Raw genomic sequence first — 56,294 nt, 5'->3', positions numbered from 1 at the left:
GTCGACCAGCAGGTAGGCCTCGACGTCGTCGGCCTCGCCCCAGCCGGCCACGACCTCCGGCGGCACCGGCGCCTCGCTGCGGGCGCACCAGGACCGGACCTCCTCGGCCGAGGGGGCCCAGCTGCTCACCGTGGCGGCGAGGGACGGGTCGAAGGACTGCAGCTGCACCGGCTCATCGTAGGGACTGCGCGCAGTCGTGGCCGCGTCAGGCGTGCTCGCGGAGGTAGCGGCCGAAGTGGGGGACGGTGAAGGCGATGCGGCCGCGCTCGGAGGCGTAGATCAGCCCCTTCTTGAGCAGGGCGTCGCGGGCGGGTGAGAGTGACTGCGGCTTCTTGCCGAGCACGGCGGCGACGTCGGCGGTGGGCACGCTCTCGACGTCGTCGAGGACGTCCTCGCCGCTCTCGGCGAGCTTGTGGGCCACGTCCGCCATGGCGCGCAGGTAGTCACGCTCCCCCGGCGTGGCCCGCTCGAAGCGGGAGCCGAAGAAGCCGACGGCGAGCTCGCCCTCGGCCTCGGGGGCGGCGACCGCGACGTCGGCGGCAGTGATGGGCGAGCGGGGTGCCTGGTCCCACACCGCCTTGCCGTAGGCCTGGATGAAGTAGGGGTAGCCACCGGTGGCGACGTACATGGCGCTCAGCGCCGCCTCGTCGTAGGCCGCCTCCTCGTCGGCCGCCGGCGCCGCCAGCGCCCGGTCGGCGGCGTCGCGCGGCAGTCGGTCGATCCGCTGGTAGCGGAAGAGCCGCTCGGAGTAGGACTTGCTGGCGCTGAGCACGGCTGGCAGGTGCGGCAGGCCCGCACCCACGACGATGACCGGGAGCCCCGACTGGCTGATCTCGTGGCAGGCGGCGCAGAGGGCGGAGACGTCGTCGGGCCCGAGGTCCTGCATCTCGTCGATGAAGACGGCGATGCCCTTGCCGACGTCGGCTGCCAACCCGCCGAGGTCGGTGAAGAGCTCGACCAGGTCGATCTCGACGTCGCCGGAGTCGGCCCGCCCCTTGACCGCGGGCGCGTCGATGCCGGGGTTCCACTGCTCGCGCAGCCTGGCACCGGCGCCGGCCTCGCGCTGGGCGAAGGACCGGACCACGCCGAGGACGTGGGAGACCGATTCCACGTCGGGGTGGCCGAGCTCGCGCACCGCCTGGTGGAGGGCGGAGGCCAGCGGGCGTCGCAGCGACTGGTCGGGGCGCGCCTCGAGCTTGCCGGTGCCCCACTGCCGGCGTACGGCGGCGGAGCGGAGCGCGTTGAGGAGCACCGTCTTGCCGACGCCCCGCAGCCCGGTCAGCACCAGCGACCGCTCCGGACGGCCCGCGGCGACCCGCTCGAGCACCACGTCGAAGGCGCGCAGCTGTTCGTCGCGCCCGGCGAGCTCGGGCGGGCGCTGCCCCGCGCCGGGGGCGTAGGGGTTCCGGATCGGGTCCACGATCCGACGGTATCGGCGTGTCTAGCGGTCTCCCTAGATTGCCGGCGGCGCGTTGCGCCTCGTACCACCCGTGCCACCAGCGCGACCAGGGCCGACCCAGACCCTGTCCCGGGGCGCGACGCGCTCAGCGGGAACGCGGGGGACGGCGCGCCTGCCGCCACGTGGCGACCGCCTCGTGGGTCGCCTCCAGCAGCTGCTGGGAGGTCTCGTAGGTCTGCTGGGCAACCCCGACGAAGACGCAGTCGACGACGGTCAGCTGGGCGAGCCGGCTCGCCGTGGCCCCCGACCGGAAGGTGGTCTCGCGCGCGGCCGTGGTCAGCACGTGGTCGGCGAGGTCGGCCAGCGGCGACCGGGGGAAGTTGGTGATGGCGATCGAGGTGGCGCCGTTCGCACCCGCCCGCGCCAGCGCGTCGACCGTGTCCTGGGTGACGCCGCTGTGGGAGAGCCCGATCGCAACGTCGCCGGGGCCGAGCAGCGCCGCACTGGTCACCGCCACGTGGGGGTCGGCCCACGCGAACACCACCCGCCCGATGCGGTGCAGCTTCTGCTGCAGGTCGAGCGCGACGAAGGCGCTGGCACCGACGCCGTAGATGTCCACCCGCGGCGCAGCGGCGATCGCCGCCACCACCGCCCGCAGCGTCGAGACGTCGAGCTGCTCCGCGGTCTCCTCCACGGCCCGCGCGTCGGCCCAGGCGACCTTCTCGACCACCTCGTCGAGGCTGTCGCCGGGCCCGATGTCGCCACCCACGGTCCGGGCGCCGAAGCCCTCGGCGCGCCCGAGCTCGGTGGCGAGGGCGAGCCGCAGCGCGGGGTAGCCGGTGAACCCGACGGCCCGGCAGAACCGGGTGACGGTGGTCTCCGACGTCCCGCACTCCGCCGCGAGGGCGCTGATCGTCGAGGCCGCCACCACCGAGGGGTCCTCGCACACGCGCTGCGCCACACGTCGCTCGGCCGGCGCGAGCGCCGGCATCAGGGACCGGATCCGGACGGTGGTCGACTCAGTCACGCGAGGGGCTCCAGCCGTCGGCCGAGAACCCCGTGCTGTCGAGCCGTTCGCCGTCGGGCCCCATCACCCGGACCCCGTCGACGTAGACACCGCGGCCCTGGTAGCGACTGTCCGTGGTGTAGGTCCACCGCAGCCGCTGCTCGCCGTCGGTGACGTCGACCAGCGCGACCGCGTGGTGCCACACCCGGCCACCGTAGCCGGACACCTCGCCGTCGGTCGGGGTGACCGACCCGCCGCTCCACAGGTGGAAGGGTACGGCGCGCCAGGTCTCGCCCCCGTCGTCGGAGAGCTCCAGGCGGGCGACGTCGCGGCCCGCCTCCGTGTCGTACCAGAGGTCGAACCCGACGGCCATCCGCCGGGCACCCTCGGGATCCACCGTGGTCGTCAGCGTGGCGGTGCGTGCGTCGCCGAGGCCGGAGAACCAGGCCGTGCGACCGTGGCGCGGGGACACGGCGACCGCGCGGGCCACGCCCTGGGCGACGGCGCGACGTGCCGGGTTGTTGCTGCCCCGGTCGCGTGTCGGGTGCACCCGGTTGGTGAGCAGGACGACGAAGGTGTCAGCGACCGGGTCGATGACGAGCGAGGTCCCGGTGAAGCCGGTGTGCCCGAACGTCGAGGGCGAGCTCATCGCGTCCATGTACCAGCGTTGGTCGAGCTCGAACCCCAGGCCGTGGCTGTCCCCCGGGAACTCGGTGTTCTCGTCGGTCAGCATCGCCTCGACGGTCTCCTCCTCGAGGATCCGGGCCCGGCCGTGGCGGCCCCCGTTGAGCAGCGTCTGGGCCAGCAGCGCCAGGTCGTGGGCGGTGGAGAACAGCCCCGCGTGCCCGGCGACCCCGCCGAGGGACCACGCGTTCTCGTCGTGCACCTCGCCGCGGATCATCGGTCGGCCCGCCCAGGGCTGCTCCTCCGTCGCCGCGATCCGGTGCCGCAGCGACTCCGGCGGGTCGAACATGGTGTCCGTCATCCCCAGCGGCCGCGTGATGCCGTCGGCGACCACCGCGTCCAGGCCCCGGCCGGTGACCTCCTCGACGAGCATGCCGAGGGTGATCATGCCGAGGTCGGAGTAGACGTAGGCCGTGCCCGGGGGCGCGGTCGGCTTCGCCGCGAGCACCGCGGCCCGGCGCTCCGCGACCGTGTCGTGGCGGCGGTAGAGCGGCACCCAGGCCGGCAGGCCGCCGGTGTGGGTGAGCAGGTGGCGCACGGTCACCGAGGCCTTGCCCTCGGCCGCGAAGTCCGGCAGGTACGTCGCCACCGGCTCGTCGAGGTCGACAGCCCCCGACTCGACCTGCTGCATCACCGCGATCGTCGTGAACGTCTTGGTGACCGAGGCGAGGTCGTAGATCGTGTCGCGTCGCGCTGCGACCCGGTCCTGCGGCGGCAGCTCGGTGTCGCGGTCGGTGTAGCGGACCGCGTCCCCCGCCGCCTCGTGCACCGCGACCACCCCGTGCCGCGCGGCGAGGACCACGCCGCCGGCATAGAGCGGGTGGTCGGGCGAGGGCTCCAGGAAGCGGCGCAGGCTGGTGCCCACCTGGTCGAGGTGGCGGGGAACCAGGTCGGCCTCGCGCGGGCTCCCGTGGCGCAGCCGGTGGTGAGGTGGGCGGTCCTCGTCGTCGGCGGCCGCCGTGGCCGCCGACGTCGTGAGCGTGCCGGCCAGTGCCGGGCGCTCCGACCGCTCCGGCCCCGGCTCCTGCGGACGCGCTCCCGTGGCCGCCGCCCCCGTCGCGGCCACGAGGCCGAGGGTCGAGACGACGGCGAGCAGCGTCCTCCTCACCGGTCGCCCGACCGGTAGATCAGGTGCTGTGCGCGCAGCCGGCGGAAGGACCGCAGGTCCTGCTGCCAGCCGGCGACCACGTCGTCGACACCGGCTCCGGCGTCGATGTCGCGGCGCACCTGGTCGGTGCCGGTGAGCCGGTCGATCCAGTACGGCGCCTTGCTCTCCCGCCACGCGAACTCGGGCGCCACCCGCTTGGCGCTGATGATCATCGCGATCGCCGTCCGGATGGCGTCGAAGTCCCGGCGGTCGGTGACGTGGAGCTGCACGCCCGCGCAGGGCTTCCACTGGTGCTTGGAGTAGACGGGCGTGAAGTAGGCCTCGCGGAACTCCACCCCCGGCAGCTCCTGCGACCGCAGGGCGTCCGCCCACGCGTGGTCGAGGTAGGGGGCGCCGATCAGCTCGAACGGTCGGGTCGTCCCGCGGCCCTCGGACAGGTTCGTCGCCTCGAACAGGCAGGTCCCGGGGTAGACCACCGCGGTCTCGACCCGGGGCATGTTGGGCGAGGGCATGACGAAGGTCTGGCCCGTCTGCTCGTGGTAGAGGTCGCGCCGCCAGCCCTTCATCCGGACGACGTCGAGCTCGGCCGGACCACCGGCGTCGGCGGGCACGAACTCGGCGTTGAACAGCCCGGCGAGCTCGGCCACCGTCATCCCGTGCTGCTGCGAGATCGCCTTGCGGCCCACGAAGCTGGCGTGCTCGGGGTGCATGACCGGGCCGTACGCCGCCACGCCGCTGATGGGGTTGGGCCGGTCGAGCACCACGAACCTCACCCCCGTGCGGGCTGCAGCCACCATGCAGTCGTACATGGTCCAGATGTAGGTGTAGAACCGGGCGCCGACGTCCTGGATGTCGAAGAGCACCGTCTCGACCCCCGAGTCACGGAAGTAGTCGGCGATCTTGTCGGGGCCCTTGCCGTAGGTGTCGTAGACGGGCACCCCGGTCCGCGGGTCGGTGTAGTCACCCTCCGAGCCGCCGGCCTGGGAGGAGCCGCGGAAGCCGTGCTCGGGCCCAAAGGCGGCCACCAGGTCGACCAGGCCGGTCTCGGCGATCAGGTCGATCTCGTGTCGCAGGTCGGGAACGGTCCCCGTGGGGTTGGAGATCAGCCCCACCCGCTCGCCGCGGACCTGCCGGTAGTCGTCGCGGTGCAGCACCTCGATGCCGGTGAGGACGCGACGACCGCGGTCGTCGTCGTCCCCCCGGGCGGCCACGGCCGCGGCGCCGGTCAGCGTGGCGGCCCCCGCGGAGACGCCGACGGTACGGAACAGGTTGCGCCTGTTGATGCCGGTCATGTCTCAGCCTCCGTATCCGAGCCCGTGCCCGAAGGGGTAGAGCGTGGTGTCGGGGTCTTCGGCGGTGGGGATCGTCACCGGCAGCCGGCCGGTGGGGTCGACCTCGCCGTAGAGCACCCGGACCAGCGACTCCAGGGACACCCCCATCCACCCGTACGTCGCCACGTAGGACGGCACCTCCGGGAAGTGGGCGATGTCGTAGGCGTCGCGGGCGGCGACCGCGACCACCGGCTTGCCGGTCTCGGTGAGGCGGCGCACCAGCTTGCGCTGCTGGGCGTAGCCGTCCTGCCAGGCCCGGTAGGAGACCACGACGGTGACGTCGTGGGCCCGGGCCTCGGTGACGGCAGCCTCGATCGCGGCGTCCGACGGCGCGGTGCCGGTCTGGCGCACGGTCGTGTCGGCACCCCGCGCGGCCATCTTGTCGGCGATGGTCTGGGTCGTGCCCACTCCCCAGCCGGTCACGAGGACGCGCCGGTCGGCTGCGGGGTCCAGGGGCAGCACGCCGTCGTTCTTGACCAGGGTGGTCGAGCGGTCCGTGAGCGCCTGCGCGTCGGCGAGGTGGTCCGGTGTGCCCACCCTGGTCGGCACCGCCGCCTCGTCGGTGTAGGGGTCGGCCACCAGACCGAGGTCCCACTTCAGCCCGAGGATCCGCTCGACGGACTGGCGGATCCGTTTCCGGCTCAGCTCCCGAGTCCGGACCGCCTCGAGCACCTCCGTGCGGGCGAGCTCCAGGTCGGGCGGCATCAGCAGCATGTCCGCGCCGGCCTTGAGGGCCAGCACGGGCACCCGGTCGTCGCCGTACTTCTCGCGGACACCGGCCATCTCGAGGGCGTCGGTGATGACGACGCCGTCGAAGCCCATCTCCTCGCGGAGGATGCCGGTGAGGATCGGGCGCGAGAGCGTGGCCGGGTCGCCGGAGGGATCCAGGGAGGGGACCGTGATGTGGGCGGTCATGATCGCCTTCACCCCGGCGTCGATGGCGGCCTCGAACGGCGGCCGGTCGAGCTGCTCCCACTCCTGCCGCGTGTGGTCGATGGTGGGGATCCCGGTGTGGCTGTCGACATCGGTGTCGCCGTGGCCCGGGAAGTGCTTGGCGGCCCCGGCGACGCCGGCGCCGGTGTAGCCCCGCACCTGGGCGACGGTCAGCTCGGCGGCGAGCCGCGGGTCCTCGCTGAAGGAGCGCACGCCGATGACGGGGTTGGCGGGGTTGACGTTGACGTCGGCGACCGGAGCGAAGTTCCAGTTGACGCCGAGCGCGTCGAGCTCGTGGCCGGTGATCTCCGCCGCCCGGTGGGCGTCGGCCGCGGAGCGGGTCGCACCCAGCGCCATGTTGCCGGGCAGGACGGTGGCCGGCGGCCCGACCCGGGCGACGATCCCGCCCTCCTGGTCGATCCCGACCAGGGCAGGCACCTCGGGCGGCTGCGCGAGCGCGGCGTCCTGCACGCCGTTGGACAGGCCCGCGATCTGCTGGGGGTTGTTGACGTTGTTGGACCACGCGAAGTAGATGACGCCACCGAGCTGGTACTTCTCCATCAGCCCGGCCGCGTTGTCGACGCCGTACTTCTTCTGGTTCGCGGCGACGTCTGCGGGGTTGGTGGTGTCGGCGGTCTCGCCGTAGGCGTGGGTCATGAAGAGCTGCCCGACGCGTTGCTGCAGATCCATCGAGCGGACGGTGCGCTTGACCCAGCGCCTGCGATCCTTGCTGTCGCCGGCCTGCTCGTCGTCGTGGTCGTCGTCGTGGTCGTCGTCGTGGTCGTCGTCGCGCTGGTGGCCGTGCCGGGGGCCGTCCTCCGCCGCGGCGGTGTGGGCGGGCACCGTCGCCACCAGGCTGGTGCCGAGCAGGGCGGCCAGCCCGACGGCCAGCCGACGGGTCTTCGAGGTGTGACGCATGGCTTCCTCCCGAGATGCCCGGCGTTGGTGAATGAGCAACTAGACGTTGCCTGACCCGGAAAACCTTTCACCGGACCGGTGGTGCGGTCAAGGGGGTCCCCGACCCATGACAGTAACGAGGCGGGTCGCGGCCTGCGCCTAGACTCAGCACCGTGCCGGAGCTGCCCGAGGTGGAGGCGCTGGCCCTCGACCTGGGGGGCCGCCTGACCGACCGTGCCGTCGCGAAGGTCCACGTCGTCGCGTTCTCGGCGCTCAAGACCTTCGACCCCCCGGTGCACGCGCTGGAGGGGAGCTTCGTCGACGACGTGACCCGTCACGGCAAGTTCCTCGACATCGGCGTGGGCGGGCTCCACCTCGTCCTCCACCTGGCGCGCGCCGGGTGGGTCCGGTGGCGTGACGAGGTGCCTGCGCTGCCCCCGAAGCCCAGCAACAAGTCGCCGCTGGCGATCCGGGTCGTGCTCGACGACGACACCGGTCTCGACGTCACCGAGGCCGGCACCCGCAAGAGCCTGGCCATGTACGTCGTGCGCGACCCCGCCGACGTGCCCGGGATCGCCTCCCTCGGTCCCGACCCGCTGGCGGACGGGTTCACGGTCGAGACCCTCGCCGGGATCCTCGAGGACGCCGGCCGCGCACAGGTCAAGGGCGTGCTGCGCCACCAGGGCACCATCGCCGGGATCGGCAACGCCTACTCCGACGAGGTCCTCCACGCCGCTCGCATGTCGCCGTTCAAGCCCGCGTCGAGCCTCGCGGCCGAGGAGGTGCAGACGCTCCACACCGCCATCCGTGACGTGATCGGCGACGCCGTCGCCCGGTCCCGCGGTCTGGCCGCCAGCGAGCTCAAGGGCGAGAAGAAGTCGCACCTCGCGGTCCACGGCCGGACCGGCGAGGCGTGCCCGGTCTGCGGCGACACCGTGCGTGAGGTCAGCTTCGCGGACTCGAGCCTGCAGTACTGCCCCACCTGCCAGACCGGCGGCAAGCCGCTGGCAGACCGCCGAATGTCACGACTGCTGAAGTGAGAGACGCGTGCATCCCGAGATCCCGTCCACCACGGTCCAGGACCTGCCGAACCCGCTCCCGGACGGCCTGGCCGTCCTCGACGTGCGGGAACCCGGTGAGTGGGACCACGGCCACATCGACGGCGCGCTGCACCTGCCGCTGATGGAGCTCGTCGCCCGCCGCGACGAGGTGCCCCGCGACCAACGGCTGCTGGTGGTGTGCAAGATAGGCGGCCGGTCGATGCAGGCCGTCGACTGGCTGCACCAGCAGGGCTACGACGCCGTGAACCTCGAGGGTGGCATGGTCGACTGGGCGGACGCCGGTCGTCCGATGGTGAGTGAGAACGGCGAGGCCCCGCGGGTGGTCTGAGCCTCAGCCGGGCGATTCGGTGAGCTGGCCCTCGAGCTCGCTCAGCTGGTCCTCCAGTTCGCCCTCGTCCAGCTCGCCCAGCTGGCCCTCGAGGTCTCCGAACATGCCCTTCATGGCGTCAGGGCACTCCTGGGTCGCCCAGGTCACGAAGGCGTTGCCGGACTCCTGGTCACCCGGGCTGAGGTCCTCACCGAGCCGGTTGAGCTCCTCCTCGCTCGCCTCGGGGTCGATCTCCGCGATCGAGTCGAGCATCACCTCGAAGCCGCGCCGGGCGTCCTCAGGGATGTCCTCGGGCGTCCCGACCTGCTCCATCTCCTCGGCCCAGTCCTGGAAGGCGCGGATCCCGGCGCTGGTGTCGTTCGGGTCCATCTCCCCGAAGTTGGAGAACAGCCCGGCATAGGCGTCGCAGAACTCCTCCTGCGTCGCGTCGTCAGGGGCCGCCTGGCCGCCCTGGCCGTCCTGGCCGCCCTCACCGCCGCAGCCGGTCAGCAGACCGGCGAGCAGCACGAGTCCGGCTGCGCGGGACCTGGTGGTGCGCATCGGCATCCTCACTTCCTCGTGGTGTCCGCCCACTCTCCCGCATCCGAGGTGCTCGCCCCCGTCGGGGTCAGGACAGTCCGGCCGGCGGCGGCAACGACACCGCCCGGTCCAGCCGCGCCAGGTAGTCCGCGCGGGGGATCTCCACGACGCCGAGGCTGGCCAGGTGGTCGGTGCGCCACTGGGTGTCGAGCACCCGCTGCCCGCTGTGGTCGTCGGAGAGCAGCTCGACCAGCGCCCACAGCGCGACCTTCGAGGCGTCCCGTTCCCGGTGGAACATCGACTCGCCCGCGAACAGGCCGCCGATCGCGACCCCGTAGAGCCCCCCGGCGAGTCGTCCCTCGTGCCAGGCCTCGACGGAGTGGACCCAGCCGAGCTCGTGCAGGCGCAGGTACGCCGACCGGATGCTGTCGTCGATCCAGCCGTCGGGCCGACGACGGTCGGCACAGGCGTCGATCACCTCGGCGACGGCGGTGTCGACGCGGATCTCGAAGCGGCGCCGCGACGCCCGCAGCGACCGGGAGACCCGCAGTCCGTGGAGCGGCAGCACCCCCCGCACGACCGGGCTCCACCAGCCCGGCTGGTCGGTGCCGGGAAACGGCATCGGGAACAGCCCTGTCCGGTACGCCGTCAGCAGGGTGCCGGGGGCGAGGTCGGCCCCCACCGCCACGAGGTCGTCGTCGGGCCACCGGTCCGCCGGCGGGAAGGACCACCGGGACGGGGGTGGTTCGACGGCGGGCACGGCTCCGAACCTAGCGTCAAGGACCTGCCCTACAGGCTCCGCCGTAGGATCTCCGCATGGGTGCGATGGGATCGATCTCCCGCCGGCTCGCCCCGCGGGTGACCGAGCTGGCTCCCGGGCTGACCACGACGTTCGTCCGCGAGGCGCTGAACCGCGCGATCGAGGGCGTCGGTCCGCTGCCGCCGGCCGCGCAGGCAGCCGACAAGCAGCTGGCCGAGCAGGACGGCAACGTGGAGCGCGCGGTCCACGAGGTGATCGAGAACCACGTCCGGCTGGCCGGTGCGCAGGGCTTCGTCACCAACCTCGGTGGCCTCGTGACCGCGGCGGTGACCATCCCCGCCAACATCAGCGGGCTCGCCCTCATCAGCTGCCGGATGATCGCGGGCATCGCGCACCTGCGCGGCTACGACCTCGCCGACCCCCGCACCCGCAACGCGATCCTGGTCTGCCTGCTCGGTGAGGACACGGTGACCGAGCTGGTGCGCAAGAAGCAGCTGCCGGCGCCTCCGATGGCCCTGGCCACCGCGCCGGCGCACGACGCGCAGCTCGACCGCATCGTCTCCACGGTGGTGACCTCCGACCTCGTCGCCAAGGTCGCCGGCAAGCGGCTGGCCACGACCCTGGGTCGGCGGGTGCCGGTGGTCGGCGGCCTCGTCGGCATGGGCGCCGACGGCTTCTCGACGTGGAAGGTCGGCCGCTACGCCGACCGCGAGCTCCTCCCCCGCACCGCGCGGTAGACGCGCAGCAACGTCCGCCCGACGCGTCCGCCCTGCAGTCGGCGTACTGTCTTCTCCCGCCACCGGTAGGTGGGTCTGAGGTAGGCACGCTCCAGCTCGGCGTGCGCGGCGTCGAGCGCGCCCCTCAGGTCGTGCTCGGCCCGCAGCAGCCGGGCGTTCTCCACCAGCAAGGCGGCGACGGCGTCGACACCCGCGTCGGCCACCAGCGCCTCGTCGGGCTGGTCGGGATCGGCCCACTCGACGACCGGCGGTGGACCGACCAGGTCGTCGAGGTCACCGACCACGTCGTACCCGCGCTCGCGGACCAGCCGGGTCCACTCCGCCTGCCGCTCGGCCACCCACGCGTGGTCGGCCGGGGGCAGCGTCAGCCGGGGCGAACCGGTGCGGTGGGAGAGGGTCTGGTGGGCCAGCAGCTCACGCACCAGGGGCCGGTACGCCGAGGGCGGGACGATCTTGTTGGCCTTGACGTTGATCCGGCGCACCAGCGTCGTCTCCGCGGCACCGAGCGAGGGGTTGGCCCGCTCCGCCTCCACGTCGAGCTCGAGGCCGCTGAGGCCGAAGGTGCTGCTGAAACGCTCCCAGAGCAGCTCGCGGCGTCCGCCGACCGGCGGCACGGTGACCAGGTGCACCCGCTCGGGCGGCAGGTCGCCGGCCCACCGGTCGAGGATGTTGGGGACCTCCTGCACGCCCCAGAACCAGGCGCCGATGGCGCTCTCCCGGGCCGGGTCGCGGATCTGCGCGAGGAACTGCGCGTAGGGCAGCTCGCGGCGGTGCTTGACGTTCTCCTGCCACTCGGCCGGGATCTGCCGGACCAGGTCGCGCACCGAGAGCACGACGTGGACCTCGGCCTCGGGGTGGCCGAGCGAGGCCAGCGCCCGCTTCGCCTGGTTGTGGGAGGCCGTGGCGAGGATCTCGTGGCTGATGATGGCGGTGCCGTCGAAGTCGCGGACGCGCTCCGCGAGCCGGTCCCACGCTCCGACCGCCTCGTCCTCCAGGCCACCCCACGGGAGCTGCATCAGGTCGAGGGCGGCGAGGAAGTGGGCGTCGAAGCGGTCGGCGGCATAGAGGATCCCCTGGTCCTTCAGCCTCTCCCGGTTGCGGAACAGCACGTCCTGGAGGTGGCTGGTGCCGGTCTTGGGGGTGCCGACGTGGAGCAGGACCCGGCGGCTCACGACTCCTCCTTCACGGGCTCGCGCAGCTCCTCGGACCTGAGCATCCGCAGCGCCAGCGCCAGCGACTCGGCGATGTCGGGCTCCTCGACGCCGGCGCGCTGGACGGGCAGCACCAGCGACGGGTCGCCGAGGACAGGGTAGCGACCGGCGCGGAGCTGGTCGTGGAGTCGCGCCGCCTCGTCGGCGACCCACGCCCGGTGCCGGTCGGGCACCAGCAGCGGGAGCCCCGGGGCGTCGGCGAGGGCCGGACGGAGCACGCCGGTGACCAGCCGGGCCCGGTCCTGCGGGCGGGCGAGCGGACGCAGCGCGCCGCTGATCCGGCGGCCGAGGTCGACGGCGGCGGCGGCCGGCTGGGTCACGGCCGGCCCGCGGCGTACGCCGAGCAGCCGGGCGGCCCGCGAGGGGTCCGTGACGACGGTGACCCGGCGCGACGTGATGCGGTCAGCGGCGACCCGGGCCAGCCGCGCCAGCTGCACCGATGAGGGCAGGGCACCGCGGCTCGCCCGCCGGTCGAGCCAGTCCGACCACGGCACGCTGCCGTGCCGGAAGCAGTGGGCTGTCCACACGTCGACGAGCATCCGGTCGGTGGCCGTGCCGAGGACGAGGACCGGTCCGACCCCACCCTCGGGCCGACCCCGCGCGGCGAGGTGGCGCCGCAGCGCGCCGACGTGCTCGGGGTCGCCGAGCAGCTCGTAGCGGATCCGCCAGGGCCGTCGCCACGACCGCGGCGGCGGCGGGGGCGTCCGGGTGACCAGGTCCCCGGCGAGCAGCACCCCGGCGAGCCGGGCCAGCTCGACGTCGCCGAGCGTGGCCGGGTCGACGGGCCGCGGGCCGTGACCGAGGTCAGGGTGACCGTCGAGGAGCGGGAGCGCGGGACGGCTGCGGCGGGGCGGGTCGGCGGCCAGCACCCGGTCGACCAGCGCCGAGGACGGGCGTCCGCCGTCGTTGAGGCGGCGCAACAGCTCGAGCTGCTGGGCACCGGGGACGACCTCGCCGCCCGGGTCGGCGGTGCCGGACCAGGCGGCCCACGGGGTGGTGCCGCCGTCGCGCAGGTGGGCGACCCAGCCCCACGCCCGGGCGGTGCCGTCGATCACCGTGGCCGCAGCCGATCGGCGTTCCTGCGCAGCTTGCCCGTGAGGTGCCGCTCCGGGTCGGGTCGGGAGGCGGCCTCGGCGGTCATCGCCGCGAGCGCGTCCATGGCGACCGCCAGCCGCTTGCGGGGCTTGACCCCGTCGGGGTCGTGCCACTTCTCGTCCTCGGCGGGCCACGTGGGTCGCAGATCTTCGACGTCGCCGACGACGTGGATCCCGGACTGCTCGACCCACTCCAGCCAGCGGCCGGTCCGCTCCTCGACCCAGTCGCGGTCGCCCGGGGGCAACGTGATCCGACGCGAGTCGCGGCCGACCAGCTCCTGCTCGGCGAGCATCTCGCGGATCAGGGCGTCGTACGGGGCCTCGCGGCGGGTCTGGCGGTCCAGCCGCTTGTTGAGGCCGCGCAGCACCGAGACCTCGGCCACCCCGAGGGACTCGTTGGCGCGGTGGCTCTGCTCGGGGGCCCAGGCGGGGTCGATGCCGGTGGCCTCGCAGAAGCGGTCCCACAGCGGGTCCTCCCCGGCCGCGGCACGCCGCTGGGGAACGGTCACGAGGTGGATGTTCTCCGGCGGCACGTGGGTCCCCCAGGTGCCGAGCACGGAGGGGATCTCGAAGGCCCGGGAGAACCAGGTGCGGCCCTGGCGCGCCTTCTGGAGGAAGCGCGCGAAGCGCCACTTCCGGCCCTGCTTGATGCTCTCCTGCCAGGCGGCCGGCAGCTGCCGGGCCAGGTCGCGGGCGGTGTAGACGACGTGCACGTCCGATCCTTGGAGGTCGGTCATCGCCCGGGCGACGGCGTCGGGACGGGCGGGCGCCAGGATCTCGTGGCTGACGATCACGCTGCCGCTGCGCCGCCGGATCCGGCGTACGAGCGCCTCCCAGTTGCCCTCCGCGTGGCCACGGGGCCCGCCCCAGTCCTGGCCGAGCAGGTCGAGCGCTGCCCGGAACTGGAAGAGCCCGGGGCTCACCATCGGCGAGCGCGTCGGGAAGTGGACGTCGTGGTCGGCCAGGCTCGTCGCGTTGAGCGTGAGGCGGTCCTGCAGGTAGGTGGTGCCGGTCTTGGGAGCTCCGATGTGGAGGTAGACCGTGCGTGTCATGCCGGAGATTGTGCCAGCGCGCGCACGACCGCGGACGGGCTGGGCCGTCCGAGGACCCCCGCCATCCAGGTCGAGGTCTCGACGGCGGCCGCCAGGTCGACGCCGTGCTCGATGCCGAGCCCGTCGAGCATCCACACCAGGTCCTCCGTGGCGAGGTTGCCGGTGGCGCTGTGGGCGTAGGGGCAGCCACCGAGGCCGCCGGCGCTGGCGTCGAAGGTCGTCACTCCGCTCTGCAACGCCGCGTGGGCGTTGGCCAGCGCCTGCCCGTAGGTGTCGTGGAAGTGCATGGCCAGCTGGTCGACCGACATGCCCGCCTCGACGTACGCCGCCAGCAGGGCGGTCACGTGGCCGGCCGTGCCGGTGCCGATGGTGTCGCCGAGGCTGAGCTGGCTGGCACCCAGGTCGAAGAGACGCTTGCCGACCTGCACCACCTGCTCGACCGGCACCGGACCCTCCCAGGGGTCGCCGAAGCACATCGAGACATAGGCACGGACGTCCATCCCCGCGTCGCGGGCCCGCCGCACCGTCGGCTCGAACATCGTGAACTGCTCGTCGAGGCTGCGGTTGAGGTTGCGCTGCGCGAAGGACTCGGTGGCCGAGCCGAAGATCGCCACGTGCCGCAGGCCGAGCTCGAGGGCGCGGTCGAGGCCGCGTTCGTTGGGGACCAGCACGGGCAGGTCGCGACCCTCCTCGCCGAGGAGGCCCATCAGCTCGGCGGCGTCCGCGAGCTGCGGGACCCACTTCGGGTGGACGAAGCTCGTGGCCTCGACCACCGGCAGTCCGGCCGCCAGCAGCCGCCGGATGAACTCCGCCTTGGCCTCGACCGGCACCAGGCCGCTCTCGTTCTGCAGGCCGTCACGGGGGCCGACCTCGTAGATCCTCACCCGGTCCGGCAGCCCCGGCGCCGGCTGCACCATCGGCAGGCTCATGTCTCCTCCACCACGAAGAGGGTCGCGCCCAGCGCCACGCCGGCCCCTGCGGTGGCCCCCACCTCGGTGACGGTGCCCGCGAAGGGCGCCTTGAGGGCGAGCTCCATCTTCATCGCCTCCATGGTGCCCAGCACCTGCCCCTCGGCGACGGTGTCGCCGACGGAGACGCGCACGTCGATCACCGTGCCGGGCATCGGCGCCGTGAGGGTGCCGTCGCCGTCGACGACGGCGTGGGTCGGGTCGGGCTCCTCGAGCACGAACCGCTGGCCGTGGACGACGACCTCGGTCCCGTGGCGCTGCCGCAGCACGTAGCCGTCACTGCCGCCGAAGGCGACGTGCTGGAGCCCCTCGCCCGACCGCGGGCTGGCGAACCACCCGCCACGCGGGGTCAGGTCCCGGCCGTGCTCGAACAGTGGTCCGCGAGGACCGCCCATGCGGAACCCGTCGGGCTGGAAGGGCTCGCGCGGGGTGCTGTCGAGGGCGAGTCGCAGCACGACGCCGGCCAGGGCCCGGGCGTGGTCGTCCGCGGGCGCCGGGACCTCGTGCCGGTCGAGCCAGGCGGTGTCGATGCTGGCGTCGCGGAACTCGTCGCCCGCGACGAGGGCGCGCAGGAAGCCGGTGTTGGTGGTGAGCCCGAGGATCGCGGTGTGGTCGAGCGCGTCGACGAGGCCGCGCCGCGCGGTCTCGCGGTCGGCCGCGTGCACGATCACTTTGCCGAGCATCGGGTCGAAGCCGGTGGAGACGACCTGCCCGTCCTCCAGAGCGTGGTCGACGCGGACGGTCGTCTCCGCCGAGGCGTAGCGACGCCTGGCCGGGGCGCCGTCGTCGGCGAGCTCGACGTGGGCCGACTCCGGCCAGCGGACGTGGGTGGCCGTCCCCGCCTGCGGCAGGAAACCCGCGAAGGAGTCCTCGGCGTAGACCCGGGCCTCGATGGCGTGGCCCTCGCAGCGGACGTCGTCCTGGGTGATCCCGAGGGGCTCGCCGTCGGCGACGCGAAGCTGGAGCTCGACCAGGTCGAGGCCGGTCACCATCTCGGTGACGGGGTGCTCGACCTGGAGCCGGGTGTTCATCTCCAGGAAGTAGAACTCCCCGGTCTCGTCGTCGAGCAGGAACTCGACGGTGCCGGCGTTGACGTAGCCGACGTGGCGGGCGAGGTCGACCGCCGCGGTGGTGATCGCGGAGCGCTGCTCGTCGGTCAGCGTGGGGGCCGGGGCCTCCTCGAGCACCTTCTGGTGGCGGCGCTGGGTCGAGCAGTCGCGCTCGTGGAGGTGGAGCACGGTGCCGTGGCCGTCGCCGATGACCTGCACCTCGATGTGCCGGCCGCGCTCGACGTACTTCTCCACGAGCATCGTGTCGTCGCCGAACGCCGCGAGCGCCTCGCGCTTGGCGGCCGCGACCGCCTCGGCCATCTCGGCCTCGGAGCGGACGATCCGCATGCCCTTGCCGCCGCCGCCGGCCGCGGCCTTGACCAGCACGGGGTACGGCGCGTCGTCGCCGGTCGGCACCACCGGGACGCCGGCGGCGACGGCGAGCTCGCGGGCGGCGTCCTTGCGGCCCATCTGCTCCATCACCCGCGCGCTCGGTCCCACGAGCGCGATGCCGGCAGCCTCGAGCGCCTCGGCGAAGACCGCCCGCTCGGAGAGGAAGCCGTAGCCGGGGTGGACGGCGTCGGCACCGCTGTCGACAGCCGCGGCCACCACGGCCTCGACGTCGAGGTAGCTCGGGACGCGTACCGCCTCGCTGGCCTCGTGCACGTGCGGCGCCCGCTCGTCGAGGTCGGTGTGGACCGCGACGGTGCGGATGCCCAGGCGGTGGGCGGTGCGCATCACGCGCAGCGCGATCTCGCCACGGTTGGCGATCAGGAGTGTCTTCATGGGTGAGCCCTTCGAGGCATCGGGGCCCCCGTGGCGTTGTTCGCGGAGGAGCGAAGCGGGGGAGCGAAGAACGTCATGGGGTGAGTTCACATCCGGAAGATGCCGTAGGAGGGATCGGGCACCGGCGCGTGCGCGGCGGCGGCGAGGCCCATCCCGAGGACCCGTCGGGTGTCGGCCGGGTCGATGATGCCGTCGTCCCACAGGCGCGCGGAGGCGTAGTAGGGCGAGCCCTGCGTCTCGTACTGCTCCCGGATCGGCGCCTTGAACTCGTCGTCGTCGTCGCGGCCGGCGACGGTGGCGAGCACGTTGGCGGCCTGCTCGCCACCCATCACCGAGATCCGGGCGTTGGGCCACATCCAGAGGAACCGCGGGTCGTAGGCGCGCCCGCACATGCCGTAGTTGCCGGCACCGAACGAGCCGCCGATGACGACGGTGAACTTGGGCACCACGCTGCAGGCCACCGCGGTGACCAGCTTGGCGCCGTCACGGGCGATGCCGCGGTTCTCGTACTCCTTGCCGACCATGAAGCCGGTGATGTTCTGGAGGAACACGAGCGGGGTGCCCCGCTGGTTGCAGAGCTGGATGAAGTGGGCCCCCTTGAGGGCCGACTCGCTGAAGAGGATGCCGTTGTTGGCGACGATCCCGACCTCGTGGCCCCAGATCCGCGCGAAGCCGCAGACCAGGGTGTCGCCGTAGAGCTGCTTGAACTCGTGGAAGCGGCTGGCGTCCACGATCCGGCGGATCACCTCGCGGACGTCGTACGGCGTCCGGGTGTCGGTCGGGACCACGTCGTAGAGCCCTGCCGGGTCCTCGACCGGCTCCTCGGGAGCAGCCGGGGTGCGGCCGCCGTGGGCCGCCTCGGGCAGGGTGCCGACGATCGACCGGACGATGGCCAGCGCGTGGTCGTCGTCCTGAGCCAGGTGGTCGACCACACCGGAGGTGCGCGCGTGCACGTCGCCACCGCCGAGCTCCTCGGCCGTGACCTCCTCGCCGGTGGCGGCCTTCACCAGGGGCGGGCCGCCCAGGAAGATCGTGCCCTGCTCCTTGACGATGACCGTCTCGTCGGACATCGCCGGCACGTAGGCGCCGCCCGCGGTGCAGGACCCCATGACGCTGGCGATCTGGGGGATGCCGCGGCCGGAGAGGTTGGCCTGGTTGAAGAAGATCCGGCCGAAGTGCTCCCGGTCGGGGAAGACCTCGTCCTGCATCGGCAGGAACGCGCCGCCCGAGTCGACGAGGTAGAGGCAGGGCAGGTGGTTGTCGGAGGCGACGGTCTGCGCCCGCAGGTGCTTCTTGACCGTCATCGGATAGTAGGTGCCGCCCTTGACGGTGGCGTCGTTGGCGACGACCACGCACTCCCGGCCGGCCACACGGCCGATGCCGGTGACGACGCCGGCGCTCGGGACGGCGTACGCGTCGTCGTCACTCTTGCCGTACATGCCGTACGCCGCCAGCGGGCTGAGCTCCAGGAACGGGCTGCCGGGGTCGAGCAGCCGGTCCACCCGGTCGCGCACCAGCAGCTTGCCGCGGTCGGTGTGCTTGCGGCGGGCGCTCTCCGAGCCGCCCTGCCGCGCCCTCGCCAGCCGCTCCCTCAGCTCCTCGACGAGCTCCTTCATCTCGGCCACCCGCACAGGTTAGCGATCGTTAACCGGGACCGTCCAGCGGTGGGCGCTTGCTCCTTGTAACGCGCAGTTACCGGCGCTGGTGCGCCGTTCCAGCAGCGCGGGAGTGCGGGTAACTGCGCGTTACATGGTTCGAGCCCCCGGAAGCAGCGACGGGAGTGCCCCTACGCTGCCCCGGGTGAGCCCGCGACCCACCGGTGACGACGCCCTGGCCGCCGACCCCTTCGCGTGGCAGGTCACCAAGGCGGGCGCGGTCCTGGTGTCGCGGGGTGGGCGGCCGGTCGCGACCGTCGGCGGGAGGGCGGCGGCGAGGCTCGCCGCCCAGCTGGCCGAGGCCGACCCGGATCGCGCGCAGCAGCTCCTCGCCCGCGCGACGGGCAACTACCGCCGCGGCAACGAACGGCGCTGAGCCGACCCGGCGCGTCAGCGCCCCGGTCCCTTCGCGCGTCCCCGCGCGGTCGGCGCCGCGGTGCCGGTCGTGCCGGCCCCTCCCCCGGACGGCGTACCGGACGTACCAGACCAGCATCAGCGCCGAGGAGACGACGTAGAAGCCGTGCAGGACCCAGATCGGACCTGGTGGCAGGTGGAGGACGTAGACCGAGTGCACGGCGTTGCCGACGTTGGCCAGCCCGATGTTGCCCGGGCTGTAGGAGTCCAGGTCGCGGGTCGCGCGGGCCTTGCGGAGCATCGGCAGTGCGGCCGCCGCGAAGATCACCGTCGAGGTGATCCCCGCGAGGACGGCGACGCTGGCCATGCCTCGACGCTAGGTCGCGCTCCGGCGCCGCCGCTTCCCCCGGATCACCCACCTCGTCGCGGCCCCGCATGGGTGGTCCTGCGGACCCGCCACGGGTGATGCTGGGGCGAGGACACCCACGATGGAGGGAGTGGTTCACCGTGACCGGACGTGTCGAGGCCGTGGCCTTCGACGTCCTGGAGACCCTGCTCGACCTCGAGCCCCTCGAGGCCCGGCTCGAGGAGGTCGGACAACCGGCTCAGGTGCTCGGGCCGTTCTTCATGCGCTTCCAGCGCGACGCCATGGCCCTGACGCTCGCCGGCGACGTCGCCGACTTCACCGCGACCGCGCGTCAGGCGCTGCGTACGGAGACACGCCAGTCGATGACGGACGAGGCCGTCGCCCATGTCGTGGAGGGGTTCGGCAACGTCCCCGCGTTCACCGACGCGGCACCGGCGCTGGAACGTCTCTCGGAGGCCGGCGTGACCATCGGCTGCCTGACCGTCGGCGATCCCGCCTACACCCGTTCCTTCCTGGACGGGGCCGGCCTGGGCGCCTACGTCGACCACGTCGTGACCTGCGACGTCGTGGGGGTGTGGAAGCCCGCCCCGGCGGTCTACCACCACACCGCCGCGGCCCTCGCGAGCCCGATCGAGCGGATGGCGCTCGTCGCGGTGCACGCGTGGGACTGCCACGGCGCCAAGCGGGCCGGCGCCCTGGCCGGGTGGTGCTCACGCCTGGAGGGCGAGCCGGGCGACGTGTTCCTCCCTGCGGACGTCCACGGTGACGACCTCGTCGAGGTCGTGGAGGGCCTGCTGGCGCTCTGACCCGGGCCGCCCGGACCCCCCGGGGTCATCCCGCGGACAGCACCTCGCGCCACGAGTGCTCGGGAGTCCATCCGAGCAACTCGCGTGCCTTGTCGACGGCGTAGAAGGTCTCGTCGCGCCCCATCTCCCGGCGCTGCTCCACGCCCTCGTAGAAGCGCTCGCGGACCTCCTGCGCCGTCACCGCGACCGACAGGTCGGCGTTGGCGACGTTGAACACCTCGTACCCCAGCCCGTCGACCGCGAGGCAGCGCTCCACCATCCGGCCGAGGTCCCGCACGTCGATGTAGGCGAAGAGGTTGCGCCGGCGCAGGGCCGGGTCGGCCAGGTAGGCCGGGAAGAGCTCGGCGTACTCGTGGGGCTCGATGACGTTGTTGATGCGCAGCCCGTAGACGTCGAGGCCGGAGCGGGCCTGGAAGGACCTGGCCGTGACCTCCCCCGCCACCTTCGACATCGCGTAGGAGTCCTCGGGGACCGTCGGGTGCTCCTCGTCGACGGGCACGTAGTCGGGCCGCCGCTCGCCCTGGGCGAAGCAGATCCCGTAGGTGGTCTCGGAGGAGGCGAAGACGACCTTGCGCACCCCGAGCCGGGTCGCGGCCTCGAGCACGTGGTAGGTGCTCAGCACGTTGGTGGCGTAGGTCGTCGTGTCGGGTGCGAGCAGGATGCGCGGCACGGCGGCGAAGTGGACGACCGCGTCGTAGGACGGCTTCTCGGGCAGGTCGAGCTCGTCCATCGTCGCCAGCCCCGCCAGCGCCGACCAGGTCTCGCCGGCGTCGGTGAGGTCGACCCGGAGGTCGGTCACGGCCGGGTGGCCCAGGGGGACGAGGTCGGCGTTGGTGACCTGGTGGCCGAGCCCGGCGAGGTAGGGCGCCACGTGCCGCCCGGCCTTGCCGCTGCCGCCGGTGAAGAGGATGCGCATGGCCCCAGCCAACCACCCGGTGCGCAACGCCGGCCGGGACCGGCCCCGGCCTCAGGGGCCGGCAGGCGTCGAGACGAGCCGGGCGAGCTCGAAGTGCATCGGGTCGGGCACCCGCCAGCGGCCGCCCCAAGCGAAGCCCCAGCGGTCGAACACCTCCACCACGCGCGGGTCGATGGTGCCGACGGTGCCGACCTGGTTGCCCGAGACGTTGAGGTCGACCGCGATCCCCCAGGTGTGCAGCGACAGCCCCCGGGACGGGTCGCGCTCGATGAAGCGCGGCGCGTAGCAGCCGCCGAAGTCCGCCGGGTCGATGGTCCTCGCCAAACCGCGCACCTGGAGCTCTGCAAGGGCTCCGCGCAGCTGGGGCAGCATGACGCGGTGGCAGGTGACGGTCCCGAGGATGGGCACCTCACCGGTGACGAGGTGCGCGCGGACCCAGGCAGGGTCCGGCGCCACGGTGCCGTCGGCGAACCACCGGTAGGAGAACGATCCCACCGCGTCCGCGACCCCGCCGCCGACCAGCGTGGCCGCGAGGAGCCCGTCGCTCGGGTCGCCGGTCACGTCGGTCACGCTCGTCCCACGACCGAGCCGGCGCCGTACGTCGCGGAGCGCTGCTGCGGCATCCGCGTCCGGCCGCAACGTCGCGACGACGGCGTTGGCGCGCGGCAGGCCCAGCTGCCGGCCACGGGGACGGTTCACCACCAGGTCGATCCCCGGGACCGTCGAGGCGAAGGCACCGAGGCGCAGTGACCCGCCGGTCCCGGTCTGCACCGTGCCGCCCAGGTCCAGCCCGAGGCCCTCGGCCATGCCATGGGCCACGGCGGCGTCCCCCCTGGCCACAGCGTCCCAGATCTCCTGTGCCGTGGCGGTGCCGGCCGGCGCCAGCCGACGGTACGACGCCGGGCGGACCGCCGCCGCCGTGACGGTACGTCCCATCAGCTGCAGGGAGGCCAGGCCGACGGGTTCGACAGTCGCGACCCCGCTCGTGCGACGCACCGACCGCGCGAGGCGGGGCACCGCGTCGCGGCGCGCCACCACGAGCAGGGCGGGCTCGTGCACCGGCGCCCGCAACCGGCCCGGACCGGCGACGGCGTAGGAGTCGCGGGCACTGGCCACGGCGCCCGGCGTCGGGTCGGTACCACCCCGGGCCCCGAGCGCCGTCACCGTCAGCATCACACCGACCACGAGGGCGAGCGCCGCCCAGCCGAGCGCGGGGGCCGGGTCGACCGACGCCAGCCGGCGGCGCAACGTCACGCGTAGGCCGGCGGCGCCATCGCCGGCGGCCGGCAGACGCGGCAGGGCTCGATGCCCCGCGCGAGCGCGTCGTCGAGGCCGAGCAGGTGGGCCTCGTCGCGTGCGGCGGGCAGGGAGCACTCGAGGCGGTGGTAGGACGTGGGCCCGGCGAGGACCATGGACCCGTCGGCGACCGAGGCCGGCCGCCGCGCGGCCTGACCACCGCCGCCGCTGTGCTCGACCGCCGTGATCAGCCGGTCCAGCTTCGCCTCGAGCCGGGCCCGGTCCTCACGCGCGTTCTGCACGACCAGCATGGCGCCGCCGATGACCACGATCGCGAGCCCCGCCATGCCGCCCGAGATCAGGAACGGGAACTGGGCCATGATCACGTTCTTGCTGGCGGCGCCGTTCCAGCCGAGGAAGAGCGCGACGAAACCGATCACGCACAGCAGGACGCCGAGCTGGCCTCCCAGCTTGCCGAAGTTGCTGAACCGGCCGGTCGGGCCCGTGGTGTTGTTGGTGCTCATCGTCCTTCTCCTGTCCGTCCCACCTCACACACCGAGGTAGGCCTCCCTGAGGTTCACCTGCTGCACCTCGTCGCCCACCGCGACGCGGGAGATGGTGCCCTTCTCCATGATCAGCGCGCGGTCCGCGAACGGCAGCGCGCCGGCATTCTGCTCCACCATCAGCACGGTGGTGCCCTCCCGGGCGATCCGGGAGGTGGCCTCCCAGACCGTGCGGGCCAGCGTGGGGCTGAGCCCGAGGGAGGCCTCGTCGATCATCAGCAACCGGGGGCGGGACATCAGCGCCCGCCCGACCGCCAGCATCTGCTGCTCGCCACCCGAGAGGGTGCCGGCGAGCTGGTCCTCGCGCTCCTCCAGGCGCGGGAAGTGGTCGAGCACGAGCCGCAGCTGCGCGCGCACGGCACGGTGGCTGCGTCGTCGGCTCCAGGCACCGAGCCTGAGGTTCTGCGCCACCGTGAGCCGGGGGAACACCCGGCGGCCCTCGGGGCACAGCGAGATGCCGGCCTTGACGCGGGCCGAGGGTGAGGACCGGCCGAGCGGCTTCCCGTCGAAGACGATGCGGCCCGATGTCGGGCGGAGCAGCCCGGCCACGCTGGTGACGGTGGTGGTCTTGCCGGCCCCGTTGAGGCCGAGCAGCACACACACCTCACCCTCCTCGACCGCGACGTCGATGCCGTGGAGGACCGGGAACCGGCCGTAGCCCACGACGAGGTCCTGGATCTGGAGGATCGCCACTCAGACCAGCTCCTCGGTCGGGTGGTGGTCGGTGGGCACGTCAGCGTCGTCGCCGAGGTAGGCGCGGACGACCTCCGGATGGCTCCGCACGGCCTGCGGGGACCCCTCGGCGAGCACCTCGCCGAAGTTGAGGCAGTAGACGTAGTCGGACACGCGGGTCACCAGTGGCACGTGGTGGTCGATCATCACGATCGTCAACCCGAACTCACGCCGCATCTCCAGCAGCGTGTCGCCGAGGACGTGCGCCTCCTCCGGACCCATGCCCGAGCCGGGCTCGTCGAGGAGGAGCAGGTCGGGGTCGGTGGCGAGCACCGCCGCGATCTCGACCCGCTTGAGCACACCGTAGGGCAGGTCGGCCACCCGGGCATCGGTGACCGCCCGCAGGTCCATCAGCTCCAGGATCTGGTGACCGCGGTCGGAGAGCCGGCGCTCCTCGGCGAACGTGGCCGGCAGCCCGAGCATGCCGCCGAGGGCGCCGTAGTCGACCTCGAGGTGCTGGGCGGTCAACAGGTTCTCGAGGACCGTGGCGTTCTTGACCAGGCCGACGTTCTGGAACGTGCGACCGATCCCCAGCGCCGTGCGCCGGTGCACCGGCAACCGGGAGATCTCCTGCCCGCGGTAGCGGATGCTGCCCACAGTCGGCTCGTAGAACCCGGTGATGCAGTTGAAGAGCGTGGTCTTCCCGGCGCCGTTGGGGCCGATGATCCCGACGATCTCCCACTCGCCGGCGCGCATCCGCACGTGTTGCAGCGCCTTGATGCCACCGAAGTGGATGGACAGGTCGTCGATCTCAAGCACGGACATCGCTCACCTCGACCTCCTCGACCTTCCCCGCGTGGGGGTCGAACCGCCGCCCGAGCAGCCACTCGCGGACCGGGGCGATCTGCTGGCCGATGCCGCCGGGATAGAGGGTGATCGTGAGCAGCAGCAGGATCGGCCCGACCACGAGCGCGACGAACTCCTGCGGCAGCCCGATGGTGCCCTCGATGAAGCCGGTGAGGCTGAACCCGACCAGGCCGAGCGGCTGGTCGAGCAGGTCCAGCAGCTTGCCGCTGCCGAGCAGGGCGAAGAACGCCGCCCCGATCACGACGCCGGACCGGCTGCGGAGCCCGCCGACCACGGTCATGAGCACGAAGAGCAGGGCCAGCCGGAAGTCGAACTTGCTGCCGACGATGACCTCCTCGTGGTGGGCGAGCAGCGCCCCGGCGATGCCGGCGAACAGGCCCGACGTGGCGAAGGCCAGCAGGATGTAGGCGTTGACGTCGATGCCGTAGGAGGAGGCGACCCGCGGGTTCTCCCGGAGGGCCTGGAGCGCCCGCCCCGCCTTGCTGCGGGTGAGCCGCCAGTCGAGGAAGAGCACCACGGCCAGGAAGCCGAGGCACAGGAAGTAGTAGCTCACCTCGCCGTGGAACCCGGTGGGGCGCGGCGCCTCCTTGCCGCCCTCGCCGCCGGTGAGCGCGGTGATCCCGAGCAGCGTCTCCTCGGCGAACTTGCCGTAGGCCAGCGTGACCAGGGCGAAGTAGAGGCCGGTGAGCCGCAGTGACACGGCCCCCAGCAGCCCTGCCTGCAGCGCGCCCATGCCGGCAGCGACCGCGAGGGCGAACCAGAAGCTGAGCTGCAGGTCGACCACGACGTACGCCGAGGTGAAGGCCCCCAGCCCCACGAAGGCCTGGTGGCCCAGGGAGATCTGCCCGGCGTACCCGAGCAGGATGTTGAGCGAGAGCGCGATGATCGCGAAGATCACCGCTTCCGTGGCCGCACCGACGTCGGCCACGCCCAGCTCGAACGGCGAGAGCACGCCCGCCGGGAAGGCCAGCACGAACCACAACAGCAGCGCCCACACCAGCCCTCGGGCGGCCCGGCCGGCCGGGCCGGGACGGAACGCACGGTGCGCCCCCTCCTCGACCGCGGGTTCGTCGTCGACCGCCGGCAGCTCCTCGGTCATCGGCTCGACCGGCTCGATCACCGTCGTCGCGTCGTCGCTCGCCGGCGGCCGCTCGAGGGTGCTCATGCCGCGACCGCCCGGCCGACGAAGATCCCGTGCGGGCGGACGAGCAGCACACCCAGCAGGAAGACGAACAGGATGGCCGCCCCGGCCCCGGGCACGGCCTCACCGAGCACGCTGAGGGTGCCCAGCTGCTCCACGCAGCCCACCACCAGGCCACCGGCGACGGCCCCCGGCATGCTGCGCATCCCCGCCAGCACCGCCGCCATGAAGCCCGGCAGCAGGGCGGCGTACGCGCCGAAGCTGAGGAAGGCGGCCGTGAAGGTGGTCATCGGGCCGGTGAGGATGCCGGCCAGCGCGCCGAGCGCCGCCGCGATGCCCCACGTCAGCATCGACACCCGCCGCACGCTGACCCCGATGAGCTCGGAGGCGACCGGCTCCTGCTGGGCCGCCTGGATCGCCAGGCCCGAGGGCGAGCGGAAGAAGAGCGCCAGGGCGACGGCGACCACCGCGAGCACACCCGCCGTGATCACCGACTGCACGGTGACCGGTGCCCCCCACGGCGTGACGTAGAAGCCGTCGTGGATCTTGCGGACCGTCATGATCAGCGTCTCGTTGTAGAGCCAGAACTGCAGCCCGATCGCCGCCAGCGCGACCCCCGCCGTGCCCACCAGCAGCGTGACCCGGGAGGCGTTGCGCAACGGGTGGATCACCAGCCGCTCCGTCAGCAGCCCCATCGCGATGCCGACCGCCATCCCGAAGGCGAAGCCGGACGGGTAGCCCCAGCCCCACAGCTCGATGGCGGTGTACGTCGCGAACAGCGCGGTCGTCCCGAACTCCGCCTGCGCGAAGTTGAAGACCCCGGACGCGCGGTAGACCAGCACGATGCCCAGCGCCACCAACGCGTAGACGCTGCCGCGCAGCACCCCCGCGGTGAGGGCGATCGCCAGCTCCTGGAGCAGCTCGCTCATCGGGTCAGGGCCGCTCGTTCTGCCGGACCGTGACGTACTGCCGCCGGCCGCAGTCGGCCTGGAGCAGGTGCATGGCGGTGCCGCCGAGCCGGCTGGTGAAGTTCATCGGGGGCAGCACGCCCGGCTGGAAGCTCTTCTTCTGGCCGATCGTCGACATGAAGCCCTCGCGCGACAGGTTCTTCCCGGCGGCCTGCAGGATCGAGCCGACCGCGCTCTCGATCGCATAGATCGCCGCCCCGATGTCGTCGGGTTGCGCTCCACCGTTCTTCTGCTGGTAGGCGCGGACGAACGTGGCGTTCTGGCGCATCACGTCCATGCCGGGGAACGTCGAGTAGAACATCGCTCCGTCGATGTTCGGGCAGCCCACCTCGGCGACCACGTTGAGGCCGTTGGTGAGACCGGGGCCGACGAAGGTCGTGGTGCAGGGCATCGCCTTGACGACGTTGAGCAGCGTGCTGGGGCTGGCGTTCCAGACCACGGCCTTGGCGCCGCTGTTGCAGATCCGGGTGCCGATGCTGACGGCCTCCCCCTGGGTGTTCTTCGGAACCCGCTCCTCGTACTCGAAGCTGCCGCCGGCCGCCTTGCGGACGGCGCCGACCGCCGCGGCGTGGTAGCCGTTGAGCGAGTCGTTGTCGGCGGTCAGCACGGCGACGGGCTGGCCCCGGAACTGCTTGGCGTAGAGGCGGGCCAGGAGCGGCACCTGCTGCTCGTAGGTCAGCGACACCGCGAAGTACGTCGGCAGGCTGCCGAGCGCGGCCTGGCCGGGCCGGGTCTCGTGGACGCCGGCCGAGACGTAGGGCACGCCGACGCTCGCGGCGTACCGGGCACACGCGTCGATCTGGTCCGAGCCGGCGCCGCCGATCAGCATGAAGACCTTCTGCTGCTCGGCCATCTCCTTGCACTTGGCCCGCGCGACGTCGGGCCGGAACTGGTCGTCCTCGAAGACGACCTGGACCTTGCGGCCGTGGAAGCCCCCGTTGCGGTTGACCATGTCGAAGTACACGCCGACCGCGCGCTGGAAGGACTGCTGTGGGATGGCAGCCGCTCCGGTCACGGGTGCGTGGACGCCGATCCGGATGGTGTCCGCGGTGATCCCGGTGGTGTCGCCACCACCGGCGGGCGCCCCCTCGGTGGGCACGCTGGCGTCGCCGCCGGATCCGGCAACGCCACCCGTGCCGCCGCCGGCCGACGCCCCGCCGGCTGCCCCACCGGCACCGGCACCGCCTCCCGCGGCAGCCCCCGCCCCGATCGGGTTGCCCTGGGCGTCCACCCCGCCGACGACGGTGCCGTCGGGCGCGACGGCGACCCCGGCCGGGTACATCTGCTCGACGCCGGCCTTCTGTCCGCAGCCTGCGGCAGTGAGCGCCAGGGTCGCAGCGAGGGCGACGGCACCGAGCCGCTTCCTGGGTGTCCTCACGAGCCGGACCTCCCCGCCAGCCGGGCGCCCGTCTCGCGCATCCGGTCGAGGGCGCGGCTGACGCCGCGGCGCTGGGAGACGCCGCTGGGCTGTGCGGCCGGGCCGTTGGCCAGCATCAGCAGGTAGGCCAGCGCGAGGCCCAGCACCAGCAGCAGGAGCCCCGAGCGTGGGATGCCGGAGTACCAGGGAAGCGGGGACGCGGCGGCGGGCGCGAGCTGCTGCTCCTCACCCGGTGCGGCGGCCTCGGGTGCCGGCTCAGGAGCCGGGCCGTCGACGGCGCCGGGCAGGCCACCCGCGTCGCTCACGGGTCCCGACCCGGCCGTGCCGCCACCCGCGTAGGTGTCACCGCTCCCGCCCCCGCCCGGGCTCGCCGGCGTGGCGTCGGGGGCCGGGGCAGCCGCCAACGGCGGCGACGTCCGCGCCAGGACACCGACTCCATCGGCCTGCACGCCGTCGAAGGCGACCTGGAAGGTCAGCGGCTCGCCGTTCGCCCCGGCCTGCTCGCCCACCAGCACCACGGCTGTCGAGTCGGTGTGACTCGACGAGAGCCACTGCGTGGCGAGGACGGTCAGGTCGAAGGTCCACACGCCGTTGTCGTCGCGGGTGCCCGGGACGGCCCCGAGGTCGCAGTCGAAGAGCGGGCGGTTGGCCCAGCGGCTGTTGTCGCGGCCGATCCACGACGACTCCGCCACCGGGCAGGCCGAGATCGCCGCCAGCTGGGCACTGACCTGCGCCCCCGGTTCGGTGGACTCGCGCAAGGACAGCTGGAGCGTGTCGACGACGCCCTCAGGCTCGCCGCGCAGCGAGAACTCGATCGCCGAGATCCGTTCGCGCTCGCCGTTGGCCACCGCGACGGGCAGCGTGCCCGCCGGGGCGGCGGGAGCCGGGACGTCGGGCGGGGCCAGCAGGCCCGTCTCGGGCGGCGGCTCGTTGACCCGCGACCACCAGCCGGTCTGCACGACCCCCGCACCGCGCATCTCTCCCGGTTCGGGCGCCTTCGCGGCGACGGCCGGGGTGCTGAGGCCCACCACGAGGGCGGGTCCGACGAGCAGGGCGATCCTGGGCAGGGCGCGGCTGGCGGCCTGGCGGACCTGGGGCATGGGCTACTCCTTGGTCATCCCTCCCGGAGCCCTAACGGGCATGTGTGACCGGGGTTACGCGCCAGTCACCACGAGGGTGCCGTGCCGGGTCACCGGAGCGGCGTCAGCCATGCTGGAGCCATGCGATTCAGCGAGCACGAGCTCACCGCGGCGCTGACCGGCGCCGCCAAGGGGGTCCTGGCAGCCCAGCGCAAGGACGTCCGTCGCGGCCGGGCCGACATCGACACCGTGTGGGAGGAGATGGACCGCTACCAGCGCTTCCAGCTCCTCGACGGGCTCGGCACCCAGCTGCTGCCGGTGCTGACGGCGCTGCCGGACGTCGAGGTCGCGCCCGGGACACGGCCCACCTTCACCGACGCCCAGGTGCGGGACACCGTCGAGGGTCTGGTGGACGACGGCCTGGCAAGGTCCGCCGGGCGGTCACGGTCAAGGCACGGACGGCACTGGTGCAGGCCGCCCTCGCCCACCTGCCGGTGCGCCAGGATCCCGACGGACTCACCGCCCCCGACCACCCGTAGGCTCGCGGCCGTGAGCGCACCGCACCCCACCTACGAGCAGCTCGTCGAGCTCCCGGCGTACGTCGAGCAGCCGGTCCCGATCGCCTTCGAGGACGCCAACGGCCACCTCAACGTCCGCCACTACACCGGCATCGCCAGCGAGGGGCTCGACGAGTCCCTGGTCGCCCAGGGGATCCCGCAGATGTGGCCGGCGCAGGGGCACGCCTGCTTCTCGGCGGAGCACCACCTCACCTACCTGTCCGAGATGCGCACGGGTGACCGGATGTCGGCGCGGGTGCGGCTGCTCGGCCGCTCGGAGCGGGCCGCGCACGCCCTGGTCTACCTGCTGGACGAGTCGCACCAGCGGCTCAGCTTCGTGATGGAGGAGATCTTCCTCCACATCGACATGGAGACGCGCCGCACCGCACCGTGGCCCGAGGACGTCGCCGCGGCCCTGGACGCGCAGATCGCCGAGGACGAGAAGCTCCCGTGGGAGCCCGACGTGTCCGGCTCCATGGGCCTGCGCTAGCGGCCCACCCCGCCACCCCGAAAAAGAGGGCCTGGCTCAGCGGCGCCAGGCGCGCGGCCGACGCCTGGTCTCGTCGCCGGTCGGCGACGCCGTCTGCTCCCAGACCCGACGCCACCGGGCGACCTGCGGGCCTCCGGGATCCGGGGTCTCCCCCTGGGCAGCGCGACGGCGCGCCTCCCACCACGTCGTGCGGTCCTCGTCGAGCAACGTCGCCACCGCCTGCCGGAGCCGCGGCGCGAAGTCGCGGGCGCTCTCGTCGGGACCGGCCACCAGCGGCTCGCCGAACCTGATCGTCAGCAGTCGCCGACCCGGGACCGGCCAGTTCCGGCCGCGGGGCATGGCGGCGTAGGTGCCGCGGTGGGCGATCGGCACCACCGGGACGCCGTGCTGAACCGCCAGCCAGGCCGCGCCCAGCTGGAAGCGCTGCATCCACCCGTCGGGTGAGCGGGTCCCCTCCGGGAAGATCACCAGGCTCCAGCCGTCGTCGAGGACGTCGCCGGGCGTGGTCGCCATCCGGCCCCCGCGACGGTCGATCGGGAAGGTGTTGAACACCATCGCCGAGCCCACTGCACGCCACCAGGTGTCGAAGAAGTAGTCCGCTGCGGCCGCCACCGCCGTGCGCCGTCGCCAGGCGTCGGGCAGGGAGAGCAGGATCAGCGGGGTGTCGAGGTGGGAGGCATGGTTGGCCACGAAGATGACCGGCCCCTCGACCCGGTCGAGCACGTCGAGCCCCTCGACCTGGGTCCGGACCTGGGAGCGCAGCAGCGGCTCGAGCCCCGCCTTCTGCACCACGTCGCGCACCGCGTTGGCGACCGGGGTCCGCGACCAGTCGGTCGGGAAGATGGTCTGCTCCGCCGGTGGGACGAACGGCTCGGCCGACCGCGGCACCATCGACCGGCGGCCCCAGCGCCACCCGCGCGCGACGGTACGGACGTCGTCGACCGTGTCCCGGATCAGGCTGCTCACGACCTCACGTCCTCACGTCGGCGAGCAGGTGGGGCGGGTTGTGCAGGTAGGTGATGGAGGGGCTGTCGCCGACGGTGTCGCGCGCCATCTCCAGGGCGTCGGGCAGGCTGCTGGCCGCGCGGAAGCCCAGCCGCCTGGCCACCTGCCGGTCGGCACCGACCCAGATCACGTCGCCGACGTGGTCCATGGCGTGCGCTGCCCAGTACCACATGTAGAAGGGGTGGACGCCGTGGTAGGCGTGCGAGGTGCGGTAGAGGTGGATGTACCAGGGGTCTGTGGCGAACTGCTGCTCGTACTTGGCCTCGACCACGGCCGGGTCCGTGGACTCGGCCAGCACCTCCTCGTAGAAGTCGACGTAGGAGGGGTGGTGGAGCACGTCGAAGTCGGCCTGCAGCGGGTGGTAGAGGATGACCGCCCCGCCGCGCCGCACCACGGGCGCGCCGCGGTAGGAGTTGAAGTAGTAGCCCAGCCCCATGCAGGTGGCGAGGATCGGGTTCATCACCGAGCTGACGTTGTAGGGACCGAGGTAGGGCACCCCCATCACCATCACGTCTGACTGCCCGTCGACCTCCACCAGCTGCTGGCGGTGGACCGCGGCGATGGTCCGCTCGTGGACGGCCTCGGTCTCGCCGGCGTTGATCCCGGTCAGGCCGTAGGGCGCCCGCAGGTCGTGGAACATCCGGTGGCGCAGCCGCTTGGGGGCGACGGCCAGGCCGCGGCGTACGGCGAGCAGGCTGGCCTGGTCGCGCACCGACCACTCCCACTCGCGCTTCATCAGGAAGTCGTAGGGGGGCGGGAAGACCTTGTTGTCGAGGGTGGTCTCGATCTGGAAGACGTTGAGGTGCTCGCGCAGCAACCGCCCCATCCGCCAGGCGGAGTGGTGGAGGTGGGACCGCTTGTGGTCCATGAAGGAGTGGGACCGCACCATCGTCTGGGCGTTGTGGTGGTGGCGCAGGGACTTGTACGACGCCAGCCCGATCGGCACCGACTTGTGGCCGCCGTCCATCGCGACGAGGTTGACGTTGACGTAGACCAGCAGGTCCGACTCGGCGGCCCGCTTGTTGATCTCGACGTCCTCGCCCTGGTCGGTGAGCCCGAGGTGGGCGAGGTTCGACCGGTCCTCGGCGTCGTGGTTGTAGAGGAGCCCCTGCGGGTGGAAGGAGCGGAAGACGCGCTCGCCGACGATGTGGCGGAGCTCCGCGTCCGTCATCCGGCGGTGGAGCGCGTTGGCCGCGATGAGCACCACGTCGTCGACGCCGGCGTCGGCGGCCATCTGCAGCACCGCCTCGATGATCCGCTGCCGGATGTCGGGCGCGCGCATCGGCGGCAGCGGCAACGACAGGTCGTCGAAGGCGATCGTCAGCCTCATGCCGGGCTTCAGCAGGGTCGGCAGCGGGTCGGCGTCCACCGGGTGGAGCAACGCGTCGCGGATCGCCTCGTCGACGTCGGGCACGGTCGGCAGCGACTCGGGCGGGTAGACCACGCGGGTGCCGAGCGGGAACCGCTCGAGGCGGAAGCCCTCGCCCTCGTGCACCACGAGCGGCGGGGTGCGGTCGTCGACCTCCAGCACGAATCCGGGTCGGCTCATCTGCGGCTCCTCGGGTCGAAGGTGACCTTGACGGTGCCCAGCCGGCCAGCGCCCTGCGCGTGGTCGAGGGCCTCGCGCCAGCGGTGTAAGGGGTAGGTGGCGATCCGGTCGGCGAGCTGCTGCACGGCCTCGGCGGCGACCAGCTCGGTGGCGAGGTCGAAGGCTCCTCGACCCCCCGCCGACCCGATTGGCTCGCGGCGGGCCGAGGCGTAGGAGCCCACGATCTCGAGCTCGCGGAACCAGGCAGCCGACAGGTCGGCCGGCGCCGGCATCCCGGAGAGCACCACCCGGCCACCGGGTCGGGTCGCGTGCATCGCCAGCTCGAGGGACGCCTTGCTGCCGACCGCGTCGATCGCGACGTCGATGCCGCCGAGCAGGTAGGGCGAGCCCATCACCGGCCGCAGCTGGAAGGCCCGGGTGGCGCGGCGGACCCGGCTCAGGGCCTCGCCCGGTGTCACGACGTCGGTGGCCCCCAGCAGCAGCGCGAGCTCACGCTGGTGGTCGTGCTTGGCCACCACGGTGATGGGTCCCGCGCTGGTCAGGCTGCGCACGGCGTACGTCGCCAGCAGCCCCACAGCGCCGGCACCACTGACCAGCACCCGGTCGTTGTCGCGGATCGCGGCGCGCAACGCCGTGTGGACCGCGCAGGCCATCGGCTCGATCCAGACCGCCTGCTCGTCGCTCATGCCGTCGGGGACGGGGTGCACCTGGCTGCGGTGCACCGCCAGCACCTCGCCCCAGCCGCCGCCGGTGTCGGAGCAGAAGCCGGTCTGCAGGCCGGGCGACACGTCGCCGACGGTGATGCGGTCACAGCGGTTGGTGGCCTCGTCGGCGCACCCGTCGCACGGCTCGACCCCCCGCGCAGCGCAGGACAGCACGGGGTCGATCACGACGCGGCTGCCCTTCGGCAGATCGCCGCAGTCGTCGAGGAGGTCGGCGACCACCTCGTGGCCGGGCACGAACGGGAAGGAGACGACAGGCGAGAAGTAGAGGCTGGTGCGGCCGGCGAGAGCACCGAGGTCGGAGCCGCAGATGCCCGACAGCCGGGTCCGTGCGCGCGCCCAGCCCTCCCGCGTCACCCGCGGCTCGTCGTGGCTGACCAGGCGCAGCGCGGCCAGGCCGGACAGCGCCCCGGGCAGCCGCGCCCCGACAGCGCGGCCGGCGATCTGCCGCGGCAGCGACCGGTACATCTCCAGCGCGATCATCACCGGCCACCACCCACCGGGTTGAGGCTGCGGGAGGCGGAGTCGGCGCTCTTCCAGTCGACGATCGGCCAGTGGTGCCGGCGGGCGTGACGGAACAGCGAGACGTCGGGAGAGACCGCGACCGGGTGGCCGACCGCCTGGAGCAGCGGCAGGTCGGAGTGGCTGTCGGCGTAGCCGAAGGAGGCGCCGATGTCGACGCCGTGGCGGTCCGCCCAGTGCCGCATCCACGCCGCCCGCGACTCCCCGGTCAGCGGCGACCGGGCCAGCGCGCCGGTGCACACGCCGCGGTCGTCGACGGCGAGCTCCGCGGCCTCGACGTGGTCGAAGAGCGGCGCGAGGGGCCGGGTGAGGGGCGCGATCGCCCCGGTGATCAGCACGGTGCGGTGACCCGCGGCCCGGTGCTCCCGCACCCGGCGCACCGCGGCAGGGGCCAGGCGGGCGAGCACGTGGTCGACGAGCACCTCGTCGGCGAGTGCCTCGAGGTCGGCGAGCCGGGCGCCGGCGTACTCCTTGTAGATGGCGCGCAGGAAGGTGCCGCGGTCGCGTCGCTCGGCGCGCACCAGGCCCGGCAGCCGGGAGGCGATCCGGCCGAGCTCGCCGGCCCGCTCCCCGACGGACATCTCACCGAGCCGCAGCCACAGATAGGTCTCGACGACGTTGGAGGACAGCAGGGTCCCGTCCATGTCGAAGAAGGCCGCCACCTCGCCGGCGTCGCCGGACTGCGCCCCCAGGGTGCGCATGGCCGGTGCGGAGCGCTTGCGGCCGCGCCGGGCCTCGTCCATGCGGCGGATCGGCTCGGTGACGGCCGGGCAGTGGACCTCCTTGAGGTAGTGGTCCCAGTCGATGACCGCGGTGTCGAAGCAGAAGGCGCGCTGGTCGTCGGTGCCGAGGCCCTCGAAGAGGGCCCGGGTGTGGCGGTCGTCGAAGCGGAGGTCCGCCTCGGCGTACTCGCGGTAGAGGTCGAGGTAGCGCCGCAGGAACTCCAGCCGGCGCTGCTGCCGGTCGAGGCGGCGGGCGAGGTCGCGGGTGCGGTCGGCGCGGGGAGCACGCGCGACGAGGTAGTCGGCGACCTTGTGGGCGCGCTCACTGGCCACCAGCAGCCGCTCGACCGAGGCGGCCCCGGGCAGCCGCCAGTCGGGGAGCCGGGCCGCGCCGCGGTCGCCGACGACGAACGGGTGGGCGTCGAAGTACTCGCGCACGCAGCGGTAGAGGCGCCCGAAGGTGAGCGGGTTGCGGGCACCCGAGCTGATGTGGAAGTACGCCGGCGCGCCCGCCTCGGGCGGCGCGGTCAGCACGGCGAGGATCGCCGCGACCACGTGGTCGACCGGGACGATGTCGACCACCGTGTCGGCCGCGGCCGGGAACTCCGGCAGCTCGCCGCGGCCGTAGGCCAGGATCAGCGGCTCGGCCATCTTGAAGCCCTCGATCCAGCCCGGGTGGGGCTGCTCGAGCGCCGACTCGATGATGCTGGGGCGGACGATCGAGACGGGGGCGTGGGCCGCGTGGGCCTCGGCGACCCGCTCCCCCAGCGCCTTGGTGAAGGTGTAGCAGTCGGTCCACCCGAGGCTGCGCGCGCGCTCGGTGCCGAGGCGGACCAGCTGGTCGCGCACCCAATCCTTGCGCCGCTGCTCGGTGTCGGCGGCCGAGGAGATCGGTCCGGCCCGGCCGTGCTCCCGCTCGGCACGTCGGCGCAGCTTCGCGAGCACCTCGCTGCTGCGGGAACGAGCCTCGGCCACCGCCCGCTGCGCCAGCCCCCAGCCGAGCTCGGTCTCCACGTCGACGTCGTGCTCGACCGGGCCCTCCACGACCGTGCCACGACGCCGGCCGGAGACGTAGGCGGTCGAGACGTGCACGTAGTGCACGTGGTCGCCGACCTCACGGACCCGCTGCAGCAACATCCGCGGTCCCTGCACGTTGACCTGGAAGCCCTCGTCGACCGGCGGGTCGAAGGAGACGTCGCCGGCGCAGTGGACGACCGCGTCGACGTCGGCAGGCAGCGGCGGCGGGTCGGCGAGGTCGCCCTCGACGACCCGTACCGGCCCGGCCAGCAGGGCGTCGACACCACCGGCACGCGCGACCGCGTCGGCGAAGATCGGCTTGCCCAGCAGGCTGCGGACGCGGTCCTCGGCGCTGGTGCTGCCGCGACGACGTACGAGCACGACCGCGGTGGTGGCGGGTGAGCGGTCGAGCATGAGGTGCAGTAGCGCCTCCCCGACGAAGCCGGTGACACCGGTCACCAGCACCGTCCGGCCGGCGAGTCGCTCGACCATCCCGGGCGTCACTCCCTGCTCACCGGCCACGCACGACAACCTAGGAAGCCTGCGCGGGGAGGACAAGACCCCCCGCGGGGTTAACAACCACTAACCTGTGGGCATGACGACCGAGGCCGTGACCCGTCGCGAGCAGCTGCTCGCGACGGCCGCGGAGCTCTTCGCGGCCCGTGGCTTCCACGGGGTGTCGGTCGCCGAGCTCGGCCGGGCCTGCGGGATATCGGGACCCGCGCTCTACAAGCACTTCCCCTCCAAGGACGCGATCCTCGCCGAGATGCTGGTCTCGATCAGCGAGGAGCTGCTCGCCGTCGGCCGGGCCCGGGTGGCCGAGGCCGCCGACGCCGACGCCGCCGTCCGGGCGCTGGTGGCCTGGCACGTCGACTTCGCGGTGCGGCACCGCCCGCTGATCGTGGTCCAGGACCGCGACTGGGAGTCACTGCCGCCCGAGGCCCGCGAGCGGGTCCGCACCCTGCAGCGGGAGTACGTCGACGTGTGGGCCGCGCAGCTGCGGCGCCGCCACCCGGGGCTGCGCGCCGACCGGGCCCGGGCGATGGCCCACGTCTCCTTCGGGCTCATCAACTCCACGCCGCACAGCGGCCTGCTCCCCGACGACGCGATGCGGACGCTGCTGACCGAGATGGCGCTCGGCGCGCTCGGGCTGCACTGACGCCGGCCCGGGCGCGGCGCGACGCGCGCGCAGTGGAACGGGTGATCGCTCAGAGCAGGGCGGCGAGGTCGGCGTCGGGGTCGTCGAGCAGCTCGAGGAGCCGCCGCGCGCGGTCGCGGGCGTCGGCGAGCACCTCGGCGTCGGAGCCACGCCGGGCCGGGGACGGCGCCGTAGCGTGGAGCCGCGCGAGCAGGTCGTCGCGCTCGATCCCGCGGAGCGCCAGCAGCACGAAGGGGTCGCCCTCGACCAGCCACGCCAGCTGGTACATCACCGCCAGCGCGTGGTGACACGGGTCGGCCCACGGCTCGCAGCTGCACCGCGTCGCCAGCTCCCCGCCGTAGGGCAGCAGCTCGACGCCGGCCTCCTCGGCGTGCTCGACGAGCGGGTGCGGCAGGTCGCCCGTCACCAGCGCACCGATCCGGCCGGACTCGGCCGCGACCGCCTCGACGAAGGCGGCCTGCTGGTCACTGTCGAGCACCGGCACCTCCCCGGTGACGGTCAGCACGTCGTCGCCCTCCTCGACCGAGGCGACGAACCGGCCGGGGTCCACTGTGACGGCGCCGATGCGGCCCGACCGCGAGAGGGTGCGCGCCGCCTTCAGCTCCGGCTCGTCGTAGGCCGCCTCCTCGACCGCCCGCACCCACGCCTTGCCCCACCAGCTGGTGGCACGGGCACCGCGGCGCGGCGGGATCCGCGGATGGGTCGCCATCAGGTCTCCTCCGGCCGCAGCGTGACGAGGTCGCGGAGCTCGGCGTCGCTGAGCTCGGTGAGGGCGGACTCGCCGCTGGCCAGCACCGCGTCGGCGACCGACCGCTTGCGCTGCAGCAGCTCGGCGATCCGCTGCTCGACGGTGCCGGTGGTGACCATCCGGTGCACCTGCACCGGCCGGGTCTGGCCGATCCGGTGGGCGCGGTCGCTGGCCTGGTCCTCCACGGCGGGGTTCCACCACCGGTCGAGGTGCACCACGTGGTCGGCGCGAGTCAGGTTGAGGCCGGTGCCGCCGGCCTTGAGCGACAGCAGGAACACCGGCGCACCACCGGCCTGGAAGTCGGCGACCATCGCCTCCCGGTCGCGCACCGGCGTACCGCCGTGGAGCAGGTGGTGACGCACCCCCCGGCGGTCGAGGTGGCCGGAGAGCAGCCGCGCCATCGCGACGTACTGGGTGAAGACGAGCACCGCGCCCCCCTCGGCCACGACGGTGTCGACGATCTCGTCGAGCAGCTCGACCTTCTCCGAGGTGCCCTCCAACCGACCCTGCTTGAGGAAGTGGGCCGGGTGGTTGCAGATCTGCTTGAGGCCGGTGAGGAGCGCCAGCACCAGACCGCGGCGGGCGTGCTCGTCGGCACGCTCGACCCGCTCGAGGGTGTCGCGGACGAACGCCTCGTAGAGCACCACCTGGTCGCGGGTCAGCGACAGCAGGTGATCGGTGTCGGTGCGCGGCGGGAGCTCCGGCGCGATGCCGGGGTCGGTCTTGCGCCGCCGCAGCAGGAAGGGCGTGATCAGGCGGCGGAAGTGGGCCGCCCGGTCGGGGTCGACCCCCGACTCGATCGGCGCCGCCCACGCCTTCCGGAAGGCGTTGCGGCTGCCGAGCAGGCCCGGCGTCGCCCAGTCGAGGATCGCCCACAGCTCGGTGAGGTCGTTCTCGACGGGCGTGCCGGTGAGGGCGACCCGGGCCCGCGCCGGGACCTGACGCAGCGCGCGGGCCGTCGCCGAGCGGGGGTTCTTGACGTGCTGGGCCTCGTCGGCGACGACCAGGTCCCAGGGCACGCGGGCCAGCGGCTCGTGGTCGACCCGCAGCGTGCCGTACGTCGTGAGCACGAAACCGTCGGGCAGGTCGGCCAGGTCGCGGGCCTGGCCGTGGAAGCGGCGGACGGGCAGGTGAGGCGCGAACCGGCGTACCTCCGCCTCCCAGTTGCCCAGCAGGGAGGCCGGGCACACCACCAGCACCGGCCCGGCACCGGGGTCACGCTCCGCGCGGTGGAGCGCCAGCGCGATGAGCGTGACGGTCTTCCCGAGCCCCATGTCGTCGGCCAGGCAGGCACCCAACCCGAGAGAGGTCAGCTGGTCGAGCCAGGTGAGGCCGCGGAGCTGGTAGTCACGCAGCGTCGCCTGCAGCGCGGCCGGGGGGTCGAGGGGCTCGCGGGTCGCGGCCGAGAGCAGCTGCTCGCGCACCCGGGTCAGGCTCGCGCCGACGACCACCTCCGTCTCGACGCCCTCCTCGACCTCCACGACCCCGGTGAGGGCGGCCGCGATCGCGGACACGGGCCGGACGGTGCGGATCAGCCGCTTCCTGGCCTTGCGTGCCAGGGCCGGGTCGACCACCGTCCACTGGCCGCGCAGCTTGATGATCGGCCGCGCGGCGTCCGCGAGGTGGTCCATCTCCTCGGACGAGAGCGGCTCGCCGTGGAGCGCGAGCTGCCAGCTGAAGGCGAACAGCGCGTCCGGGGTCAGCAGCCCCTGCTGGAGCGGCTCCTCGCGCGGACCGGGGTCACGGCGGTCGAGCGTCGCCCGGGCGGTGAGGTCGCGACCCAAGCTGCGCGGCCAGAGCACGTCGATCCCCCGCGCCGCGAGGGCGGCCACCCCATGGTCGAGCAGGCTGACCAGCTCGTCGGTGTCGAGGGTGATCTGGTCGGGAACCCGCAGCTCGAGCAGCCGGTCGAGCACGGGCCAGGCCTCGGCGGCGTCGCGCAGCGCCAGCGCGGCGTGGGTGCGGGCCCGGTCGCCGAAGCCCGCCTCCTCCGCAGCGCCGGTCCACAGCAGCGCGGCGTCCGCGATCCGCAGCGGGTCCTGCTCGTCGTGGACCTGCGGGACGACCCGGACCGCCCCGGCCACCAGCTCCTCCTCGTCGGCCTCGATCCGCAGCGAGAGCCGCACCAGCTGTGCCGCGGCTGCCGGTGGCCGCCGCGGCACCGCGTCGACCACGGCGGCGGTGACGACGTCGACCTCGCGTGTGGGTCGCCAGCTGCCGTCCCGGGCCTCGACGTCGCCCGCGGCGAGCAGCCGCAGCCCCCGCAGGGCGGCGTCCCGCAGCTCGTGCACCGACCGGTGGGCGCCGGGGCCGGGCCGCAGCAGGTGGGGCAGGGCCTCGACCATCGGCAGCGCCTGCTCGCGGACGTCGGCGGTGAAGGTCACCGTGCTCTCGCGCGGTGGCGTGCGGGCCGCGAACCTCACCGGCCCGGTGAGTGGTGGCTGCGCCACAGGACCTCCGGTGCTGGGGGACGAGACGCTAACGCCTCGGGCTGACGGTTGGTTCCCGAGCGCCGGTTCTAGGGTCGGGCGCATGGACCTCGCGCTGCTGCTCGCCCGTCACCCGGTCATCGACGGCCACAACGACCTGCTGTGGACGGCCCGGGAGCAGGTGGGCTACGACTTCGACCGGCTCGACATCGCCGAGGAGGGCACCCCCACCCACACCGACCTCCCGCGGCTGACCCGCGGCGGGGTCGGCGGCCAGTTCTGGTCGGTCTTCGTGCCCGCGACGCTTCCCGGTCACGCAGCCGTGACCGCCACCCTCGAGCAGGTGGACGCCGCCCACCGGATGGTCGAGCGGTACGCCGACCGGCTGGTGTTCGCGACCACGGCCGACGAGGTCGAGGCGGCCTGGCGCGACGGCCGGATCGCCTCGATGCTGGGCGCCGAGGGCGGACACTCGATCGGCGAGTCGCTGGGGGCACTGCGGATGCTCCACGCCCTGGGGGTCCGCTACCTCACCCTGACCCACAACGACAACACCCGGTGGGCGGACTCCGCCACCGACGAGCCCGTGGTCGGCGGCCTCTCGCCGTTCGGTGTCGAGGTGGTCCGTGAGATGAACCGGCTCGGCATGATGGTCGATCTCTCCCACGTCGCGGCGACCACCATGCGCGACGCGCTCGCCGCGACCGAGGCGCCCGTGATCTTCTCCCACTCCTCCGCACGGGCGGTGACCGACCATCCGCGCAACGTCCCCGACGACGTGCTCGCGCAGCTGCCGGGCAACGGCGGGGTGTGCATGGTGACCTTCGTCCCGGCGTTCGTGAACGCCGCCTGCGCCGAGGTCGACCTGGCTCGCCGGGCGGCCGAGCGGGCGCGCGGCATCGTCGAGGGCGACCCGGGCTGGGCGGAGTTCGACGCCGAGTGGCGGCGTACCCATGCCCAGCCGGTCGCGACGCTGGCCGACGTCGTCGCCCACTGCGAGCACGTTCGGGAGGTGGCCGGCGTCGAGCACATCGGCCTGGGTGGTGACTACGACGGGACCGGGACCCTGCCCGAGGGTCTGGAGGACGTCACCGGCTACCCGCGACTGCTCGGGGCGCTGGCCGAGCGCGGCTGGTCGGAGAAGGAGCTCGGCCTGCTCACGAGCGGCAACGTGCTGCGCGTGATGCGCGACGTCGAGGTGGCCGCGCAGCGGTGCCGGTCGCAGCGGGGCCCGAGCCTGGTCACCCACCCGGCGTAGCGCGGCGTGTGCCCCAGCGTGCGCCAGGGCGCTCGCTGAGGCAAAGAGGGAGATCCTCGGGGGTGGTCAGGCCTGGCTGGCCAGCGCGAGGGGGAGCACCGCCGTCGCCCCGGCGGACCGGAGGGCCGTGGCTGCGGTCGTCAGCGTCCAGCCGGTGACGACCAGGTCGTCGACCAGCAGCACCGGCCCCGTGGGCACCTCCGCGTCCAGCGCGTAGCGCCGCTGGACCGCTGCCACCCGTTGCGCGGAGTTGGCGGCGCCCTGTCCGGGCGGGACCGACGGGTCGACGATCGCGTGGCGGCCCACGACGGGGATCTGCATCACCCGGGAGACGCCCTCGGCGAGGTCGCGCACCAGGCCGGGCCGGGTCGCGGACTCGACGTGGACGATGGCCTCCGGCCGCGCCGACCAGGTGGCGGACCACTCCTTCATCACCTCCAGCACCGCCTGGGCGAGCTGCGGCGGCACGGGCTGGTCGACGGGCTCCCGGAACAGCGCGCGCAACGCCCCGCCGTGACCGAGGTCGGTGAGCCGGGCGACCACCCGCCCCTCCTCGGGGCCCTCGGCGATCCGGCCCTTGAGGTCCAGGCCCAGGGTGGCCAGCGCGGTGGGCCAGAGCTTGCGCGGCTCCACCGGCACACCGGGGCGCGCGAGCCGCGCGCCGGCCTCCTCGACGGCGGCGTCGCTGACGTCGTCGGGCAGCCGCAGGCCGTCGCAGTTGTCGCACCGGCCGCAGTCGGCCGCGCCCGGGTCGTCGAGCTGCTCGCGCAGGTAGCGCATCCGGCACCCGGCGTGGTCGAGGTAGGCGAGCATCGCCGCCTGCTCGCGCTCCCGTGCCTCCGCGACCCGCGCGTAGCGCTCCTCGTCGTAGTCCCAGTCCCGACCGGTCGCCTCCCAGCCCCCGCGCACCCGGCGGACGGCACCGTCGACGTCGAGCACCTTGAGCATCGTCTCGAGCCGGTTGCGGGAGAGGTCGACGTGGGACTCGAGTGCCGCGGTGCTCAGCGGTCCGTGGGCGGCGAGCGCGTCGAGGGTCTCGCGCACCAGCTGCTCGCGGGGGAACGCGAGGGAGGCGAAGTAGGCCCAGATGTCACGGTCCTCGACGGCGGGGAGCAAAACGACCGTAGCGTCATCGGTGCCGCGACCGGCCCGGCCCACCTGCTGGTAGTAGGCGACCGGGGAGGAGGGAGCCCCGAGGTTGACCACGAACCCGAGCGTGGCGTCGAAGCCCATGCCGAGGGCGCTGGTGGCCACCAGCGCCTTGACCTCGCCGGCGACGAGCGCCTGCTCGAGGGCGAGCCGCTCCTCGGGCTCGGTCTGGCCGGAGTAGGCCGCGACCGCGTGGCCCCGCGAGCGGAGGTAGTCGGCGACCTCCTGGGTCGCGGCCACGGTCAGGCAGTAGACGATGCCGCTGCCCGGCTGCTCGGTGAGGTGGTCGGCCAGCCACGCCAGCCGCTGCTCGGGGGTCTTGAGCCGCACCACCCCCAGCCGCAGCGACTCGCGGTCGAGCGACCCCCGGAGCACCAGGACGCCGGTGCCGAGCTGCTCGGCGACGTCGTCGGTGACGCGCTGGTTGGCGGTCGCCGTCGTCGCCAGCACCGGGATGCCGTCGGGCAGGTCGGCCAGCAGCGTCCGGATCCGGCGGTAGTCGGGGCGGAAGTCGTGGCCCCAGTCGGAGATGCAGTGGGCCTCGTCGACCACGAGCAGCCCGCAGGTCGCGGCCAGCCGCGGCATCACCTCGTCGCGGAAGCCCGGGTTGTTGAGCCGCTCCGGGCTGACCAGCAGCACGTCGACCTCGCCGGCCTCGATGGCGTCGTGGATCGGCTGCCACTGCTCGATGTTGGTCGAGTTGATCGTCACCGCGCGGACCCCGGCCCGCTCAGCGGCGGCGATCTGGTTGCGCATCAGCGCCAGCAGCGGCGAGATGATGACGGTCGGCCCGCTGCCGTGGGAGCGCAGCAGCAGCGTCGCCACGAAGTAGACCGCCGACTTGCCCCACCCGGTGCGCTGCACGACCAGGGCGCGTCGCCGGTCGACCGCGAGCGCCTCGATGGCGGTCCACTGGTCGTCGTGGAGCGTGACGTCGTCGCGGCCGACGAGGGCACGCAGGTGTGCCTCGGCCTCCTGGCGGGCGGCGTCGCGGTCCATGCAGGCGTGTCTACCAGTGACCACCGACCGGAACGCGGGGGCGCGGGCGGCCCGACCCGGTCCAGCCTCAGGCGGCGGGGCCCTTGCGGCGTACGTCGTCGACGGCCGTCATCGCATCGCGCAGCTCGGCCAGCCAGTCACCCTCGTGCTGGCCGACCAGTCGGACGCACCAGGCCAGCGCGTCGGCCCGTGACCGGGCGACCCCGGCCTCGACGAGGGTGTCGAGAACCTGCCGCTGCGGCTGCCGCAGCCGGGTCATCACCGGCGCGGACACGTGGGTCCACAGCTCCTCGTGGTCGCCGACCCGCACCCCCCAGGAGACCTTGCGCTCGTAGCGGTGCTGGGCCTCGCGGGCGATCTTCATCCGCCGCTCGCGCGTGTCCTCGCGGAACGCCCGGGCCCGCCCGGCACGAGCCTCCGCCACCGCGACCTCCGACGGCTCGGCGTCGCCACTGACCTCGTCCCCCACGTCGGGGATGGTCAGCACGACGGTGACCTCCTCACGGTCGATGCTCACCCGCGGCGGCTCGACCGTCCACTCGTCCGGGAGACGGCCGCTGAACCAGCCGGTGACGGCCTCCCGCTCCTTGTCTGTAATCATGTAATCAGTGTTGCACGGTCGATCAAGGGGCGAAGGCACCGTCGCGCAGCACCGGCACCACGTCGCTGGTGCTCGGCCGACCCGCGATCGCGACGTCGGGCTCGAAGCCCTTCTCCACCAGCTCGCGCCCGCTCGCACACGCGAGCAGGTTCTCGAGAGGTCGCGCCCTGACGTCCTGCCAGGCGGCGACGGCGAGCCGCGCCTCGGGGCTCATCAGCCCCCGGTCGAGACCGGTCAGCACCGCCCCCGCACCCCACAGGTCCTCGGCAGCCGGACGCAGGGAGCCGTCGGGCCAGCGTTCGCCGGCAGGCACGACCGCCACCGTCGCACCGTCGGCCACCTGCGGCGCCAGCCAGGCCGCGACCGCGTCGGCGTTGCGCAGGCAGGCCGCGACCACGGCGACGCCCTGCTCGTTGAGCGCCGCGCAGATCGTCGAGCCGTTGGGGGAGGGCAGCACCAGCCGCTCGATGCCCCGGGCACGCTGCAGCGAGAGCGGCGACAACGAGACCGCCCCCGGCCGCCAGCCCGCGTCCTGCCGCTGCAGCGCCAGGTTGGCACCCAGCTCGGCGGCGTACGCCGCGGCGCGGGCGTCACGCCAGCGGCAGGGGTGGACGGTGATGCCGCGGCCCACGGCCACCGAGACCGACGTCGTGAACGACAGCACGTCGACGACGACCGCCACGTCGGCGGTCCCCGCGACGGAGCCCGCACCGGTCGGCCCCCACTCCAACCGGACCCGGTGGTCGGACTGGGTGTGGGTGGGGTCGGTCACTCGTCCTCAGGATGCACGGGCACCGTCGTGACCGGGCACGGGGCGTGGCGCACCGCCTGGTCGGCCGTCGACCCGAACACCAGGCCACGGAAGCCGCCGCGCCCGCGTCGACCGACCACGAGCAGGTCGGCACCCTCGGCAGCGTCCAGCAGCGCCTGCGCGGTCGCGGCATGGACGACGTGGAGGTGGACCTCGCAGTCGAGGTCGAGCGCGGCCACGTCCGCGGCGAGCTCGTCGCGGACCGCGGCCTCGTAGTCGGCCAGCGGCGGGACGTAGCCGAGCTCCTGGGTGGGTGGGGTGGGCGCCGTGGTCAGGCTCCAGGCGCGCAGCACGTGGAGCGGCACGTGGACGGCGGCGGCGTGGGTGGCGGCCCACTGGACGGCCCGGGCCGCGGTGGCCGACCCGTCGTGCCCGACGAGGACACCCCCGTCGAGGTCGACCTGGCTCACGACGTCGCTCATGGCTCCCCTTCCCGGCGCGCTCGAGGCGGAGGCGCTCTCCCCGGCCTCCAGCCTAGGGGCCGGGCGCCGACGGCGCCGCGGTCACCAGATACGGACGCGGTCGGCCGGGTCGAGCCAGAGCCCGTCACCCTCCGCGGTCCCGAAGACCTCGTGGAACTCGTCGAGGTTGCGGACGATGTTGGCGCGGAACTCCGGCGGGCTGTGGGGGTCGATGGTGAGGTACTGCTGCTCCTGCTCCTTGCGGCGCTTGGTCCGCCAGCAGTAGGCCCAGTTGAGGAAGAGCGTGCGGCGGTCCTCCTCGGAGGCCTCCTCGCCGTTGGCGATGAGGAACGCGTAGTGGCCGATCGTCAGGCCGCCGAGGTCGCCGATGTTCTCGCCCACGGTCAGCGAGCCGTTGACCCGCTCGCCCGGCAAGCTGCGCGGCTCGAACCCGTCGTACTGCTCGACCAGGGCCTTGCTCTTGACCTCGAAGGCGGCGCGGTCGTCGGCAGTCCACCAGTTCTCGAGGTTGCCGGCGTGGTCGTACTGCGAACCCTGGTCGTCGAAGCCGTGACCGATCTCGTGGCCGATGACCGCGCCGATGCCGCCGTAGTTCTCGGCCGCCTGGGCGTCGGCGTCGAAGAACGGCTTCTGCAGGATGCCCGCCGGGAAGCAGATCTCGTTGGTGCCGGGGTTGTAGTAGGCGTTGACGGTCTGCGGCAGCATGAACCACTCGTCGCGGTCGACCGGCGACCCGATCTTGCGCAGCTGCCGGTCGGTCTCGAACGCCGCGGCCGCCGCCGCGTTGCCGATCAGGTCGTCGGGGCGCACGTGCAGCGCGGAGTAGTCACGGAACTCGTCGGGGTAGCCGATCTTGGGGCGGAAGGTCTCCAGCTTCTGGAACGCCCGCTTCTTGGTCTCCTCGGTCATCCAGTCGAGGTCGGTGATGGAACGTCGGTAGGCCTCGAGCAGGTTGGCGACCAGCTCGTCCATCAGCTCCTTGCTGCGCGGCGGGAAGTGGCGCGCGACGTACTGCTTGCCGACGGCCTCGCCGACCGCGCCCTCCACGAAGGACACCGCCCGCTTCCAGCGCGCCCGCAGCTCCGGGGTGCCGCTGAGGGTGCGGCCGTAGAAGTCGAAGTTGGCCTCGACGAAGTCGTCGGTGAGGTAGGGCGCCGCCGACCGCAGCACCCGGCTGGTCATCCACGCCTTCCAGTCCTCGATCGGCACCTCGGTCAGCACGCCGGCGAGGTGCTCGAGGTAGGACGGCTGGCGGACGCACACCTCGGCGAGCGTCTCCTCCGAGCCCCCGAGGTTCCGGATGTAGGCGTCCCAGTCGAAGCTCGGCGCGAGCTCGTGGAGCTCCTCGAGGGTCAGCAGGTTGTAGGTCTTCTGCACGTCGCGGGTCTCCGCACGCTCCCAGTGACCCTGGGCGAGCCGGGTGTCGATCGCCAGGACCTTCGCCGCCGCGCCGGCCGGGTCGTCGTGGTCGGCGAGCTCGAAGATCCGCTGGAGGTAGCCGACGTACTTGTCGCGCACCTCGGCGAACTTGTCGTCGCGGTAGTAGGACTCGTCGGGCAGGCCAAGCCCGCCCTGCAGCACGTTGACCAGGTAGCGGTCGGAGTTCTTGGCGTCGGTGTCGACGTACATGCCGAACAGGCCGTAGCCGCCGATGCGCTCGAACTCGCCGAGGAAGGCCGCCAGGTCGCGGGCGTCGCGCAGCTGGTCGCACGCCGACAGCAGCGGCCGGATCGGCCGGATGCCGCGGGCAGCCACGGTCTCGGTGTCCATGAAGGAGGAGTAGAGGTCGCCGATCCGGCGGGCGTCGTCGTCGAGCTCGGCTGAGTCGGTGGCCGCGAGCTCCTCGATGATGTATCGGACCTGCTGCTCGGCGGCGTCGGCGAGCTGCACGAACGGTCCCCAGCTGGAGCGGTCGCTGGGGATCTCGGTCTCGGCCAGCCAGCGGCCGTTGACGTGTCCGAACAGGTCGTCCTGCGGGCGGACGTCGGGGTTCATGCCGTCACGTGCGTCGTCGAGAGTGCTCACAGCGCGACCCTAACCGGAGCGACCCACGGGTCAGCCGCGCACGCGCACCACGGCCTTGCCGAGGACGCGGCGGGCGTCGAGGTCGGCCAGCGCGCGCCCGAAGTCGTCGAGGTCGTACGCCGGCCCGACCGGTGGGTCGATGGTGCCGTCGGCCAGCAGCGGGAGCAACGCGGCCCACTGCTGCTGCAGGTAGCCGGGCCGGGCCAGGGCGTAGTGACCCCACCCGACTCCGCGGACGTCGGTGTTGGTGAGGAGGAGCCGGTTGACCTTGACCTCCGGGATGCCCTGGCCGGCGGCGAACCCGACGACCAGGAGCCGCCCCTGCGGCGCCAGGCAGCGCAGCGAGTCGGTGAAGACGTCGCCGCCGACGACGTCCACGACGACGTCGACGCCGCGTCCCTCGGTGAGGGCGTGGACGGCGTCCTTGAAGCCGTCGAGCAGCACCACGTCGTGGGCGCCCGCCCGGCGGGCGACCTCGGCCTTCTCGTCGGTGCTGACCACCGCGACGGTGCGCGCCCCCAGGCCGCGGGCGACCTGGATCGTGGCGGTGCCGACGCCGCCGGCCCCGCCGTGCACCAGCACCGTCTCCCCGGGGCGGACCTGTCCCCGCTCGACCAGCGCGAAGTGGGCGGTCAGGTAGTTGAGCGGGATGGCCGCGGCCGCGTCGAAGGAGACGCCGTCGGGCAGCCGGAACGTCGCCTCGACCGGCACCGCCACCCGCTCGGCCGCACCGCCGTACGGCAGCACGGCCGCGACCCGGTCGCCCGGCTCGAACCCCGGGCCGGCGAGGACCGTGCCGGCGACGTCGACACCCAGCGTGAAGGGCACCTCGGGCTTGAGCTGGTACTCACCCCGGCTGAGCAGCAGGTCAGGGAAGCAGATGCCGACCCGCTCGACCTCCACCAGCACCTCGTCGGGACCGGGGGTGGGTTCGGGGACCTCCTGGACCCGGACACCGGCGGGACCCGCGGGCGAGACGACCTGGACGGCACGCATGCCCGGCACGCTACCGACCGGTCGGCTCAGCGCGGCTCCGCGACCCGGGACAGCTCGAAGTGCATGGGGTCCGTGTAGCTCCAGTCGCCGCCCCACGCGAAGCCCCACTCCTTGAAGATCGCGACCACCTCGCGGTCCATCTCGCCCACGGTGCCGCGCTGGTTGCCGGGCACGTTGAGGTCGAGGGCGAGGCCGAAGGAGTGGTTGGACAGCGTGGTGGAGCCGGCGATGAAGCGGGGGTAGTAGCACCCGGCGTACTCGCCGGGGTTGATCTCGTCGGCCAGGCCGCGGTCGACGACCTCCTGCAGCGCCGCCCGCAGCTGGGGGAAGAGCGTGCGGTGACAGGTGACCTCGCCGAGGATCGGCACCGGCTCGGTGCTGATGCTGCGCGCCACCCACGCGGGGTCGGGAGCGATCCGGCCCCCACCGAGGACCCGGTAGCTGAAGCTCCCGACCACGCTGGCGATCGTGCCGCCCGTGAGGTAGGCGGTCTGCTTCACGTTGGGGTCGAGCCCGAGCCGGGAGGCGATGTCGAGGTCCTGCACCGAGGCGCGCCTGCCGACGATCTGCCGGATCGGCTTGCGGATCGTCGAGGGGTCCGCCACGTCGGTGGAGATCAGCAGGCCGTTGCCGAAGACCATGTTCTCGAGGTCCTCGACCCAGGCCGTGTTGACCACCATGTCGATGGTCGTCGCCTGTGGCGCGTAGGCCCCGATGTGGAGGACCGGGGCCTCCTCGCCGGAGCCAAGGCGGATGTTGCCCTCCTCGTCCTGCAACCGCCGCCCGAGTGCCGGGGTGATCGCGATCTCCCCGCCCGCGACCCGGTCCCAGACCTGCTGGAACTGTGCGGAGTTCTGCGGCGTGAACCGGCGGTAGGTCGCGCCGTCGACGGCGGCGATCGTCAGCGCCTGGTTCTCGATGGTGACCTGCCCGAGGGCGATCGGCTCGACCGCCGCGACGTTGTCGAGCGCCTTGATCCGGCGGACCATGTCGTCGCTGAGCCGCTCGCTGTCGAAGATGAGCATGTCCGGCCGGTAGAGCCGGTCCGTCAGCGGCCCCGGCGGCTCCACCGCGTGGTCGGGGTCGGCGACGAGCACCCCCCGCTTGCCGCCGGGCGCGGCCGACCCGTCCGCGCTCTGCTCCGGGTCGGGGCTCGGGCTCGGGCCCGCCTCGGGAGTCGCATCGGGCAGGGAGGCGCCACAACCCGCCAGCACCAGCGCGCCGGCCATCCCCGCGAGCAGCCGTGCCCGCACCCCCCCGGACCTCACGCGTTCAGGGTAGGTCCTGCCGGAGGCGACGGGGAGGTCACGGCTTCCGGCGTACCCCACGTTCGGGCACCAGCAGCACCCAGGCCAGCAGTGCGCCGACCACCAGCAGCCCCGCACTGACCAGCAGCGCGGTGTCGTACGCCGCGTCCAGTGACGGGGCCACGTCGTAGTCCTGCCCCGAGAGCCCGACCAGCGGCGGCAGCGCGGCCACCGCCAGCAGCGACCCGCTGCGGGCGATGGCGTTGTTGACGCCGCTGGCCAGGCCCGTGAGGTCGTCCGGGGCCGCCGCGAGCACGGTGGCGGTGAGCGGGGCGACCATCAGCGCGAGTCCGAGGGCGAACACCGTCAGCCCCGGCAGCACGTCCAGCACGTAGCTGGTCTCGGCGTCAGCCGCCCGCAGCAGCAGCGTGCCCCCCGCCATCAGGAGGGGACCGGTGGTCAGCGGGATCCGGGGGCCGATCCGCACCGCCAACCGTCCTCCCCGGGCCGCGAGCAGCAGCATCACCACCGTGATCGGCAGCGTCGCCACCCCGGCTGCGAGCGGGGTCCATCCCGCCACGGTCTGCAGCTGCAGCACCAGGAAGAACAGGATCGCGCCGAGGGCGGCGTACACCACCAGCGTCATCGCGTTGGCGGAGCTGAAGACGCGGGACCGGAAGATCGCCGGCGGCAGCATCGGCTCGCGCAGGCGCGCCTCGACCAGCACGAAGGCGACGCCGGCGCCCAGGCCCAGCAGGCCGGCCCACACCGCGGCCCGCTCACCCCAGCCGATGAGCCCGTAGGTGACTCCCGCCAGTGCCACCATGGCCAGCACCGCGCCGGCGACGTCGAAGTGTCGCGGCGGTGCCGAGGAGCGGGACTCGGGCACGTGGCGCTGCGCGATCCAGATGGTCAGCGCGGCGAGCGGCACGTTGATGAGGAAGATCCAGCGCCACGACGCCACTTCGATGAGGGCACCGCCCACGAAGGGGCCGACGGCGGCGGCGATGCCGCCGAAGCCGGTCCAGGCGCCGATCGCCGGCGACCGGTCGTCCGGCACGAAGGCACCCTGGATCATCGCCAGGCTGCCCGGGGTCAGGAGTCCACCGCCGATGCCCTGCAGCACCCGGGCCGCGATCAGCACCTCGGGGTTCGGCGCCAGCCCGCACAGGGCGGAGGCCGCGGCGAACCAGACGGTGCCGACGACGAAGATCCGGCGCCGCCCGTACCGGTCGCCGAGCGAACCGCCGAGCAGGATCAGGGCCGCCAGGGAGAGCAGGTAGCCGTTGCTGATCCACTGCAGCTCGGCGAGCGAGGCGTCGAGCTCGCGGCCGATGGTGCGGAGGGCGACGTTGACCACGGTGCCGTCGAGCAGCGTCATGCCGGAGCCGAGCGTGGCGGCCGCCACGACGGCCCGTCCCGTGGGCGTCCGCAACCGGACCTGCGACGCCGCGACCTCGGCCACGGGGAAAAGCCTAGAAGGCTCGCCCCAGCGCCACTACGCTGCGGCCGTGCCTCGTCCACGGGACCTCGAGCAGCGGCTGGTCGACCACGTCGACCGGCTCGGTGAGGAGCACCCGCCGATCGACCTCGCGACGGTGGACTACACGGTCCGCGACCCGGAGGCGGTCGGCGCCCGGTTCGGTCACGTCCTCGACTACATGGCGCGGGTCGAGCTCGAGGTGGACCGCAACGTGCTGGAGCTGACTACGCTGCTCCCCGACCCGCCGGAGGTCGACCGTCACTTCTACGCCGACGTCTGGCACCCCCAGGAGATCCGGCACGGCCAGATCCTCGACGAGCTGCAGCAGCGCCTCGCGCGCGAGCCGGCGGCCACCGACCTCGACACGGTCTCGGTCAAGATGCACCTGCTCGGAGCGCTGTCCCGACTGGCCCCGATCGAGGGTGTCGTGCGGATGCTCTACTACCTGACCGGCCAGGCCACGGAGCGGTCGGCGGTCCTGGCCTACAACCTGCTCCACGCCGGGCTGCGCGAGATGAGGGAGCTGGCCGCGGCCGAGACCATCGTCGGGCAGATCAAGCGGCAGGAGCCGGGCCACCACGCCTTCTACGCGATGTCGGCTCGCGGCCTCGCGGCCCAGCTCGCACCCTGGCAGCTGTGGCTCGTACGCCGGTTGCGCGCCCTCTCCTTCGCCCCGGTCGGCGCCAACAGCCCCGGCCAGCTGGCCGACTTCGGAGACCTGATGACCACGCTGGGGATCGACAGCCGGGTCGACCGCTTCGCCGTGATGGTCGCGCGGGTCGAGGCGGAGATCCTCGGCGAGGTGCGCCGGGGCCTGCAGGTGCCGTCCTACGTGCTGAAGGCGTTCCGCGAGGCGGTGGAGCTCTCCCGGGCCCGAGCCGGGGCCTGACCGACCAGCCAGGTCGCCGCACCGCCAGCCGCCGCCACCACGGCGAACGGGACGAGGCCGAGCTGCGCGAGGTCGACACGGCCGAAGACCGCGAGTCCGAGCAGCACGACGGGGCAGCAGGTGGCGGCCAGCGCGGCGGCCAGGAGTCGAGCCGGCCGGGACGCCAGCCCCGGCCGCATCGTGACCATGAGCAGCGCCCCCACGGCGACCCCGGCGAGGACGCCGGTCGTCATGCCCACCAGCGCGCCGACCACCGACGCGCCGACTGGATCACCCACGAGGGGCCCGACGCCCGTCGTCGGCGTCGTCAGCCAACCGGTCAGGGCGCCGACCAGGACCCCGGCCGTGAGGCCCGTCAGGGGACCGGCGACGAGCCACGTTGCGCCCACGCGGTGTCCCGGCTGCTCGCTCATGTCGCAGACCCTAGGCCCGCGACTCCTCGGGCGTACGCCGGGGGCCGTCCGCCCCTCAGCCGGCGTCGGGCAGCACCCGCGAGGCGACCCAGGCCAGGTCGGCGGCGGTCTCCGGCGGCGAGGCGGAGGGCTGCATCACGTGGCTGAGCACCACCCGCACGACCATGTCGATGGCCGCCTCGCGGTGGTGGACGTCCAGCGGCACGTCGTAGGCCGCCACCCGCTCGCCCACGACCTGCTTGGCCGCGGCCAGCAGTGACTCCGCGTGGGTGGTGAGCAGCGGCAGCAGCTCGGTGTCGGCGCCATGGGTCGCGCTGACGACCGCCTTGAGCAGCTCGTTGCCCTGCGCCAGCTCCAGGACCGACACGCACGCGTTCTCGATCGCGGCCACGAGGTCGTCGGGGTGACGGTCGAAGGCGTCGGTCACCACCGAGAGGAAACGGTCGAGCTCACCGAGGATCATCGCCTCGGCCAGGGCCGGCTTGCCGCCGATCTCGTTGTAGACCGTCTGCCGGCTGACCCCCACCTCAGCGGCCAGCCGGGCCATCGTCACCTGCGACCAACCGGACGCCAGCGTGAGGTCGACCGCGCTCTGCACCAGCCGCTGCCGCAGGGTCGGGGTCACGGCGCCACCCTACGGGCCATCCCCACGAGCGCACGGACGCGACTAAGGTGAAGGGTCGGCCACGGCAAGGAGGTCAGCATGAGTGATCAGGTCCACGAGCACGAGGCTCGGACCCGGGGAGCCTTCACCAACCGGCGGGTCTTCATCCTCGCCGCGATCGGCTCCGCGGTCGGCCTCGGCAACATCTGGCGCTTCCCCTACGTCGCCTACGAGAACGGCGGGGGCGCGTTCATCATCCCCTACCTGGTGGCGCTGCTGACCGCCGGAATCCCGTTCCTCTTCCTCGACTACGCCCTGGGCCACCGCCACCGTGGCTCGGCCCCGCTGTCCTTCGCACGGCTGCGGCGCGGCACCGAGGGACTCGGCTGGTGGCAGGTCGGGATCTGTTTCCTCATCGCCGTCTACTACGCCGCGGTGATCGCCTGGGCGGTCCGCTACACCTTCTTCTCCTTCAACGAGGCCTGGGGCGACGACCCCGAGGGGTTCTTCTTCGGAGACTTCCTGCAGGCCGGCGACCCGGGCGTCGACGCCAACCTCGTGGCCGGCGTCCTGGTGCCGCTGGTGATCGTTTGGGTGGCGGTGATCGCGATCATGGTCGCCGGCGTCCAGAAGGGCATCGGCGCGACCGCGGCCGTGTTCATCCCGATCCTGATCGTCGCGTTCGCCGCGCTGGTCGTGCGCTCGCTCTTCCTGCCCGGCGCCGCCGAGGGTCTCGACACCCTGTTCACGCCGAACTGGGCGGCCCTGGGCGAACCCGGGGTCTGGGCGGCGGCCTTCGGCCAGATCTTCTTCTCGCTCTCGATCGGCTTCGGGATCATGATCACCTACGCCTCCTACGTGCACCGGGACACCGACATGACCGGCTCGGGTGCCGTGGTGGGGTTCGCCAACTCCGGCTTCGAGCTGCTCGCCGGCATCGGCGTGTTCGCTGCCCTGGGCTTCATGGCCCAGGCCCAGGGGGTCGCGGTCGACGAGGTCGCCAGCAACGGCATCGGGCTGGCGTTCATCGCCTTCCCGACGATCATCTCCGAGGCACCCGCCGGAGCGATCATCGGTGTGCTGTTCTTCGGGTCCCTGGTGATCGCCGGCCTGACGTCCCTGGTCTCGGTGATCGAGGTCGTGATCTCGGCGGTGCGCGACAAGTTCGAGATGACCCGGCAGGGCGCGGCGCTCGCCGTCGGCGTCCCCTCCGCGGTGATCAGCCTGCTGTTCTTCTCCACCACCAGCGGCATCTACGTCCTCGACATCGTCGACCACTTCATCAACCAGTTCGGGATCCTGCTGGTCGCGGTGGTGTCGATGGTGGTGCTGGCCTGGGTGGTCCGGGCCCTCCCCGCGCTGGCCGACCACCTCAACCACCACGGCACGGTGCCGCTGGGCGGCTGGTGGCGTGCGCTGATCGCCGTGGTGGCACCGCTGGCCCTCGGCTACGTCCTGGTCGACGCATTCCGCACCGACCTCGGCGAGCCCTACAGCGGCTACCCCTCCTGGATGCTCAACGTCTTCGGGTGGGGCATGGCCGCTGCCGTGATCGTGCTGGCCTTCGCGGCAGCACGGGTGAAGTGGCGCCCCGGCACCACGATGGAGACGACCGGCGCCCTCGACGACCGGACCACGACGGGAGGGAACTGACATGAGCGCAACCGCGATCGTGATGATGCTGGTGGCGATGCTGGTGATCTGGGGCGGGCTGGCGCTGGCCATCCGCAACCTCAGCCGCAGCCCCGACGTCCCCACCCGTGGGGAGCTCCACCGCGACCTCTGAGGGGGTCACCCCGGCCGGCTGACCGGTCGGGGTCAGGCCGGCTGGGGCTCGACCGGCACGAAGTCGACCTTGTCGCGGACGCCGCAGTCGGGGCAGGTCCAGTCGTCGGGGATCTCCGCCCACGCGGTGCCGGCGGCGAAGCCCTCGTGCTCGTCGCCGGCCGCGACCTCGTAGACGTAGCTGCACCCGGGGCAGCGCGCAGCGAGCACCTCGGGCCGTGAGGTCTCGAGAGGCTCGACCGACCTGGGATCGGGGCCCGCCTCGTGGGTGGGGGCGCCGTACGCCGCCAGGATCCTCGCGCGCTTGCGGGGGCTGATGTTGGCGCGGCTGACGTCGCCGTCGAAGTGCGCCACCACCCGCGGGTCCATGACCCGGCGCCAGACGGCCGGCACGATCGCCAGCACGATCATCCCGGCGTAGCCCGTCGGCAGCACCGGGCTCTCCCGGTAGTCGCGCAGCGCCTGGTAGCGCCGGGTCGGGTTGGCGTGGTGGTCGCTGTGCCGCTGCAGGTGATAGAGCAGCACGTTGGTCGCGATGTTGTTGGAGTTCCAGCTGTGGCTGGGGTCGACCCGCTCGTAGCGTCGGCGCTCGCCCTCACCCACCTTCTGCCGGAGCATCCCGTAGTGCTCCATGTAGTTGACGACCTCGAGCAGCGAGAAGCCGACGACCGCCTGCACCAGCAGGTAGGGCAGGATCCCGACGCCGAGCCAGGCGACCAGGGCGCCCCACAGCACGACCGACATCAGCCAGGCGTTGAGGATGTCGTTGCCGATCCGGAAGGGGTGCTGCTTGCGGCGGGCGTAACGGCGCTTCTCGATGCGCCAGGCCGAGCGCAGCGACCCCCAGACCGTCCGCGGCCAGAACTGGTAGAAGTTTTCCCCCAGCCGGGCGCTCGCCGGGTCCTCCGGGGTGGCGACGCGGACGTGGTGCCCGCGGTTGTGCTCGATGTAGAAGTGGCCGTAGAACACCTGTGCCAGGGCGATCTTCGACAGCCAGCGCTCGTTGGCCTCCTTCTTGTGGCCGAGCTCGTGGGCGGTGTTGATGCCGATGCCACCGATGCAGCCGATGGAGACCGCCAGCCCGAGCTTCTCCCAGCCGTCGAGCTGGCCGCTGCCGCCGATGAGCCACATCGCGCCCACGAAGCCGGCGTACTGGATCGGCAGGAAGAGGTAGGTGATCCAGCGGTAGTAGCGGTCCTGCTCCAGCGCCTCGATCACGTCGTCGGGCGGGTTGGACCGGTCGAGGCCGGCGACCAGGTCGATCGCGGGCACGATCCCGAGGATCACGACCGGGCCGATCCAGAACCAGCCGCCGAAGCCGGTCAGCTGCCAGCCGGCGTACCCGATGAAGGCCAGGCTCGGGACCACCAGCCCGATCAGCCAGAGGTGGCGCTTCGTGTCCCGCCACTGCTCCGTGGAGCCTTCGGGGACCGTGCTGTTGGCGATCTGCGGCGTCGCGTCGGCCATGACAACCTCCCGGCGATCGGTTTACATGACCATATGATCTGTAAAGCCGCTTGACAAGAGGTCTGGGAATGTCAAGTACGCCGCTCTCGCAACCGGACCTCCTGCCCCGGTCGCAGCTGGGAGCACCGGTCCACGTCCTCGTCGACGACGTAGCCGATGACGGGGTAGCCGCCCGTGACGGGGTGGTCGGCGAGGAAGAGCACCGGCTGCCCCGACGGTGGCACCTGCAGCGCGCCCCGGACCATCCCCTCGCTGGGCAGCTCGCCCTCCCGCTCGCGGCGCAGGGCCTCGCCCTCCAGC

General features: G+C 73.1%; 52 protein-coding genes (2 of these 52 only partly in view). 10 read left to right on the top strand and 42 right to left on the bottom strand.

What is annotated here, in order from left to right:
* The 6 genes from K6T13_RS00565 to K6T13_RS00540 all read right to left on the bottom strand — a co-directional run.
* Positions 1–168: the beginning of a GNAT family N-acetyltransferase gene (locus K6T13_RS00565; RefSeq protein ID WP_222895885.1), read on the bottom strand. It extends 318 nt beyond the left edge of the window; the window shows 168 of its 486 coding nt (coding positions 1–168); its start codon is at positions 166–168; its stop codon lies off the left edge, out of view.
* Positions 169–205: 37 nt separating this feature from the next.
* The gene (locus K6T13_RS00560; protein ID WP_222895884.1) at positions 206–1,420 is read right to left on the bottom strand and encodes an ATP-binding protein; all 1,215 of its coding nucleotides are present in this window, start codon (positions 1,418–1,420) and stop codon (positions 206–208) included.
* A 124-nt stretch (positions 1,421–1,544) separates the two neighbouring features.
* Positions 1,545–2,426, bottom strand: coding sequence for a MurR/RpiR family transcriptional regulator (locus K6T13_RS00555; protein ID WP_249423868.1), 882 nt, complete (start codon positions 2,424–2,426; stop codon positions 1,545–1,547).
* Positions 2,419–4,197 carry a serine hydrolase domain-containing protein gene (locus tag K6T13_RS00550; RefSeq protein WP_222895882.1) on the bottom strand — a complete coding sequence of 593 codons (1,779 nt, stop codon included), beginning with the start codon at positions 4,195–4,197 and terminating at the stop codon, positions 2,419–2,421. The genes K6T13_RS00555 and K6T13_RS00550 overlap by 8 nt, the downstream gene beginning before the upstream one ends.
* A complete protein-coding gene (locus K6T13_RS00545) occupies positions 4,194–5,489 on the bottom strand; it encodes an exo-beta-N-acetylmuramidase NamZ family protein (protein WP_222895880.1) in 1,296 nt (431 codons plus the stop codon). Before K6T13_RS00545 ends, K6T13_RS00550 begins: the two co-directional genes overlap by 4 nt.
* A 3-nt stretch (positions 5,490–5,492) precedes the next feature.
* Positions 5,493–7,379, bottom strand: a complete 1,887-nt coding sequence (locus K6T13_RS00540) for a glycoside hydrolase family 3 protein (protein WP_249423867.1) — start codon at positions 7,377–7,379, stop codon at positions 5,493–5,495.
* Between the two features lie 152 nt (positions 7,380–7,531).
* Here K6T13_RS00540 and K6T13_RS00535 point away from each other — a divergent pair, with 152 nt between their 5' ends.
* Together K6T13_RS00535 and K6T13_RS00530 are read left to right on the top strand one after the other, a co-directional pair.
* Entirely contained in the window at positions 7,532–8,398 is an 867-nt protein-coding gene (locus K6T13_RS00535) for an Fpg/Nei family DNA glycosylase (protein WP_222895878.1), read from the top strand.
* Between the two features lie 7 nt (positions 8,399–8,405).
* A complete protein-coding gene (locus K6T13_RS00530; protein ID WP_222895876.1) occupies positions 8,406–8,747 on the top strand; it encodes a rhodanese-like domain-containing protein in 342 nt (113 codons plus the stop codon).
* 3 nt (positions 8,748–8,750) lie between these two features.
* Here K6T13_RS00530 and K6T13_RS00525 read toward each other — a convergent pair whose 3' ends face one another.
* Positions 8,751–9,287, bottom strand: coding sequence for a hypothetical protein (locus K6T13_RS00525; protein ID WP_222895873.1), 537 nt, complete (start codon positions 9,285–9,287; stop codon positions 8,751–8,753).
* A gap of 67 nt (positions 9,288–9,354) precedes the next feature.
* Positions 9,355–10,026, bottom strand: a complete 672-nt coding sequence (aat, locus tag K6T13_RS00520; RefSeq protein ID WP_249423866.1) for a leucyl/phenylalanyl-tRNA--protein transferase — start codon at positions 10,024–10,026, stop codon at positions 9,355–9,357.
* 56 nt (positions 10,027–10,082) lie between these two features.
* Between aat and K6T13_RS00515 the strand changes: the two genes are divergently transcribed.
* Complete coding sequence (locus K6T13_RS00515; RefSeq protein WP_249423865.1) at positions 10,083–10,763, top strand: EcsC family protein; 681 nt, start codon at positions 10,083–10,085, stop codon at positions 10,761–10,763.
* On the opposite strand, the gene K6T13_RS00510 is transcribed toward K6T13_RS00515, so the two are convergent.
* The 7 genes from K6T13_RS00510 to K6T13_RS00480 all read right to left on the bottom strand — a co-directional run bounded on the left by K6T13_RS00510 (position 10,724) and on the right by K6T13_RS00480 (position 19,299).
* Positions 10,724–11,935, bottom strand: a complete 1,212-nt coding sequence (locus K6T13_RS00510; RefSeq protein ID WP_222895870.1) for a hypothetical protein — start codon at positions 11,933–11,935, stop codon at positions 10,724–10,726. The two genes, K6T13_RS00515 and K6T13_RS00510, sit on opposite strands and share 40 nt — an antisense overlap.
* Positions 11,932–13,029: a hypothetical protein gene (locus K6T13_RS00505; RefSeq protein WP_222895868.1), complete on the bottom strand. Its 1,098-nt coding sequence runs from the start codon at positions 13,027–13,029 to the stop codon at positions 11,932–11,934. The genes K6T13_RS00510 and K6T13_RS00505 overlap by 4 nt, the downstream gene beginning before the upstream one ends.
* On the bottom strand, positions 13,026–14,120 hold the full coding sequence (locus tag K6T13_RS00500) for a hypothetical protein (RefSeq protein WP_222895865.1): 1,095 nt from the start codon (positions 14,118–14,120) through the stop codon (positions 13,026–13,028). The genes K6T13_RS00505 and K6T13_RS00500 overlap by 4 nt, the downstream gene beginning before the upstream one ends.
* On the bottom strand, positions 14,117–15,049 hold the full coding sequence (locus K6T13_RS00495) for a hydroxymethylglutaryl-CoA lyase (protein ID WP_222895863.1): 933 nt from the start codon (positions 15,047–15,049) through the stop codon (positions 14,117–14,119). Before K6T13_RS00495 ends, K6T13_RS00500 begins: the two co-directional genes overlap by 4 nt.
* On the bottom strand, positions 15,046–16,923 hold the full coding sequence (locus tag K6T13_RS00490) for an acetyl/propionyl/methylcrotonyl-CoA carboxylase subunit alpha (RefSeq protein ID WP_222895861.1): 1,878 nt from the start codon (positions 16,921–16,923) through the stop codon (positions 15,046–15,048). Before K6T13_RS00490 ends, K6T13_RS00495 begins: the two co-directional genes overlap by 4 nt.
* A gap of 86 nt (positions 16,924–17,009) precedes the next feature.
* Positions 17,010–18,539 carry a carboxyl transferase domain-containing protein gene (locus K6T13_RS00485; protein WP_222898071.1) on the bottom strand — a complete coding sequence of 510 codons (1,530 nt, stop codon included), beginning with the start codon at positions 18,537–18,539 and terminating at the stop codon, positions 17,010–17,012.
* A 76-nt stretch (positions 18,540–18,615) separates the two neighbouring features.
* Positions 18,616–19,299: a hypothetical protein gene (locus K6T13_RS00480; protein ID WP_222895860.1), complete on the bottom strand. Its 684-nt coding sequence runs from the start codon at positions 19,297–19,299 to the stop codon at positions 18,616–18,618.
* Positions 19,300–19,439: 140 nt separating this feature from the next.
* On the opposite strand from K6T13_RS00480, the gene K6T13_RS00475 reads away from it, so the two are divergent.
* Positions 19,440–20,105, top strand: coding sequence for an HAD-IA family hydrolase (locus tag K6T13_RS00475; protein ID WP_222895858.1), 666 nt, complete (start codon positions 19,440–19,442; stop codon positions 20,103–20,105).
* Positions 20,106–20,130: 25 nt separating this feature from the next.
* Here K6T13_RS00475 and K6T13_RS00470 read toward each other — a convergent pair whose 3' ends face one another.
* From K6T13_RS00470 to K6T13_RS00430, 9 genes are read right to left on the bottom strand one after another with little or no spacing between them, the layout of a single operon-like run.
* Complete coding sequence (locus K6T13_RS00470) at positions 20,131–21,021, bottom strand: NAD-dependent epimerase/dehydratase family protein (RefSeq protein WP_222895856.1); 891 nt, start codon at positions 21,019–21,021, stop codon at positions 20,131–20,133.
* Positions 21,022–21,072: 51 nt separating this feature from the next.
* Positions 21,073–22,275 (bottom strand): M15 family metallopeptidase, encoded by a 1,203-nt coding sequence (locus tag K6T13_RS00465; protein WP_222895854.1) that lies wholly within the window; start codon positions 22,273–22,275, stop codon positions 21,073–21,075.
* The gene (locus K6T13_RS00460) at positions 22,272–22,781 is read right to left on the bottom strand and encodes a hypothetical protein (RefSeq protein ID WP_222895852.1); all 510 of its coding nucleotides are present in this window, start codon (positions 22,779–22,781) and stop codon (positions 22,272–22,274) included. The genes K6T13_RS00465 and K6T13_RS00460 overlap by 4 nt, the downstream gene beginning before the upstream one ends.
* A gap of 24 nt (positions 22,782–22,805) precedes the next feature.
* The gene (locus K6T13_RS00455; RefSeq protein ID WP_222895850.1) at positions 22,806–23,513 is read right to left on the bottom strand and encodes an ABC transporter ATP-binding protein; all 708 of its coding nucleotides are present in this window, start codon (positions 23,511–23,513) and stop codon (positions 22,806–22,808) included.
* Positions 23,514–24,317 carry an ABC transporter ATP-binding protein gene (locus tag K6T13_RS00450; RefSeq protein WP_222898070.1) on the bottom strand — a complete coding sequence of 268 codons (804 nt, stop codon included), beginning with the start codon at positions 24,315–24,317 and terminating at the stop codon, positions 23,514–23,516.
* The gene (locus K6T13_RS00445; protein ID WP_222895848.1) at positions 24,304–25,524 is read right to left on the bottom strand and encodes a branched-chain amino acid ABC transporter permease; all 1,221 of its coding nucleotides are present in this window, start codon (positions 25,522–25,524) and stop codon (positions 24,304–24,306) included. The genes K6T13_RS00450 and K6T13_RS00445 overlap by 14 nt, the downstream gene beginning before the upstream one ends.
* Complete coding sequence (locus K6T13_RS00440) at positions 25,521–26,429, bottom strand: branched-chain amino acid ABC transporter permease (protein ID WP_222895846.1); 909 nt, start codon at positions 26,427–26,429, stop codon at positions 25,521–25,523. Before K6T13_RS00440 ends, K6T13_RS00445 begins: the two co-directional genes overlap by 4 nt.
* Positions 26,430–26,433: 4 nt before the next feature.
* A complete protein-coding gene (locus tag K6T13_RS00435) occupies positions 26,434–27,846 on the bottom strand; it encodes an ABC transporter substrate-binding protein (RefSeq protein WP_222895844.1) in 1,413 nt (470 codons plus the stop codon).
* On the bottom strand, positions 27,843–28,946 hold the full coding sequence (locus K6T13_RS00430) for a hypothetical protein (RefSeq protein WP_222895842.1): 1,104 nt from the start codon (positions 28,944–28,946) through the stop codon (positions 27,843–27,845). The genes K6T13_RS00435 and K6T13_RS00430 overlap by 4 nt, the downstream gene beginning before the upstream one ends.
* A 120-nt stretch (positions 28,947–29,066) precedes the next feature.
* On the opposite strand from K6T13_RS00430, the gene K6T13_RS17360 reads away from it, so the two are divergent.
* On the top strand, positions 29,067–29,972 hold the full coding sequence (locus K6T13_RS17360; RefSeq protein WP_249423864.1) for a thioesterase family protein: 906 nt from the start codon (positions 29,067–29,069) through the stop codon (positions 29,970–29,972).
* A gap of 36 nt (positions 29,973–30,008) precedes the next feature.
* Here the strand turns inward: K6T13_RS17360 and K6T13_RS00415 are convergent, their stop codons facing one another.
* From K6T13_RS00415 to K6T13_RS17535, 4 genes are read right to left on the bottom strand one after another with little or no spacing between them, the layout of a single operon-like run.
* Complete coding sequence (locus K6T13_RS00415; RefSeq protein ID WP_249423863.1) at positions 30,009–30,938, bottom strand: lysophospholipid acyltransferase family protein; 930 nt, start codon at positions 30,936–30,938, stop codon at positions 30,009–30,011.
* A gap of 4 nt (positions 30,939–30,942) precedes the next feature.
* Positions 30,943–32,526: an NPN-dependent hydroxyacid isomerase, LarAH14/15/16 family gene (gene larAH, locus K6T13_RS00410; protein ID WP_222895838.1), complete on the bottom strand. Its 1,584-nt coding sequence runs from the start codon at positions 32,524–32,526 to the stop codon at positions 30,943–30,945.
* Positions 32,523–33,731 carry a zinc-dependent alcohol dehydrogenase gene (locus K6T13_RS00405; protein ID WP_222898068.1) on the bottom strand — a complete coding sequence of 403 codons (1,209 nt, stop codon included), beginning with the start codon at positions 33,729–33,731 and terminating at the stop codon, positions 32,523–32,525. The genes larAH and K6T13_RS00405 overlap by 4 nt, the downstream gene beginning before the upstream one ends.
* Positions 33,731–36,031 carry an HAD-IB family hydrolase gene (locus K6T13_RS17535; protein WP_283247937.1) on the bottom strand — a complete coding sequence of 767 codons (2,301 nt, stop codon included), beginning with the start codon at positions 36,029–36,031 and terminating at the stop codon, positions 33,731–33,733. Before K6T13_RS17535 ends, K6T13_RS00405 begins: the two co-directional genes overlap by 1 nt.
* Before the next feature lie 73 nt (positions 36,032–36,104).
* Here K6T13_RS17535 and K6T13_RS00395 point away from each other — a divergent pair, with 73 nt between their 5' ends.
* Complete coding sequence (locus K6T13_RS00395) at positions 36,105–36,668, top strand: SACE_7040 family transcriptional regulator (RefSeq protein ID WP_222895837.1); 564 nt, start codon at positions 36,105–36,107, stop codon at positions 36,666–36,668.
* A 49-nt stretch (positions 36,669–36,717) separates the two neighbouring features.
* Here K6T13_RS00395 and K6T13_RS00390 read toward each other — a convergent pair whose 3' ends face one another.
* Together K6T13_RS00390 and K6T13_RS00385 are read right to left on the bottom strand one after the other, a co-directional pair.
* Entirely contained in the window at positions 36,718–37,377 is a 660-nt protein-coding gene (locus K6T13_RS00390) for an SWIM zinc finger family protein (RefSeq protein WP_222895835.1), read from the bottom strand.
* Entirely contained in the window at positions 37,377–39,800 is a 2,424-nt protein-coding gene (locus tag K6T13_RS00385; protein ID WP_249423862.1) for a DEAD/DEAH box helicase, read from the bottom strand. The genes K6T13_RS00390 and K6T13_RS00385 overlap by 1 nt, the downstream gene beginning before the upstream one ends.
* 148 nt (positions 39,801–39,948) lie before the next feature.
* Between K6T13_RS00385 and K6T13_RS00380 the strand changes: the two genes are divergently transcribed.
* Positions 39,949–41,103, top strand: a complete 1,155-nt coding sequence (locus K6T13_RS00380; RefSeq protein ID WP_222895831.1) for a dipeptidase — start codon at positions 39,949–39,951, stop codon at positions 41,101–41,103.
* A 66-nt stretch (positions 41,104–41,169) separates the two neighbouring features.
* Here the strand turns inward: K6T13_RS00380 and K6T13_RS00375 are convergent, their stop codons facing one another.
* The 8 genes from K6T13_RS00375 to K6T13_RS00340 form a co-directional block, all read right to left on the bottom strand.
* Positions 41,170–43,251: a RecQ family ATP-dependent DNA helicase gene (locus K6T13_RS00375; protein ID WP_222895830.1), complete on the bottom strand. Its 2,082-nt coding sequence runs from the start codon at positions 43,249–43,251 to the stop codon at positions 41,170–41,172.
* Positions 43,252–43,318: 67 nt separating this feature from the next.
* Positions 43,319–43,852 (bottom strand): hypothetical protein, encoded by a 534-nt coding sequence (locus K6T13_RS00370; RefSeq protein ID WP_222895828.1) that lies wholly within the window; start codon positions 43,850–43,852, stop codon positions 43,319–43,321.
* Between the two features lie 22 nt (positions 43,853–43,874).
* A complete protein-coding gene (locus K6T13_RS00365) occupies positions 43,875–44,624 on the bottom strand; it encodes a 2-phosphosulfolactate phosphatase (RefSeq protein ID WP_222895827.1) in 750 nt (249 codons plus the stop codon).
* On the bottom strand, positions 44,621–45,085 hold the full coding sequence (locus tag K6T13_RS00360) for a universal stress protein (RefSeq protein WP_222895826.1): 465 nt from the start codon (positions 45,083–45,085) through the stop codon (positions 44,621–44,623). The genes K6T13_RS00365 and K6T13_RS00360 overlap by 4 nt, the downstream gene beginning before the upstream one ends.
* A gap of 81 nt (positions 45,086–45,166) precedes the next feature.
* Positions 45,167–47,110 carry a M13 family metallopeptidase gene (locus K6T13_RS00355; protein WP_283247936.1) on the bottom strand — a complete coding sequence of 648 codons (1,944 nt, stop codon included), beginning with the start codon at positions 47,108–47,110 and terminating at the stop codon, positions 45,167–45,169.
* 30 nt (positions 47,111–47,140) lie between these two features.
* Positions 47,141–48,106: an NADPH:quinone oxidoreductase family protein gene (locus K6T13_RS00350; protein ID WP_222895825.1), complete on the bottom strand. Its 966-nt coding sequence runs from the start codon at positions 48,104–48,106 to the stop codon at positions 47,141–47,143.
* A 26-nt stretch (positions 48,107–48,132) separates the two neighbouring features.
* Entirely contained in the window at positions 48,133–49,374 is a 1,242-nt protein-coding gene (locus tag K6T13_RS00345) for a M15 family metallopeptidase (protein WP_222895824.1), read from the bottom strand.
* Positions 49,375–49,411: 37 nt separating this feature from the next.
* The gene (locus K6T13_RS00340; protein WP_249423861.1) at positions 49,412–50,818 is read right to left on the bottom strand and encodes an MFS transporter; all 1,407 of its coding nucleotides are present in this window, start codon (positions 50,816–50,818) and stop codon (positions 49,412–49,414) included.
* Between the two features lie 46 nt (positions 50,819–50,864).
* Here K6T13_RS00340 and K6T13_RS00335 point away from each other — a divergent pair, with 46 nt between their 5' ends.
* The gene (locus K6T13_RS00335; RefSeq protein ID WP_222895822.1) at positions 50,865–51,725 is read left to right on the top strand and encodes a GTP-binding protein LepA; all 861 of its coding nucleotides are present in this window, start codon (positions 50,865–50,867) and stop codon (positions 51,723–51,725) included.
* On the opposite strand, the gene K6T13_RS00330 is transcribed toward K6T13_RS00335, so the two are convergent.
* Both K6T13_RS00330 and K6T13_RS00325 read right to left on the bottom strand, forming a co-directional pair.
* Positions 51,665–52,138, bottom strand: coding sequence for a hypothetical protein (locus K6T13_RS00330; protein ID WP_222895821.1), 474 nt, complete (start codon positions 52,136–52,138; stop codon positions 51,665–51,667). The genes K6T13_RS00335 and K6T13_RS00330 overlap by 61 nt on opposite strands.
* 55 nt (positions 52,139–52,193) lie before the next feature.
* Entirely contained in the window at positions 52,194–52,763 is a 570-nt protein-coding gene (locus K6T13_RS00325; protein WP_222895819.1) for a TetR/AcrR family transcriptional regulator, read from the bottom strand.
* Between the two features lie 78 nt (positions 52,764–52,841).
* Here K6T13_RS00325 and K6T13_RS00320 point away from each other — a divergent pair, with 78 nt between their 5' ends.
* Positions 52,842–54,395, top strand: a complete 1,554-nt coding sequence (locus tag K6T13_RS00320; protein WP_222895817.1) for a sodium-dependent transporter — start codon at positions 52,842–52,844, stop codon at positions 54,393–54,395.
* 1 nt (position 54,396) lies between these two features.
* Complete coding sequence (locus K6T13_RS00315; RefSeq protein ID WP_222895816.1) at positions 54,397–54,528, top strand: methionine/alanine import family NSS transporter small subunit; 132 nt, start codon at positions 54,397–54,399, stop codon at positions 54,526–54,528.
* Positions 54,529–54,560: 32 nt separating this feature from the next.
* On the opposite strand, the gene K6T13_RS17620 is transcribed toward K6T13_RS00315, so the two are convergent.
* Positions 54,561–55,994 carry a fatty acid desaturase gene (locus K6T13_RS17620; RefSeq protein WP_222895814.1) on the bottom strand — a complete coding sequence of 478 codons (1,434 nt, stop codon included), beginning with the start codon at positions 55,992–55,994 and terminating at the stop codon, positions 54,561–54,563.
* Positions 55,995–56,065: 71 nt separating this feature from the next.
* Positions 56,066–56,294, bottom strand: the final stretch of a protein-coding gene (locus K6T13_RS00305; RefSeq protein ID WP_222895812.1) for a 5-oxoprolinase subunit C family protein. It continues 620 nt past the right edge of the window; the window shows 229 of its 849 coding nt (coding positions 621–849); the start codon falls outside the window, past its right edge; its stop codon occupies positions 56,066–56,068.

The organism is Nocardioides coralli, assembly GCF_019880385.1.
GTDB lineage: Bacteria > Actinomycetota > Actinomycetes > Propionibacteriales > Nocardioidaceae > Nocardioides > Nocardioides coralli.
This window is presented reverse-complemented; position numbering and strand designations above follow the sequence as displayed.

Excerpts from the sequence above, each read along its gene's own strand:
- K6T13_RS00545 (WP_222895880.1), bottom strand. The coding sequence starts at position 5,489 with ATGACCGGCATCAACAGGCGCAACCTGTTCCGTACCGTCGGCGTCTCC.
- K6T13_RS00540 (WP_249423867.1), bottom strand. The coding sequence starts at position 7,379 with ATGCGTCACACCTCGAAGACCCGTCGGCTGGCCGTCGGGCTGGCCGCC.
- K6T13_RS00525 (WP_222895873.1), bottom strand. The coding sequence starts at position 9,287 with ATGCGCACCACCAGGTCCCGCGCAGCCGGACTCGTGCTGCTCGCCGGT.
- K6T13_RS00515 (WP_249423865.1), top strand. The coding sequence starts at position 10,083 with ATGGGTGCGATGGGATCGATCTCCCGCCGGCTCGCCCCGCGGGTGACC.
- K6T13_RS00500 (WP_222895865.1), bottom strand. The coding sequence starts at position 14,120 with ATGACACGCACGGTCTACCTCCACATCGGAGCTCCCAAGACCGGCACC.
- K6T13_RS00495 (WP_222895863.1), bottom strand. The coding sequence starts at position 15,049 with ATGAGCCTGCCGATGGTGCAGCCGGCGCCGGGGCTGCCGGACCGGGTG.
- K6T13_RS00490 (WP_222895861.1), bottom strand. The coding sequence starts at position 16,923 with ATGAAGACACTCCTGATCGCCAACCGTGGCGAGATCGCGCTGCGCGTG.
- K6T13_RS00485 (WP_222898071.1), bottom strand. The coding sequence starts at position 18,539 with ATGAAGGAGCTCGTCGAGGAGCTGAGGGAGCGGCTGGCGAGGGCGCGG.
- K6T13_RS00480 (WP_222895860.1), bottom strand. The coding sequence starts at position 19,299 with ATGGCCAGCGTCGCCGTCCTCGCGGGGATCACCTCGACGGTGATCTTC.
- K6T13_RS00470 (WP_222895856.1), bottom strand. The coding sequence starts at position 21,021 with ATGCGCATCCTCTTCACCGGCGGCAGCGGCAAGGCCGGGCGGCACGTG.
- K6T13_RS00460 (WP_222895852.1), bottom strand. The coding sequence starts at position 22,781 with ATGAGCACCAACAACACCACGGGCCCGACCGGCCGGTTCAGCAACTTC.
- K6T13_RS00450 (WP_222898070.1), bottom strand. The coding sequence starts at position 24,317 with ATGTCCGTGCTTGAGATCGACGACCTGTCCATCCACTTCGGTGGCATC.
- K6T13_RS00445 (WP_222895848.1), bottom strand. The coding sequence starts at position 25,524 with ATGAGCACCCTCGAGCGGCCGCCGGCGAGCGACGACGCGACGACGGTG.
- K6T13_RS00440 (WP_222895846.1), bottom strand. The coding sequence starts at position 26,429 with ATGAGCGAGCTGCTCCAGGAGCTGGCGATCGCCCTCACCGCGGGGGTG.
- K6T13_RS00430 (WP_222895842.1), bottom strand. The coding sequence starts at position 28,946 with ATGCCCCAGGTCCGCCAGGCCGCCAGCCGCGCCCTGCCCAGGATCGCC.
- K6T13_RS17360 (WP_249423864.1), top strand. The coding sequence starts at position 29,067 with ATGCGATTCAGCGAGCACGAGCTCACCGCGGCGCTGACCGGCGCCGCC.
- larAH (WP_222895838.1), bottom strand. The coding sequence starts at position 32,526 with ATGAGCCGACCCGGATTCGTGCTGGAGGTCGACGACCGCACCCCGCCG.
- K6T13_RS00405 (WP_222898068.1), bottom strand. The coding sequence starts at position 33,731 with ATGATCGCGCTGGAGATGTACCGGTCGCTGCCGCGGCAGATCGCCGGC.
- K6T13_RS00395 (WP_222895837.1), top strand. The coding sequence starts at position 36,105 with ATGACGACCGAGGCCGTGACCCGTCGCGAGCAGCTGCTCGCGACGGCC.
- K6T13_RS00390 (WP_222895835.1), bottom strand. The coding sequence starts at position 37,377 with ATGGCGACCCATCCGCGGATCCCGCCGCGCCGCGGTGCCCGTGCCACC.
- K6T13_RS00380 (WP_222895831.1), top strand. The coding sequence starts at position 39,949 with ATGGACCTCGCGCTGCTGCTCGCCCGTCACCCGGTCATCGACGGCCAC.
- K6T13_RS00375 (WP_222895830.1), bottom strand. The coding sequence starts at position 43,251 with ATGGACCGCGACGCCGCCCGCCAGGAGGCCGAGGCACACCTGCGTGCC.
- K6T13_RS00370 (WP_222895828.1), bottom strand. The coding sequence starts at position 43,852 with ATGATTACAGACAAGGAGCGGGAGGCCGTCACCGGCTGGTTCAGCGGC.
- K6T13_RS00360 (WP_222895826.1), bottom strand. The coding sequence starts at position 45,085 with ATGAGCGACGTCGTGAGCCAGGTCGACCTCGACGGGGGTGTCCTCGTC.
- K6T13_RS00350 (WP_222895825.1), bottom strand. The coding sequence starts at position 48,106 with ATGCGTGCCGTCCAGGTCGTCTCGCCCGCGGGTCCCGCCGGTGTCCGG.
- K6T13_RS00330 (WP_222895821.1), bottom strand. The coding sequence starts at position 52,138 with ATGAGCGAGCAGCCGGGACACCGCGTGGGCGCAACGTGGCTCGTCGCC.
- K6T13_RS00320 (WP_222895817.1), top strand. The coding sequence starts at position 52,842 with ATGAGTGATCAGGTCCACGAGCACGAGGCTCGGACCCGGGGAGCCTTC.
- K6T13_RS00315 (WP_222895816.1), top strand. The coding sequence starts at position 54,397 with ATGAGCGCAACCGCGATCGTGATGATGCTGGTGGCGATGCTGGTGATC.
- K6T13_RS17620 (WP_222895814.1), bottom strand. The coding sequence starts at position 55,994 with ATGGCCGACGCGACGCCGCAGATCGCCAACAGCACGGTCCCCGAAGGC.